General features: G+C 71.6%; 53 protein-coding genes and 3 tRNA genes (2 of these 56 running past the window's edge). 21 read left to right on the top strand and 35 right to left on the bottom strand.

The window, feature by feature from the left end; all coding sequences use genetic code 11:
- The 6 genes from PSEJ31_RS0106970 to PSEJ31_RS0106945 all read right to left on the bottom strand — a co-directional run.
- On the bottom strand, window positions 1-519 hold the 5' portion of the coding sequence (locus PSEJ31_RS0106970; protein WP_028915038.1) for a flagellar basal body rod protein FlgF. Its footprint begins 231 nt before the window's first position; only the first 519 of its 750 coding nucleotides appear in the window; its start codon is at window positions 517-519; its stop codon lies off the left edge, out of view.
- 111 nt (window positions 520-630) lie between these two features.
- The gene (flgE, locus tag PSEJ31_RS0106965) at window positions 631-1,851 is read right to left on the bottom strand and encodes a flagellar hook protein FlgE (RefSeq protein ID WP_028915037.1); all 1,221 of its coding nucleotides are present in this window, start codon (window positions 1,849-1,851) and stop codon (window positions 631-633) included.
- 32 nt (window positions 1,852-1,883) lie between these two features.
- The gene (locus PSEJ31_RS0106960; protein WP_028915036.1) at window positions 1,884-2,552 is read right to left on the bottom strand and encodes a flagellar hook capping FlgD N-terminal domain-containing protein; all 669 of its coding nucleotides are present in this window, start codon (window positions 2,550-2,552) and stop codon (window positions 1,884-1,886) included.
- Window positions 2,553-2,563: 11 nt separating this feature from the next.
- The gene (gene flgC / locus PSEJ31_RS0106955) at window positions 2,564-2,971 is read right to left on the bottom strand and encodes a flagellar basal body rod protein FlgC (protein WP_019398909.1); all 408 of its coding nucleotides are present in this window, start codon (window positions 2,969-2,971) and stop codon (window positions 2,564-2,566) included.
- 13 nt (window positions 2,972-2,984) lie between these two features.
- Complete coding sequence (flgB, locus tag PSEJ31_RS0106950; protein WP_028915035.1) at window positions 2,985-3,404, bottom strand: flagellar basal body rod protein FlgB; 420 nt, start codon at window positions 3,402-3,404, stop codon at window positions 2,985-2,987.
- A 101-nt stretch (window positions 3,405-3,505) separates the two neighbouring features.
- Window positions 3,506-4,453 (bottom strand): chemotaxis protein CheV, encoded by a 948-nt coding sequence (locus PSEJ31_RS0106945; protein WP_019398911.1) that lies wholly within the window; start codon window positions 4,451-4,453, stop codon window positions 3,506-3,508.
- A gap of 95 nt (window positions 4,454-4,548) precedes the next feature.
- Here PSEJ31_RS0106945 and flgA point away from each other — a divergent pair, with 95 nt between their 5' ends.
- From flgA to PSEJ31_RS0106925, 4 genes are all read left to right on the top strand, one after another.
- Window positions 4,549-5,193, top strand: coding sequence for a flagellar basal body P-ring formation chaperone FlgA (gene flgA / locus PSEJ31_RS0106940; protein WP_028915034.1), 645 nt, complete (start codon window positions 4,549-4,551; stop codon window positions 5,191-5,193).
- A gap of 89 nt (window positions 5,194-5,282) precedes the next feature.
- A complete protein-coding gene (flgM, locus tag PSEJ31_RS0106935) occupies window positions 5,283-5,588 on the top strand; it encodes a flagellar biosynthesis anti-sigma factor FlgM (protein WP_019398913.1) in 306 nt (101 codons plus the stop codon).
- A 5-nt stretch (window positions 5,589-5,593) separates the two neighbouring features.
- Complete coding sequence (locus PSEJ31_RS0106930) at window positions 5,594-5,938, top strand: flagella protein (RefSeq protein WP_028915033.1); 345 nt, start codon at window positions 5,594-5,596, stop codon at window positions 5,936-5,938.
- 84 nt (window positions 5,939-6,022) lie between these two features.
- On the top strand, window positions 6,023-7,210 hold the full coding sequence (locus PSEJ31_RS0106925) for an ATP-binding protein (RefSeq protein ID WP_019398915.1): 1,188 nt from the start codon (window positions 6,023-6,025) through the stop codon (window positions 7,208-7,210).
- A gap of 12 nt (window positions 7,211-7,222) precedes the next feature.
- Here the strand turns inward: PSEJ31_RS0106925 and PSEJ31_RS0106920 are convergent, their stop codons facing one another.
- Window positions 7,223-8,947, bottom strand: a complete 1,725-nt coding sequence (locus PSEJ31_RS0106920; RefSeq protein WP_051403681.1) for an EAL domain-containing protein — start codon at window positions 8,945-8,947, stop codon at window positions 7,223-7,225.
- A 6-nt stretch (window positions 8,948-8,953) separates the two neighbouring features.
- On the bottom strand, window positions 8,954-10,903 hold the full coding sequence (locus PSEJ31_RS0106915; RefSeq protein WP_164544195.1) for a PAS domain S-box protein: 1,950 nt from the start codon (window positions 10,901-10,903) through the stop codon (window positions 8,954-8,956).
- A gap of 215 nt (window positions 10,904-11,118) precedes the next feature.
- Here PSEJ31_RS0106915 and PSEJ31_RS0106910 point away from each other — a divergent pair, with 215 nt between their 5' ends.
- A complete protein-coding gene (locus PSEJ31_RS0106910) occupies window positions 11,119-13,893 on the top strand; it encodes a bifunctional diguanylate cyclase/phosphodiesterase (protein WP_028915030.1) in 2,775 nt (924 codons plus the stop codon).
- 521 nt (window positions 13,894-14,414) lie between these two features.
- Here the strand turns inward: PSEJ31_RS0106910 and PSEJ31_RS0106905 are convergent.
- From PSEJ31_RS0106905 to PSEJ31_RS0106880, 6 genes are all read right to left on the bottom strand, one after another.
- Window positions 14,415-14,597, bottom strand: a complete 183-nt coding sequence (locus PSEJ31_RS0106905) for a hypothetical protein (protein ID WP_028915029.1) — start codon at window positions 14,595-14,597, stop codon at window positions 14,415-14,417.
- Between the two features lie 59 nt (window positions 14,598-14,656).
- Window positions 14,657-15,850: a methyl-accepting chemotaxis protein gene (locus tag PSEJ31_RS0106900; protein ID WP_026010584.1), complete on the bottom strand. Its 1,194-nt coding sequence runs from the start codon at window positions 15,848-15,850 to the stop codon at window positions 14,657-14,659.
- Between the two features lie 87 nt (window positions 15,851-15,937).
- The gene (gene hflD / locus PSEJ31_RS0106895; protein ID WP_028915028.1) at window positions 15,938-16,549 is read right to left on the bottom strand and encodes a high frequency lysogenization protein HflD; all 612 of its coding nucleotides are present in this window, start codon (window positions 16,547-16,549) and stop codon (window positions 15,938-15,940) included.
- Window positions 16,550-16,559: 10 nt separating this feature from the next.
- Window positions 16,560-17,690, bottom strand: a complete 1,131-nt coding sequence (mnmA, locus tag PSEJ31_RS0106890) for a tRNA 2-thiouridine(34) synthase MnmA (RefSeq protein ID WP_028915027.1) — start codon at window positions 17,688-17,690, stop codon at window positions 16,560-16,562.
- Window positions 17,687-18,127 (bottom strand): NUDIX hydrolase, encoded by a 441-nt coding sequence (locus PSEJ31_RS0106885; RefSeq protein ID WP_019398923.1) that lies wholly within the window; start codon window positions 18,125-18,127, stop codon window positions 17,687-17,689. Before PSEJ31_RS0106885 ends, mnmA begins: the two co-directional genes overlap by 4 nt.
- Complete coding sequence (locus tag PSEJ31_RS0106880; RefSeq protein ID WP_019398924.1) at window positions 18,127-18,600, bottom strand: hypothetical protein; 474 nt, start codon at window positions 18,598-18,600, stop codon at window positions 18,127-18,129. Before PSEJ31_RS0106880 ends, PSEJ31_RS0106885 begins: the two co-directional genes overlap by 1 nt.
- 109 nt (window positions 18,601-18,709) lie before the next feature.
- On the opposite strand from PSEJ31_RS0106880, the gene clpS reads away from it, so the two are divergent.
- Both clpS and clpA read left to right on the top strand, forming a co-directional pair.
- Window positions 18,710-19,030 (top strand): ATP-dependent Clp protease adapter ClpS, encoded by a 321-nt coding sequence (clpS, locus tag PSEJ31_RS0106875; RefSeq protein ID WP_019398925.1) that lies wholly within the window; start codon window positions 18,710-18,712, stop codon window positions 19,028-19,030.
- Between the two features lie 117 nt (window positions 19,031-19,147).
- Window positions 19,148-21,430, top strand: a complete 2,283-nt coding sequence (clpA, locus tag PSEJ31_RS0106870) for an ATP-dependent Clp protease ATP-binding subunit ClpA (protein WP_028915026.1) — start codon at window positions 19,148-19,150, stop codon at window positions 21,428-21,430.
- 115 nt (window positions 21,431-21,545) lie between these two features.
- Here clpA and PSEJ31_RS15795 read toward each other — a convergent pair whose 3' ends face one another.
- The 5 genes from PSEJ31_RS15795 to trxB all read right to left on the bottom strand — a co-directional run bounded on the left by PSEJ31_RS15795 (window position 21,546) and on the right by trxB (window position 25,345).
- A complete protein-coding gene (locus PSEJ31_RS15795; RefSeq protein ID WP_051403679.1) occupies window positions 21,546-21,917 on the bottom strand; it encodes a hypothetical protein in 372 nt (123 codons plus the stop codon).
- A gap of 212 nt (window positions 21,918-22,129) precedes the next feature.
- The gene (gene infA / locus PSEJ31_RS0106860) at window positions 22,130-22,348 is read right to left on the bottom strand and encodes a translation initiation factor IF-1 (RefSeq protein WP_013535213.1); all 219 of its coding nucleotides are present in this window, start codon (window positions 22,346-22,348) and stop codon (window positions 22,130-22,132) included.
- A gap of 78 nt (window positions 22,349-22,426) precedes the next feature.
- The gene (aat, locus tag PSEJ31_RS0106855) at window positions 22,427-23,164 is read right to left on the bottom strand and encodes a leucyl/phenylalanyl-tRNA--protein transferase (RefSeq protein ID WP_147209089.1); all 738 of its coding nucleotides are present in this window, start codon (window positions 23,162-23,164) and stop codon (window positions 22,427-22,429) included.
- Window positions 23,165-23,166: 2 nt separating this feature from the next.
- Complete coding sequence (locus tag PSEJ31_RS0106850; RefSeq protein WP_028915024.1) at window positions 23,167-24,309, bottom strand: GNAT family N-acetyltransferase; 1,143 nt, start codon at window positions 24,307-24,309, stop codon at window positions 23,167-23,169.
- Window positions 24,310-24,391: 82 nt separating this feature from the next.
- A complete protein-coding gene (gene trxB / locus PSEJ31_RS0106845; RefSeq protein WP_019398930.1) occupies window positions 24,392-25,345 on the bottom strand; it encodes a thioredoxin-disulfide reductase in 954 nt (317 codons plus the stop codon).
- A 212-nt stretch (window positions 25,346-25,557) separates the two neighbouring features.
- Between trxB and PSEJ31_RS0106840 the strand changes: the two genes are divergently transcribed.
- From PSEJ31_RS0106840 to PSEJ31_RS0106825, 4 genes are all read left to right on the top strand, one after another.
- Window positions 25,558-27,906, top strand: a complete 2,349-nt coding sequence (locus PSEJ31_RS0106840; protein WP_026010587.1) for a DNA translocase FtsK — start codon at window positions 25,558-25,560, stop codon at window positions 27,904-27,906.
- Window positions 27,907-28,074: 168 nt separating this feature from the next.
- Window positions 28,075-28,704: an outer membrane lipoprotein chaperone LolA gene (gene lolA, locus PSEJ31_RS0106835; protein ID WP_019398932.1), complete on the top strand. Its 630-nt coding sequence runs from the start codon at window positions 28,075-28,077 to the stop codon at window positions 28,702-28,704.
- A 172-nt stretch (window positions 28,705-28,876) separates the two neighbouring features.
- Window positions 28,877-30,196, top strand: coding sequence for a replication-associated recombination protein A (locus PSEJ31_RS0106830; protein WP_232210996.1), 1,320 nt, complete (start codon window positions 28,877-28,879; stop codon window positions 30,194-30,196).
- Window positions 30,197-30,396: 200 nt separating this feature from the next.
- The gene (locus PSEJ31_RS0106825; RefSeq protein ID WP_028915022.1) at window positions 30,397-30,801 is read left to right on the top strand and encodes a DUF4124 domain-containing protein; all 405 of its coding nucleotides are present in this window, start codon (window positions 30,397-30,399) and stop codon (window positions 30,799-30,801) included.
- Between the two features lie 144 nt (window positions 30,802-30,945).
- Here the strand turns inward: PSEJ31_RS0106825 and PSEJ31_RS0106820 are convergent, their stop codons facing one another.
- Together PSEJ31_RS0106820 and PSEJ31_RS0106815 are read right to left on the bottom strand one after the other, a co-directional pair.
- Window positions 30,946-33,426: a glycoside hydrolase family 9 protein gene (locus PSEJ31_RS0106820; protein ID WP_028915021.1), complete on the bottom strand. Its 2,481-nt coding sequence runs from the start codon at window positions 33,424-33,426 to the stop codon at window positions 30,946-30,948.
- 1,034 nt (window positions 33,427-34,460) lie between these two features.
- Window positions 34,461-35,210: an SDR family oxidoreductase gene (locus tag PSEJ31_RS0106815; protein WP_028915020.1), complete on the bottom strand. Its 750-nt coding sequence runs from the start codon at window positions 35,208-35,210 to the stop codon at window positions 34,461-34,463.
- A 99-nt stretch (window positions 35,211-35,309) separates the two neighbouring features.
- Between PSEJ31_RS0106815 and PSEJ31_RS15790 the strand changes: the two genes are divergently transcribed.
- On the top strand, window positions 35,310-36,305 hold the full coding sequence (locus PSEJ31_RS15790; RefSeq protein WP_084220824.1) for an AraC family transcriptional regulator: 996 nt from the start codon (window positions 35,310-35,312) through the stop codon (window positions 36,303-36,305).
- Window positions 36,306-36,339: 34 nt separating this feature from the next.
- Here PSEJ31_RS15790 and PSEJ31_RS0106805 read toward each other — a convergent pair whose 3' ends face one another.
- The 8 genes from PSEJ31_RS0106805 to PSEJ31_RS0106770 form a co-directional block, all read right to left on the bottom strand.
- Window positions 36,340-36,966, bottom strand: a complete 627-nt coding sequence (locus tag PSEJ31_RS0106805; RefSeq protein ID WP_125077082.1) for a L,D-transpeptidase — start codon at window positions 36,964-36,966, stop codon at window positions 36,340-36,342.
- 155 nt (window positions 36,967-37,121) lie between these two features.
- Entirely contained in the window at window positions 37,122-37,391 is a 270-nt protein-coding gene (locus PSEJ31_RS0106800) for a membrane protein (RefSeq protein WP_019399767.1), read from the bottom strand.
- 344 nt (window positions 37,392-37,735) lie between these two features.
- Window positions 37,736-38,881 (bottom strand): hypothetical protein, encoded by a 1,146-nt coding sequence (locus tag PSEJ31_RS17225; protein ID WP_028915019.1) that lies wholly within the window; start codon window positions 38,879-38,881, stop codon window positions 37,736-37,738.
- A gap of 324 nt (window positions 38,882-39,205) precedes the next feature.
- Window positions 39,206-39,281: transfer RNA gene (locus PSEJ31_RS0106790), tRNA-Ala, on the bottom strand.
- A gap of 41 nt (window positions 39,282-39,322) precedes the next feature.
- Window positions 39,323-39,398 (bottom strand) — tRNA-Glu (locus tag PSEJ31_RS0106785).
- 32 nt (window positions 39,399-39,430) lie between these two features.
- Window positions 39,431-39,506 (bottom strand) — tRNA-Ala (locus tag PSEJ31_RS0106780).
- A gap of 21 nt (window positions 39,507-39,527) precedes the next feature.
- A complete protein-coding gene (locus PSEJ31_RS0106775) occupies window positions 39,528-40,310 on the bottom strand; it encodes a sulfurtransferase (RefSeq protein WP_028915018.1) in 783 nt (260 codons plus the stop codon).
- Window positions 40,311-40,344: 34 nt separating this feature from the next.
- A complete protein-coding gene (locus PSEJ31_RS0106770; RefSeq protein ID WP_019399764.1) occupies window positions 40,345-40,710 on the bottom strand; it encodes a DUF6164 family protein in 366 nt (121 codons plus the stop codon).
- Window positions 40,711-40,783: 73 nt separating this feature from the next.
- Between PSEJ31_RS0106770 and PSEJ31_RS0106765 the strand changes: the two genes are divergently transcribed.
- Together PSEJ31_RS0106765 and PSEJ31_RS0106760 are read left to right on the top strand one after the other, a co-directional pair.
- The gene (locus PSEJ31_RS0106765) at window positions 40,784-41,224 is read left to right on the top strand and encodes an FKBP-type peptidyl-prolyl cis-trans isomerase (protein ID WP_019399763.1); all 441 of its coding nucleotides are present in this window, start codon (window positions 40,784-40,786) and stop codon (window positions 41,222-41,224) included.
- Between the two features lie 3 nt (window positions 41,225-41,227).
- The gene (locus tag PSEJ31_RS0106760; protein ID WP_028915017.1) at window positions 41,228-42,478 is read left to right on the top strand and encodes a TIGR03862 family flavoprotein; all 1,251 of its coding nucleotides are present in this window, start codon (window positions 41,228-41,230) and stop codon (window positions 42,476-42,478) included.
- Between the two features lie 49 nt (window positions 42,479-42,527).
- Here the strand turns inward: PSEJ31_RS0106760 and PSEJ31_RS0106755 are convergent, their stop codons facing one another.
- Window positions 42,528-43,103, bottom strand: coding sequence for a 2'-5' RNA ligase family protein (locus PSEJ31_RS0106755; RefSeq protein ID WP_028915016.1), 576 nt, complete (start codon window positions 43,101-43,103; stop codon window positions 42,528-42,530).
- Window positions 43,104-43,112: 9 nt separating this feature from the next.
- Window positions 43,113-43,457, bottom strand: coding sequence for a RidA family protein (locus PSEJ31_RS0106750; RefSeq protein WP_019399760.1), 345 nt, complete (start codon window positions 43,455-43,457; stop codon window positions 43,113-43,115).
- Window positions 43,458-43,641: 184 nt separating this feature from the next.
- Between PSEJ31_RS0106750 and PSEJ31_RS0106745 the strand changes: the two genes are divergently transcribed.
- From PSEJ31_RS0106745 to PSEJ31_RS0106735, 3 genes are all read left to right on the top strand, one after another.
- A complete protein-coding gene (locus PSEJ31_RS0106745; protein WP_028915015.1) occupies window positions 43,642-44,790 on the top strand; it encodes a tetratricopeptide repeat protein in 1,149 nt (382 codons plus the stop codon).
- 9 nt (window positions 44,791-44,799) lie between these two features.
- Window positions 44,800-45,021 (top strand): RNA-binding S4 domain-containing protein, encoded by a 222-nt coding sequence (locus tag PSEJ31_RS0106740; RefSeq protein WP_028915014.1) that lies wholly within the window; start codon window positions 44,800-44,802, stop codon window positions 45,019-45,021.
- A 76-nt stretch (window positions 45,022-45,097) separates the two neighbouring features.
- Entirely contained in the window at window positions 45,098-45,703 is a 606-nt protein-coding gene (locus PSEJ31_RS0106735; protein WP_028915013.1) for a mechanosensitive ion channel family protein, read from the top strand.
- A 7-nt stretch (window positions 45,704-45,710) separates the two neighbouring features.
- Here PSEJ31_RS0106735 and PSEJ31_RS0106730 read toward each other — a convergent pair whose 3' ends face one another.
- From PSEJ31_RS0106730 to PSEJ31_RS0106715, 4 genes are all read right to left on the bottom strand, one after another.
- On the bottom strand, window positions 45,711-45,977 hold the full coding sequence (locus PSEJ31_RS0106730) for a DksA/TraR family C4-type zinc finger protein (RefSeq protein ID WP_019399756.1): 267 nt from the start codon (window positions 45,975-45,977) through the stop codon (window positions 45,711-45,713).
- A gap of 95 nt (window positions 45,978-46,072) precedes the next feature.
- Window positions 46,073-46,510, bottom strand: coding sequence for a Cu(I)-responsive transcriptional regulator (cueR, locus tag PSEJ31_RS0106725; RefSeq protein WP_028915012.1), 438 nt, complete (start codon window positions 46,508-46,510; stop codon window positions 46,073-46,075).
- Window positions 46,507-48,975: a heavy metal translocating P-type ATPase gene (locus PSEJ31_RS0106720; protein ID WP_026010751.1), complete on the bottom strand. Its 2,469-nt coding sequence runs from the start codon at window positions 48,973-48,975 to the stop codon at window positions 46,507-46,509. The genes cueR and PSEJ31_RS0106720 overlap by 4 nt, the downstream gene beginning before the upstream one ends.
- 140 nt (window positions 48,976-49,115) lie before the next feature.
- Window positions 49,116-50,153, bottom strand: coding sequence for an LD-carboxypeptidase (locus PSEJ31_RS0106715; RefSeq protein WP_026010750.1), 1,038 nt, complete (start codon window positions 50,151-50,153; stop codon window positions 49,116-49,118).
- Window positions 50,154-50,275: 122 nt separating this feature from the next.
- Between PSEJ31_RS0106715 and PSEJ31_RS0106710 the strand changes: the two genes are divergently transcribed.
- The 4 genes from PSEJ31_RS0106710 to PSEJ31_RS0106695 all read left to right on the top strand — a co-directional run.
- The gene (locus PSEJ31_RS0106710) at window positions 50,276-51,544 is read left to right on the top strand and encodes an efflux RND transporter periplasmic adaptor subunit (RefSeq protein WP_028915011.1); all 1,269 of its coding nucleotides are present in this window, start codon (window positions 50,276-50,278) and stop codon (window positions 51,542-51,544) included.
- A gap of 2 nt (window positions 51,545-51,546) precedes the next feature.
- Complete coding sequence (locus PSEJ31_RS0106705) at window positions 51,547-52,749, top strand: ABC transporter permease (protein ID WP_028915010.1); 1,203 nt, start codon at window positions 51,547-51,549, stop codon at window positions 52,747-52,749.
- Window positions 52,742-53,446 carry an ABC transporter ATP-binding protein gene (locus tag PSEJ31_RS0106700; protein WP_019397059.1) on the top strand — a complete coding sequence of 235 codons (705 nt, stop codon included), beginning with the start codon at window positions 52,742-52,744 and terminating at the stop codon, window positions 53,444-53,446. Before PSEJ31_RS0106705 ends, PSEJ31_RS0106700 begins: the two co-directional genes overlap by 8 nt.
- 172 nt (window positions 53,447-53,618) lie before the next feature.
- Window positions 53,619-54,693 carry the 5' portion of a PQQ-dependent sugar dehydrogenase gene (locus PSEJ31_RS0106695; protein WP_028915009.1) on the top strand. Its footprint extends 92 nt past the window's final position, so the window shows 1,075 of its 1,167 coding nt (coding positions 1-1,075); the start codon lies at window positions 53,619-53,621; its stop codon lies off the right edge, out of view.

The raw sequence follows: 54,693 nt of genomic DNA, 5'->3' as shown, positions 1-54,693 counted from the left end.
CAGCTGCTCCGGTCGCGCCTCGACCACCTTCAGACGCCCCAGCACCGCCATGGTGTCGGCGCCTTCGCCCAGCGGGATGATGGACACGGTGCCGTCCTGGCCGATCTCCAGCGCCTGGTGCGGGGGCAGGGCGATCGGGTTGCCGTCTTGGTCCAGCACCGGATGGCCGCCGGCGGTCACCAGCTGCCCGTTCGGGGTCAGCGACAGGTTGCCGGCGCGGGTGTAGGCCTCGCCGCCGCCCGGCGCCTGCACCGCCAGCCAGCGGTCGGCGTGCAGCGACACGTCCAGCGGATTGCCGGTGACGCGCTGCGCGCCGACGCTGGAATTGAACCCCTGGTCCACGTGCAGCGCCGCCACCCGCGACGGATACCCGGCGCCGCGCACCGGGAAGGCCTCGGTATTGGCCAGCACCGCCTTGAACCCGGCGGTATCGGCATTGGCCAGGTTGTGGCTGACCGTGCCCTGCGCCTGCAGCGAGGCGCGGGCGCCGGTCATCGCGATGTAGAGCGCTTTGTCCATGGGCGGGCCGTGATTCGTGATTCGTGATTGGAAAGAGCCGGCTGACCGGAATAGTGATGGTGGTTGGAGGAGCGCGTTGGCCTCCTCCAACCACCAATCACCAATCACGAATTACCGGATGTTGATGACCGTCTGGGTGGCCTGGTCCTGGGTCGAGATCATCTGCGCGTTGGCCTGGAAGTTGCGCTGCGCGGTGATCATGTTGACCAGCTGCTCGGTCAGGTCCACGGTCGAGGCCTCCAGCGCGCCGGACTGGATGCGGCCGAAGTCCGACGAATCCGGGGTGCCGCTGCGCGGCGTGCCCGAGGAGTAGGTCGCCGCCCACATGTTGTTGCCGACCGCCTGCAGGCCCTGCGGGTTGACGAAGTTGGTCAGCACGATCTGGCCCAGCGGCACGTCCTCGCCGTTGGAGTAGCGGGCATAGACCACGCCGTCCTCGGACACGTCGATCTCGGTCAGCTTGCCGGAGGCCACGCCGTCCTGGTTGACGCTGCGCAGGGCGAAGTTGCTGCCGTACTGGGTGCTCCCGCTGATGTCCAGGCTCAGCTCCAGGGTGCCGGCGCCGGTGCCCGGCGCGTAGGGATCCATGGCGACGCGGCCGTCGGCCGGGGACACCAGGGCGCCGTTGGAATCGAACTGCAGCGTGGTCGGCGCGCCGACCGGGTTGCCGTCGATGTAGTTGTAGACCTGCCACTCGTTCGGGTTGGCGGTCTTGACGAAGTACGAGGCCTGCACGTGCGGCACGCCCAGCGAGTCGTACACGGTGACGCCGCCGCTGCCGGCGTTGTAGCTGTTGGCATCGGACGGGTCGAACGGCTGCACGGTCGGCTCGGTGGCGGCGCCGGGCAGGGTGACCATCAGCTCGACGAGGCTGCTCTGGCGCGGCGGGCTGTCGGTGGTGGCCAGCTTCAGGTCGGTGGTGCGGCCGACGTCGAAGCCGCCGCTGGCGTTGGGCGCGTACACCTGCAGTCGCGCGCCGTCCGGGGTGATCACGTAGCCGCTGCTGTCGGGCTGGAAGTTGCCGGCGCGGGTGTAGAGGGTGTCGCCGTTCTTGACCACGGTGAAGAAGCCTTCGCCGTCGATGGCGAAGTCCAGGCTGCGGCCGGTCGGGTCGATGTTGCCCTGCGCGAACTGCTGGGCGATGTTGCTGACCTTCACGCCCGAACCGATCGCGTTCCGCGCCAGGCCGTAGCTGGTGGTGGAGAACAGGTCGGCGAACTCGGCACGCGAGGTCTTGAAGCCGACGGTGCTGGCGTTGGCGATGTTGTTCGAGGTGACGTTGAGGTCGGCGTTGGCCGCGTTGATGCCGGACAGCGAGGTGGTGAAGCTCATGGCGGACTCCTGCGGAATTCGGGTGGTGCGGCTCAGCTGATGCGGAGCACGTAGTCGAGCGGGACGGTGCCCAGGCCCGGGAGGTCGAGGAACAGGCCATCGCTGCCGGCGGTGACGCTGTCGACCTTGCCGCGGACGTAGGTGTCCAGCGCCTTGGTGCTGCCGTCGTTGGCGGTGTACTTGGCGGTGATCCCGTAGCTGCCGGCGGGCGCGCGCTCGCCGAGGTGGTTGGTGCCGTCCCAGGCGAAGGCAACCTCGCCGGCGCGGTTGGCCGGGACGCTGAACTCCTTGACCGTGCGCCCGGTGGCGTCGGTGACGGTGAACTGCACCGTGCCGGCGTCGGGCGCGGCGACCGCACCGCTGGCGCCGCCGGATTCGCCCAGCGCGACCTTCGCCGACGGCACCAGCACCTCGTGCCCGACCAGGGCGGCGCCGCGCAGCAGCTGGTCGCTGCTCAGCGCCGACGAGAACGCCTTGACCTGGGTATTGAGGGTCTCGATGCCCTGCACGGTGGAGAACTGCGCCAGCTGCCCCAGGAACTGGCTGTTCTCCATCGGGTTCAGCGGGTCCTGGTGCTTGAGCTGCTCGGTCATCAGGCGCAGGAAGTCGGCCTGGCCCAGCGAGTCGCTCTTGGCGCCGTTGCCGGTCGCGGCCGGGGCCAGCCCGAGGCTGGAATAGATGTCGCTGGCGATCGCGCTCATGCGGTATGTCCTCAGCGGCCCATGGTGAGGGTGGCGATGGCCAGCTCCTTGGCCGTGTTGATGACCTCCACGCCGGCCTGGTAGCTGCGCGAGGCGGAGATCAGGTTGACCATCTGCGCCACCGGGTCCACGTCCGGGGCGAACACGTAGCCGTCGGCGTCGGCCAGCGGGTGGCCGGGCTCGTAGCGGCGCACGGGCGGGGCCTCGCTCTGCGCGATCTCGCGCACGCGCACGCCGGTCAGGGCCGGGTCCGAACCGCTGGCCTGCGCCTGGAACACCGGCTCCAGCGGCTTGTAGACCGCCTCCGGCGAGCCGGCCACCGAGTCGGCATTGGCCAGGTTGGAGGCGATGGTGCTCAGCCGCACCGACTGCGCGTGCAGCCCGGAGCCGGCGACGTCGAAGATCGGGAGGTTGCTCATGCTCGGACTCCTGTTACTGGCCGGTGATCGCGGTGAGCAGGGTGCGCACCTTGCCCTCGACGAAGCTCAGCGAGGCGCGGTACTCCAGCGCGGCGCGGCCGTAGGCGGCGCGCTCCATGTCCGGGTCGACGGTGTTGCCGTCGAGGCTGGGCTGGGAGGCCTGGCGGGTGTACTGGAACGGGGCCGCGCCGGTGGCGATGGCGTCCTGGATGTGGCGTTCGTGGGTCGCCGCGGGCACGCCAGGCCCGCCGGCGGCGCGCCCTTCGCGGGCGCGGGTCGCGGCGTCCAGGGCGGCATTGAAGTCCAGGTCCTGGGCCTTGTAGCCGGGGGTGTCGGCATTGGCCAGGTTGCTGGCGATCAGCTTCATCCGCTGCTCGCGCAGGGGCAGGGCGTCGGCGTGGACACCCATATAGGAAGAGATCGGGTTGAACATGGCGACTCCATCGCGGAAGGTCGCCAGTGCTCAGGCAAGGCGCGTGCCAGAACGCGCCGGAAGTCCGTTGCCGGGGCCGCGCGGGCGCCGGCCGGAGGGGCTCAGGCCGTCTCGGCGGCGACCTGGCGCAGGCGCGTCAGCACGTGGTCGGCCAGCTCGTGGGGGCTGTACTTGGCGACGAAGGCATTGGCGCCCACGCGCTCGACCATGGCGTTGTTGAACACGCCCGACAGCGAGGTGTGCAGCAGCACGTACAGCCCCGCCAGGCCCGGGTTGCGCCGGATTTCCGTCGTCAGGGTGTAGCCGTCCATCGCCGGCATCTCGATGTCGGAGATGATCATCGCGTAGCGCTTGCACGGGTCCTCGCCGCTGGAGAGCACCTGCAGGAGGTGTTCCAGCGCCTGGCGGCCGTCGGACAGCAGGGTGACCCCGACCCCCAGCTGGTCCAGCACGCTGCGGATCTGCTGCCGCGCCACGCGCGAGTCGTCCACCACCAGCACCTGCATCGGCGGGGCGTCGGCGGGCAGGGCCATCTCCGGCTCCAGGGTGGCGTCCATCCGCGCCTGGGTGATGTCGGCCAGCACGCTCTCCACGTCCAGCACCTGGATCAGCTCGCCCTGGAAGCGCGTCACCGCGGTCAGGTAGGTGCTGTCGGCGCCCAGGTCCGGCGGCGGATGGATGTCCTCCACCGCGATGTTCACGATCCGCTCCACGTCGCTGACCAGGAAGCCCTGCACCGAGCGGTTGAACTCGGTGACCACCAGGTACTGGGTGCCCTCGTCGCCGGGCGCCAGCCGCTCCGGGTGGCCGATCGCCAGGCCCAGGTCCAGCACCGGCACCGAGCGGCCGCGCACGTCGGCCGCGCCGGCGAACTGCGGCGGCAGGCCCGGGAGCTGGAACAGCGGCGGCCGCCGCAGCACCTCCTGGACCTTGAACACGTTGACGCCAAAAAGCTGGCGCCCGCCCAGGCGGAACAGCAACAGCGCCAGGCGGTTGTGGCCGGCCAGCCGGGTACGCTGGTCGATGCGGTTGAGCAGGTTGTGGGTCATGCCCGCGGTATCGGCCGGGGGCGGCGACGCTTGAGCCGGGCGTCTGGCACGCCGCTTGCAAGAGCCGGGCAGATTCCCCGCGACCGAAGGCCTGCATGCTCCGCCCGCGTCGATTCCTCGCACTCCTGCTCGCCTGGCCGGTGGCCTGGGCGTCGGCCACCGCGTACCAGCCGGTGGACTCGATCCGCGAGGCCGCGCTCGCCGCGGTGGGCGGTGAGGGCGAGGCCAGCCTGGACCCGGCGCTGCGCATGCCCGCCTGCGCGGCGCCGCTGCAGGGCCGGCAGTCCACCGCGTCCACCGTGGAGGTGTCCTGCCCGGGTGGCTGGCGGCTTTACGTGCCGGTCCGCCAGCGCCGCAGCCAGCAGGTGGTGGTGCTGGCGCGCGGCGTGTCCGCCGGCGAGACCCTGGCCGCCGACGCCCTGTCCACCGCCCAGCGCGACGCCTCGCGCCTGGCCGGCACCCCGCTGTCGGACCCGGCCCAGGCCGTGGGCCAGGTGGCACGCCGCGCCATGGCCGCCGGCACCGTGCTGGGCGCCGGCGACCTGGCCGCGCCGCGGATCGTGCGCCGCGGCGACCAGGTCGCCCTGGTCTCGCGCCGCGGCGGGGTGGAGGTCCGGGTGGCCGGCCGCGCCCTCGGCGACGCCGCGGTGGACGAGCGGGTCAGCGTGGAAAACCTTTCTTCCCGGCGTATCCTGCAGGGGCGCGTGGTCCCCGGCGGGGATGTGCTGGTCACTCCCTGAACGCCGGCACGAAATCCGTGCTCCAGCTCTAAAGTTCCCGCCGACGCATGCCGATACCCAGCGCGTACCCCGCCCAAGGACTCATTCCCATGAGCCAGAAGATCGAAGGCAGCCTCCCGCCGCAGGCCGTGCGCAGCACGGTCCAGGTCGGCCGTACTGCCGCCGCCGGCGCCGACCGTTCGGAGCCGGTGGAAGCCACCCGCGCCGGCGACAGCCTGCGCCTGACCGGCGAAGCCGCCAGCCTGCAGGCCCTGCAGCGCGAGCTGGCCGTCGCCCCCGCGGTCGACGCCGCGCGCGTGGCCGAAGTGCGCCAGGCGCTGGAGTCCGGCAGCTACCGGATCGATCCGGCGAAGATCGCCGATCGCATGCTCGAGATGGACCGCCTGCTCGGCTGATCCCGATGACCGCCCCGGCCACCACCGACGCCGCCCTCGACCGCCTGGCCGCCGCGCTGGCCGACGAGCGCCGCGCGTTGCTGGACCACGACGTGGAGCTGCTGATGCGCTCCACCGCCGAGAAGCTGGCGGCCCTGCGCGAGCTGGAGGAAGCCTTGCCCCAGGGCCAGGCCGAGCGCCTGGCCGAGTTGGCCGAAGCCAACCGCCGCAACGGTGCGCTGCTGGCGCGCCGCCGGCGCGAGGTGAACTGGGCGCTGCGCCACCTGGGCCGCGCCGAGAGCGCCCCGGCCTACGACGCCCACGGCCAAGCCCAGCAGCTGCGCGCCAGCCGCGACCTCGCGGTCGCCTGACCCGGCGCGCTCCCCGCCGCTAGAATCCGGTGTTTCACCGGAGCCGCGCCGCGCGCCATGCCATATCGAAACCGCGAAGGCCTGATGCCTTCCCCCGCGATCCTCGACCGCCTGGGCGACAGCCTGCAGGAAGGCGTGCTGCTGTTCAGCGGATCCGGGACCCTGGCCTATGCCAATCCCGCCGCCTCGGCCCTGTGCCAGGACTGCCCGCCGGGCGGGACCGACGGCAGCCTGACCCTGGAGGCGCTGCTGCCGCGCGACGCGCTGCCGCAGGCGCGCGCGGAAGGGCGCTGGAGCGGGCACCTGTCCTTCGGCAAGGACTCGATCCTGCTGGTGCACGCGTATTACTGCCCGGACGAGGGCGGCTGGTACCTGGTGCTGCTGACCGACCTGCGCAAGGTGCAGGTGTACGAACAGGACCTGCTGCGCCGCCACGCCGAGTTGAACGTGCGCCTGACCGCGGCCCAGGCCAAGCTGCTGCAAGCCGAGAAGCTGGCCTCGATCGGCCAGCTGGCGGCCGGCGTCGCCCACGAGATCAACAACCCGATCGGCTACGTGCACTCCAACCTGGGCAGCCTGCAGGAATACCTGCACAGCCTGTTCGCGCTGATCGACGCCTACGAGCGCGCCCTGCGCTCGCCAGACCCGCGCGCGATGCTGGCCGAGATCGACCAGACCCGCTCGCGCCTGGACATCGACTTCATCGCCCGCGACCTGCCGCAGCTGATGACCGAGTCGCGCGAGGGGATCGAGCGGGTGACCCGGATCGTCAAGGACCTCAAGGACTTCTCGCGCTCCGAGCGCGACGAGTCGTGGAAGCTGGTGGACCTGCACGCCGGCCTGGAGTCCACCCTCAACATCATCTGGAACGAGCTCAAGTACCACGCCACCCTGGAGAAGGACTACGGCCAGCTGCCCCCGGTGGAGTGCCTGCCCTCGGAGCTCAACCAGGTGTTCATGAACATCCTGATCAACGCCGGCCAGGCCATCGGCGAGCGCGGCACCATCCGCATCTCCACCGGCCACGCCGGCGACGAGGCGTGGGTGGAGATCGCCGACAGCGGCCCGGGCATCCCGCCGGAGGTGATGCAGCGCATCTTCGACCCGTTCTTCACCACCAAGCCGGTGGGCAAGGGGACCGGGCTGGGCCTGTCGATCTCCTACGGCATCGTCGCCAAGCACCACGGCCGCATCGACGTGGACAGCCAGCCCGGGCAGGGTTCGAAGTTCCGGATCGTACTGCCGGTGCGGCAGCCGCGCGCGGCCGCCTGAGGCGGCAGCCGCTCAGGGGCCTTCCGGGCGCAGCGGCTGGCGCTCGGCGTGGGTCCGGAACGCCTGGCGGATGTGCTCGCGCAGCTCGTCGTCGTTCCAGGGCTTGGTCAGGAAGCGGTAGATCGCGCCGCGGTTGATCGCCTCGGTCACCGTGGCCAGGTCGGTGTAGCCGGACAGCACCATGCGCACCGTGTCCGGGTACAGGGTCTTCACCCGGCCCAGGAACTCGGTGCCGCTCATGTCGCTCATGCGCTGGTCCGAGAGGATCACCTGGACCTCGTTGGTGGCCAGCAGGTCGAACGCGTCGCGCACGTTGCCGGCGGCCAGGATGCGGTAGCCGTCGCGGCGGAACAGGCGCACCAGCGAGCGCAGCACGTTCTCCTCGTCGTCCACCAGCAGCAGGGTCTGGTCCTGCTTGGTCGAGGCGAACAGCTCCGGGCGCATGTAGCGCCGCCGCAGGACCATGCCCGCCGACTCGGCCGGCATCGGCTCGCCGAACAGGTAGCCCTGGAACAGGTCGCAGTCGCTGCGCCGCAGGTAGCCCAGCTGGGCCTCGCTCTCCACGCCGTTGGCGATCACCTTCATGTTGAGCTGGTGGCCCATGGCGATGATCGCGCGCACGATCGCCGTCTCGCGCTCGCCGGCCGGCGCGCTGCGGATGAAGCTGCGGTCGATCTTGAGCATGTCCACCGGGTAGCGGACCAGCGCGCTGAGGCTGGAGTCGCCGGTGCCGAAGCTGTCCAGGGCCAGGCGCACGCCCTCGCGGCGCAGCGCCGCCAGCCCGTCGTACACCGGCGCCACGCTGGCGGCCAGGGTGCTCTCGTTGATCTCGACCAGCAGGCTCTCGGCCGGCAGCCCGGCCTGGCGCAGCATCGCCAGTACCTCGTCGACGAAGGCTGGGCGCAGCAGCTGCAGGGTGGAGACGTTGACCGCCACGAACAGGTCGTCGAAGCCGGCGTCGCGCCAGGCGCGGGCCTGGTTGATGGCGTTGCGCAGCACCCAGTCGCCGATTTGCACGATCACGCCCAGGCGCTCGGCCACCGGCATGAAGCGCTCGGGCACCAGCAGGCCCAGGGTGGGGGACTGCCAGCGCAGCAGCGCCTCCATGCCGACCACGCGGCCGTCGCGGGCGCTGATCTCCGGCTGGAAGCGCAGGCGCAGTTCGCCGTTTGGCACCGCGTCGACGATCTGGCGCGCGATCAGGCTTTCGTTGTGCACCGTCTGCAGGCTGGCGCCGCCGTACATCTGGATGCGCTCGCCGACGTGGCTGGCCTGGCGCGCGGCGATCTCGGCCAGGTGCAGCAGGCCGTCGGCGTCGGTGGCGTGCTGCGGGCAGATCGCGACCCCGGCCTTGGTGCTCAGGAACAGGGTGTAGGGCAGCACGCTCAGCGGCGCCTCGGCCTCGACCAGCAGTTCCTCGGCCAGCTGCTCCGGCGCCGGCATCCCCGGCTGCAGCGGCACCACCGCCACGAACTCGTCGCTGCCGTGGTGCCAGACGTGGCCGCGGCCCTGCAGCAGGGCGTGCAGGCGCCGGCCCAGCTCGGCCAGCGCCTGGTCGCCCACCTCGAAGCTCATATTCTCGTTGACCGAGGCGAAGTGGTCGATGTCCAGGTGCAGGGCCATCAGCGGCGGGCCGCCGTTGCGCGCCTGCGCGACCAGTTCCTGCAGCACCGGGTGGCCGGCGCCCAGGCGGCCGGGCGCGGGAAGTTCGTGGATGGCGGGAGACGTAGGCAGCACGCGTCCTCAACCCCGCGCGGCGTAGGGCAGCAGCAGCTCGATGCGGGTGCCCGTGCCCGGCGCGCTGTGGATGCTCAGGCGCCCTCCCGCGCTCTGCGCGCGCTCGCGCATGATCACCAGGCCCAGGCCGCCTGCCTGGGCCTGGTCGAAGCCGCGGCCATCGTCGCGGATGTGCAGGCGCAAGGACTCCTCGTCGCCGGACAGGGCCAGGATGACGTGGCTGGCGCCGGCATGGCGCAGGATGTTGGTCAACCCTTCCTGGGCGATGCGGAAGCACGCCTGCTCGACCTCGCGCTCCGGGCGCCGCGGCAGCGGCGCCACGTCCAGCGCCAGCACCACCGGCTGGTTGCGGAACAGGCTGCCGGCGTGCCAGCGCAGCGCCGCTTCCAGGCCCAGCGCGTCCAGCTGCGGCGGGCGCAGCAGCATGGACAGGTTGCGCAGCTTGTCCAGGGTGGCGTCGGCGGTGGCGACCACCTCCTGCAGGTCCTCGCGCCGCCGCTCCGCGTCCTCCTCGGCCATGGCCGCGTGCACCGACAGCTTGATCGCGGTGATCGCCTGGCCGACGTCGTCGTGCAGCTCGCGCGAGATCGCGCGGCGCTCGTCCTCCTGGGCCGAGAACAGCCGCCCGGCCATCGCCTGCAGCTCGCGGTTGACCCCGGCCAGGGCGTCGCGCATGCGCTCCGGCTCGCTGAGGTCGCGCACCAGCAGCAGCTGGCAGTCCTGGCCGCCGTAACGGGCCGCGGCGCGCGACAGCGCCACCCGGAACGGCTCGCCGCCGTTGCGGCGCATGCGTGGCGAGGCCTCGGCCAGTTCGCCGCGCAGCCAGCCGCGCAGCGCCGGCAGGTCGGCCGGCTCGACCAGGCCCGCCAGCGGTTCGCCGATCAGCGCCTCCGGGGCGCGGCCGAACAGCCCGGCGCAGGCCGGGTTGGCGTAGAACACCCGCTCCTCGCGCAGGATCATCAGCCCGTCGGGCAGGATCCGGACCAGCTCGCGGAACTGCTGCTCGCGCTCGCCGAGCAGGCGCCGGGTCTGCTGCTCCTCGGTCACGTCCTGCACCGTGCCGCGCAGGATCGCGTGGCCCTGTTCCTCCAGGCGGCGGCCGCGCAGGTGCAGCAGGCGCTCCTGGCCGCCGGCACCGAGCACCGGCAGCAGCAGGTCCAGGTGGGGCAGGGCGCCGGAGGCCAGCTCCTCGAGCATGCGCTCCAGGCGCGCGTGGCTGGCCGCGTCGGCGCCGACCAGGACCTCGGTCAGCCGGCGGTCCGGTCCCGGCGGATGCGCGGTGAGCTGGCGCATGACCGGGCAGAAGCGGGTGGCGCCGGTGGCCAGGTCCAGCTCCCAGGAGCCCAGCCGCGCCAGCTGCTGCGCCTCCAGCAGCCGCAGCCGCGCCTGTTCCTCGGCGGTGCGGTCGAGCAGCACGACCAGCCACCGCGGCGCGCCGCCGGGCGAGGGCGGCAGGTCGGTGCTGCGCAGTTCCACGTGGCGGACGCGGCCGTCGCGCGCGGTGAAGCTGGCCAGCTTCACGTGCGGCTTGCCGGGATTCTGGCGCACCTCGGCCACCGCCGCGGCCAGCTCCTCGCGGTCGCGCCACAACCTGCCGACCGCCATGCCGCGCAGGTGCTCGCGCGGCCAGCCGAGGAAATCGGCGGCCGCCGGGTTGGCATCCACGATCTCCAGCGACTGCATGTCGCAGCTGAACATCGGGTTGGGGTTGGCCTCGAACATCTCGCGGTGGCGGTTTTCCGACGCGCGCGCGCGGTCGGCCGCGCGCAGCAGCCGGTGCAGCAGGCGATAGGTGAGGACGTACAGCAGCGCCGCGCTGATGCCAACGGTGATGGCGCCCTTCCACGACTGCAGCCGGGTGAGGGCCGCCGTGTCGGTGGCCAGCAGGGCGAGCGCGCGGTCGCTGAAGAGGATCCACAGGATCCCGAACAGCAGGTACAGCAACGGGATGCGCATCGCGAGCGCACGTGCGCGGACCTTGGCGTCCGCCACGTCCTCGGCTGGCCCGGGCACCCCGGACCGGTCGTGCTGTGCCATCGGCTTGCCCCGGAACGAGAGGCGCAAGCATACCAGCGCCGGCGCCCGTGCCGGGCTCAACTACGCCGCGCCGATGCCGTTAACGGCATGACCGCCCCGGGAGCCCCCCCGGGGGAGTTTGGAGAGAGCAGGGCGTGGATTCCGGCGCAATTGCCAGCCTGTTGCAACACCCGATCGAAAGTGCCCTGCTGGTGCTCGACGCCGAGGGCCGTCCGATCGCCGCCAACCCGGCGGCCCAGGCCATGGCCCTGCCCGATGCCGCGGCCCGCTATGCCCCGCTGCTGCAGGACCTGCGCGCCAGCCTGGCCGCCGGCGAGCGCCAGGCCGTGGCCTGCAGCCTGCCGGGCCCGGACCGGCGCCTGGACGGCTGGCTGCGCGCCGTGCGCGGCCCCGACGGCCAAGCCATCGCCTACACCCTGAGCATCCCCGACCCGGAAGGCGCCAGCCGCTGGCAGGTGGCGCTGGACAGCGCCGGCCACGGGCTGTGGGACTGGGACATCGGCGCCAACCGCATCTTCCGCTCCGAGACCTGGCGGGCCATGCTCGGCTTCACCGCCGAGGACGTGCTCGACAGCAGCCTGGAATCGGCGCTGGCGATGGTCCACCCGGAGGACGTGGAGCGCCTGCGCCAGACCCTGCGCGCGCACCTGGACGGCCGCACCGACGCCTACACCTGCGAACACCGCGTGCGCCACTGCAATGGCAGCTGGCGCTGGGTCCGCGACAGCGGCCGGGTGGTGGCCTGGAGCGCCGACGGCCGCCCGCTGCGGATGATCGGCACGCATACCGCGATCGACGAACAGAAGCAACTGGAGGAACGGCTGCGCGGGCAGCAGGCGCTGCTGGAGGAAATCCAGCGCCTGGCCGGGATCACCTCCTGGTCGTGGAGCCCGGCCACCGACAGCGGCTGGTGGCCGCGCGAGTTCTACCGCCTGCTGGGCCACCCGCCGCGCGACCGCGACAGCGCCCGCGCCTGGCTGCGGCGGATGCCGCGCGAGGCTTCGGCCGCGCTGCGGCGTGCCTGGCAGCGCATGCGCCGCGACGGCCAGCCGGTGCGCTTCGTGCTGGAGCTCACCGATGCCCAGGGCCAGCCGCTGCACCTGCAGGCCTGGGCGCGCCCGCAACTGGACGCGGCCGGGCACATCGAGCGCGTGCTGGGCCAGTTCCAGGACGTGACCGCGCAGCGCCACGCCGATGCGCTGCTGCGCTGGCGCACCGAGCTGCTGGACCGGGTTTCCGCGCTCGGCCACATCGGCGGCTGCGAGATCGAGTGCGCCACCCGCCGGGTGCAGTGGACCGACGAGTGCTACCGCATCCACGGCCTGCCACCGGGCCCGATCACCCTGGACGACGCCCTGGCCCTGTACACCCGCGACTCGCGCGACGCCTTCGAGGCGGCGCTGGCGCGGCTGGCCGGCGGCGGCCCGGCCGAACGCCTGGAACTGTGCTTCTACCGCCCCGGCGGCCAGCGCGTCTGGGTCGAGGTGACCCTGGAGCTGGACCGCCGCGAAGGCCTGTCGGAGCGCTTCGTCGCCCTGTTCCGCGACATCAGCCGCGAGCGCGAGACCAGCGAGCGGATCGAGCTGCTCTCGCACTACGACCTGCTTACCGGCCTGCCCAACCGTTTCCTGCTGCGGGTCCAGGCCGAGGAGGCGATCGAGGACGCGCTGGCCACCGGCGCGACCCCGCTGGCCCTGCTGCTGCTGGACCTGGACGGTTTCAAGAACATCAACGACACCTTCGGCTACGCCGCCGGCGACGCCATGCTCAAGGCGGTGGCCGGGCGCCTGCACGCGACGCTGTCGCAGCACGACCTGTTCGGCCGCCTCGGCGGCGACGAGTTCATGGTCATGCTGCGCGCCGATGCCGCCCGCGCCGAGGCCGTCGGCATGAAGCTGATCGCGGCGCTGTCCGAGCCGCTGCCGTTCGCCGGCGAACTGCTCAAGGCCGGCGCCAGCGTGGGCGTGGCGGTGCTCGGCGGCGACGGCAACGCCTTCGACGAGCTGCTGCGCGCCGCGCACGCGGCCCTGCGCGTGGCCCGCGAGCGCGGCCGCAACTCGCTGCAGATGCACGATGCCGAGATCCAGCGCCAGACCCGGCGCCGGCTGGAGATCGAGCACACCCTGCGCGGCGCGCTGGAGCGCGAGGAATTCTCGCTGGTCTACCAGCCGCAGATCAGCATCAACGACCGCCACGCGCCGGGCATCGAGGCGCTGGTGCGCTGGCACCGGCCGGGCGGCACCTGCCACCCGGGCGAGTTCATCCCGATCGCCGAGCAGTGCGGCGAGATCGTGCGCCTGGGCGAGTGGGTCATCGCCGAGGCCTGCCGCCAGGCCGTGGCCTGGCACGCGGCCGGCCTGGACTTCGGCCGCATCGCGGTCAACGTCTCCGGCGTGCAGCTGCGCGACCGCGGCTTCGCCGAACGCGTGGTGGCGCTGTGCCAGCGCTCCGGCTGGCCCCCGGCGCGGCTGGAGCTGGAGCTGACCGAGTCCGCCCTGATCCTGGACAGCGAGAGCCTGCGCCATTGCTTCAAGGTGTTCGAACGCCACGGCATCCAGCTGGCGGTGGACGACTTTGGCACCGGTTTCTCCAACCTGCACTACCTCAACCGCTTCCCCGTGCAGCGGCTGAAGATCGACCGCAGCTTCGTCAGCGGCATGCTGCACGACGCCAATGCCGGCGGCGTCACCCAGGCCATCATCCACCTCGGCCACGCGCTGGGCATGCGGGTGGTGGCCGAGGGCGTGGAATCCATGCAGGAGCAGGATCAGCTGCGGCAATGGGGTTGCGACGAGGTCCAGGGATACGTGCACACCCGGCCGCTGCCGCCGCGTGAACTGGCGCAGTGGCTGCGCCAGGCCAGCGAGGCCGGCGTGATCGAGTGGTCGCGGCCGGTGGCGCTCAAGTAGGGGCGCCGATCCGGATCCCGGCACCACGGACGCCGGCGCTTGCCGGCGTCGTGCTTTCCGCCGCCGCCAGCCCGTGCCTTCGTTGTCCCGGCACGGCTCCGCCATCGTGTGGTCCGGGCAAGGCCGCACCCGGGAACCCCGCAATGCGAAGTGGGCCCCAAGGCAGCCCGGCGGTGAGCCTGCAGCGCGTGGCGACGCGCCCCCCCCCCACCAGTGCGCGGGCACCGCAGCAGCGCGGCGCCTGCTGGAGCGCGGCGACGCCTGGGCTGCCACGGCCCCGCGCCATTATTGAAGTACGACGCACCGGTCCGCGACGCGTAGCGCGGACAAGGCCGCATCAGGGAATCGGGGCCAGTCGCGCGTGGCGGGTCGTCGATCCGGGAGCGCCAGGCATGTCCGGGCGCAGGCTGCGATCGTCCCGGGGCGTCGCCGCCGGTCGAGAACACGAGCCTTGGGGAACCTGGCCGTGCGGGCGGGAAGGGAAGCCGGTCGCGCGCCGCGACCGGGAACACGGGCCGGGATCAGGCCGCCGGGGAGGGTAGCCCGGGCACGCCCAGGTCCCAGTCCACGCAGGCCAGCAGCGGGTCGGTGGCCGCGGCAGGCGAACCGATCGCAGCGGCGAGGGCCAGTTCCTGCAGGGCCATGGCCTCCAGCCGGGCCATCAGCGCCGTGCTGCGTGCGGCCGCGTTTTCCGGGGCCTGCACGGCAGCAGGCCCCGGTGCGGAGCCGGGGCCTGCCGGGTTGGTGCGGGTGCCGGAGGGGCTCAGAACAGCTCCACCGTGCCGGCGCCCATGCTCTGCTGGGTAACCGGCTTGTGCGGCGGCTGCTCCCACTCGCCGCGCAGTTCGCGCAGGCGCTGGCCCAGCTTCTGCAGGGCGCGGATCAGCTCGACGTCGTCGCTGCCGTTGTTGCGCTGGAGCAGCTCCTGCAGGGCCATGGCCTCGCGGTTGATCGTGTCCAGGCGGTCCAGGTGGATGTGCGCGCCGCCCAGGGCCTGGGTGGCGATGTCCTCGAACTGCAGGGCGCGCACCGCCTCGGCCACCGAGCCGTCGATGGCGCGGCCGCAGTCGGAGATCTCGCGCATGCCCTCGCTCAGCGAGGCATTGATCGCGGCCACGTTCTGCAGCATCTGCGCGGCTTCGGCGCGGGCCTCGCGGGAGCGGTCCAGGTCGCGCGAGGCCATCTGGGTCACGGTCTCGCGCACCTTGGCGATGGCGTCCTTGGAACTGTGCGCCAGCTTGCGGATCTGCTCGTTGAAGGTGGTCGAGCGCTCGGACAGGTTGCGCACCTCGTCGGCGACCACCGCGAAGCCGCGGCCGGCCTCGCCGGCGCGGGCCGCCTCGATCGCCGCGTTCAGCGCCAGCAGGTTGGTCTGGTCGGCGATCGACTTGACGTCCTCCAGCAGGGCGAAGATGCCGTCCAGGTGCTGGGCCATCTGGTCGATGTGCTGCACCGTGGTCGTGCTCTGGCCGGCGACCTGCTCCAGCGCCTCCACCAGCTGCTCCATGCGCGAGCTGGCGTGCTGGGCGAAGCGGGCCACGTCGACCCCGCCGTTGCCGTCCTGGTCGGCGATCAGCCGGGCCATGGCCTGGCTCTGCTGGCGCGACTTGCGGTTCATCGCGTCGAAGCTGCCGCCGAGGCCGGCGACCGCCTGGCGGATCAGCTCGCGGGCGCGGTCGATCTCGCTGCGCGAGCCTTCGATCTCCTTGCCGACGAAGTTGCGCAGCTCACCCAGCAGCTGCTCCTGCTCGCGGATCACGCGCGCATGTTCCCGCGACGGTCCGGAAGAGGCGGAGCCACGCAGCAGCAGCCAGGCGGCGAAGCCGAACCAGGCGAGCGTCTGGGTGGTCAGGATCGCCCAGCGCACCGGAGCCGGCCAGTCGAAACCGATCGCGATGGGAGCCAGGAGGGTCAGCACCAGCGGTGCGGCCATGCGGAAGAGCAAACGGGAATCCATGGGTGATCTCTGCGGAACCTCGTTCGCAGTATCGGCCGTAGACCCCTTGCCTTTAGCCGCCGCGCCCCTGCCAGTGCGAACTGGTGCTCAGTTGCGATGCATGCGCACCGCTTCGGCCATGGCCTTGCGCGCGAACAGGAAGTGCCACTGGCTGCCGCCGAGCTGGCGCCACAGCCGCGCCGAGCGCACCGCCGCCAGCAGCAGGGCGCGGATCTCCGAGACCACGCCGGGCTGGCCGAGGTAGTGCGGGTTGCCCTGGACCATGATCCGCGGCCGCAGGTGGCTGATGGTGTCCGCGTACAGGGCGCCAAGCGCGGACAGGACCTCCGGGTGGGTGCTGCCCAGTTCCTCGGCGCGCGCGGCCAGGCCGGCGATGCCGTTGCCCACCGCCTGCATGGTCGCCGGCTCGCCGGAGAAGCGGCGCTCCAGCTGGACCGTGGCCAGGGCCAGGCGCGGCAGCAGCGGGTCGTCGGCGCGGCTGGCCAGGTAGGCGTCGAGCAGGCGCAGGCCCGGGGCCAGCGCCGGCACGCCGCCGTAGACGTCGGCGGCGGAAGGGGCGTCGATCCGGAACACGCTGTCCAGGACGGGCTGGGCGGCGCCGGTGTCGCTGTGGCCGGTCTCGGCGATGCGCCGCACCTGCTGCAGGGACTGGGCCAGGCCGGCCAGCGCCAGCACGCGATCGCTATGGGGATTTTCCATGGCCGGTATTCTAGCTGGCGACCACAGCCGCCCGCCCGGCATCGCCCGGCACCGGGGCATCGGTGGAAGCGATCACCGCGCCCCCCAGGCAGGCCGGGCCGTCGTACAGCACCAGCGACTGCCCCGGGGTCGCCGCCCGCTGCGGGCGGAGGAAACGCACCGACAGGCTGCCGTCGTCCAGCACCCGCACCCGGCACGGCTCTTCCTGCTGGCGGTAGCGGACCTGGGCGCTGCACTCGAACTCCGACGCCGGCGCCGCGCCCTCGATCCAGTGCATGGCCTCGGTGCGGATGGTGCTGGACATCAGCCAGGGGCTGTCGCGGTCCTGGTCCACGTACAGGATGTTGGCGGCCACGTCCTTGCCGACCACGTACCAGGGCGCGGCCGGGCGGCCGCGCACGCCACCGATGGCCAGGCCCTCGCGCTGGCCCAGGGTGAAGTAGAACACCCCCGGGTGGGTGCCGATCCGCACCCCCCGCGGGTCGCGGATCTCGCCCGGCTGCGCCGGCAGGTAGCGGCCGAGGAACTGGCGGAAGTCGCGCTCGCCGATGAAGCAGATGCCGGTGGAATCCTTCTTGGCGTGGGTCGGCAGCCCGGCCTCGCGTGCGATCGCGCGCACCTGCGCCTTGGGCAGGTGGCCGATCGGGAACAGGGTGGCCGCCAGCTGTTCCTGCCCCAGCTGGTGCAGGAAGTAGCTCTGGTCCTTGTCGCGGTCGGCGCCGCGCAGCAGCCGCCAGCGTCCGCCCTCGTGCACGACCTGGGCGTAGTGGCCGGTGGCGATGCGCTCGGCCCCCAGGTCGCGCGCCGCGTCGAGGAAGTGCTTGAACTTGACCTCGCGGTTGCACAGCACGTCCGGGTTGGGCGTGCGCCCGGCGGCGTACTCGGCCAGGAAGTGCTCGAACACCCCGGCCCAGTACTCCTTCGAGAAGTCGCGGAAATGGAACGGGATGCCGAGGCGGCCGCACACCGCCACCGCATCGCGGCGGTCCTCCTCGGCGCGGCACTCGCCGCTGCCGTCGTCGTCCCAGTTCTGCATGAACAGCCCGGCCAACGGCTCGCCGGCGCGGGCCAGCAGCAGCGCGGCCACCGAGGAATCGACGCCGCCGGACACGCCGACGACAGTGCGCGGCGGCGTGCTCACAGCTGCCGCACCAGGTCCAGTGGCTGGCGCCGCCCGGCCAGCCAGTCGGCAGCCACCTGCCAGACCAGCGGGCTGCGGTGGCGGGCGGATTCGGCCAGCAGTTCGTCCGGCGCCAGCCACACGGCGCGCTCGATGCCTTCATCGAGAGTCCGCTCCGGGTGGTGGAGCAGGGCGGTGCCGGCGAAGGCGAAGCGCAGGTAGTCGCTGCCGTCCGGGGCCTTCCACTGGTAGCAGCCGATGAAGGCGTCCAGGCGGATGTCCCAACCGGTTTCCTCCAGGGCCTCGCGCACGGCGGCCTCGGCCAGGCTCTCGCCCGGCTCCAGGTGCCCGGCCGGCTGGTTCAGCACCAGGCGGCCGTCGATCCGCTCCTCGACCAGCAGCAGCCGCCCTTCGCGGGCGACCACGCTGGCCACGGTGACGTGGGGATGCCAGGCCATCAGTAGTCGTCGCTCCCGTCGCCCAGTTCCAGCTCCATCAGGTCGGCGGCGGCCGCGGCGTAGGCGATGACGTCGTCCAGGGCCTGCGCGCCGGCGTCGGCCGGCAGCTGGATCACCAGTACCGCGTAGTCGCCCTGGCGCACCCAGCCACCGAGCTTCTGTCCGGCCGAGGCCTCCAGCAGGCGGTTGGCCACCGCCACCGGGAACGCGCCCGCGGCCGACCAGGCCGGCGACCACACCTCACGCACGCGGAGGCTGCCGAAGGTCTCCACCGGCGAACGCACGATGACCACCTGGGAGCGTTCGTCCTCCAGCCCGAGGACCAGGCGGAAGTCGCCGTCCTCGTCCACCTCGTAGGCGTGGCCGAGCTGGTCGAGCATGCGCGCGACCGCGCGGTCGGGGCCCGCGGCCGCGGCGGACAGGGGCAGGGCCAGCGCCAGCAGCGCGGCGGCTAGGCGGGGAAGGGCGCTCATGCGGGCATCCGGGGGGAAGGATCGGGGAATTGTCCGGCAGCCGCGGCGGCCGCGTCCATCCGCCGCGCCTTTGGGGTCGCGTGGCGCGCCGGAACGTATAATCCCGTACATGTCGAGCAACCCCCGCCACGATCACGAACACGGCACCCTGGTCGATACCGGCCGGCCTGAAGTCGCGCCGCCGCCGATGTACCAGGTGATCCTGCTGAACGACGACTACACCCCCATGGACTTCGTCGTGGCCGTGCTGCAGCAGTTCTTCGGCATGGACCTGGAGCGCGCCACCCAGGTGATGCTCCACGTCCACACCCGGGGACGTGGCGTCTGCGGTGTCTTCACGCGCGAAGTGGCCGAATCCAAGGTAGCCCAGGTCAACGAGTTCTCCCGCATGAACCAGCACCCGCTGTTGTGCACGATGGAGAAGGCCTGACCCGCGGGATGCCCCGCCCGGGCGCCGGCCTGCCGCCGGCTGAACACGGCGTTGCGCCGGCACGCTGGAATTGCCGGTGGCAGGCCGCATATTGTTGGCAAACCGCCGGAGCGAGCCATGTTCAGCAAAGACCTCGAACAGACCATCGGCCAGTGCTACAAGCGGGCGCGCGAAGCCCGTCATGAGTTCATGACGGTCGAGCACCTGCTGCTGGCCCTGCTCGACAACCCCTCGGCCCAGGCCGTGCTGCGGGCGTGCGGTGCCGACTTCGAACGCCTGCGGGTGGACCTGGAGCAGGCCATCGAGGCTTCCGTCTCCCGCCTGGCCGACGACGACGGCCGCGACACCCAGCCCACCCTGGGCTTCCAGCGCGTGCTGCAGCGGGCCGTCTACCACGTGCAGTCCTCGGGCAAGAAGGAGGTCACCGGCGCCAACGTGCTGGTGGCGATCTTCGGCGAGAAGGACTCGCACGCGGTCTACTTCCTCACCCAGCAGGACGTGACCCGGCTGGACGTGGTCAATTACCTGTCGCACGGCATCGCCAAGCTGGGCGACGAGCCCGAGCCGGGCGCCGCCTCCCCGGACGGGGAAGGGCGCGCCGAGGGCGGCGAGGGCGAGGGCAAGACCGACGTCCTCACCGAGTACGCCACCAACCTCAACGAGCAGGCCCGGGCCGGCAAGATCGACCCGCTGGTCGGCCGCGCCGACGAGATCGAGCGCACCATCCAGGTGCTGTGCCGCCGCCGCAAGAACAACCCGCTGTACGTGGGCGAGGCCGGCGTGGGCAAGACCGCCATCGCCGAGGGCCTGGCCAAGCGCATCGTCGACGGCGAGGTGCCGGAGGTGCTGGCCGACGCGGTGATCTACTCGCTGGACCTGGGCGCCCTGGTGGCCGGGACCAAGTACCGCGGCGACTTCGAGAAGCGCCTGAAGGGCGTGCTGGCCGCGGTCAAGAAGATCCCCGGCGCGATCCTGTTCATCGACGAGATCCACACCATCATCGGCGCCGGCTCCGCCTCCGGCGGCACCATGGATGCCTCGAACCTGATCAAGCCCGCGCTGGCCTCCGGCGAGCTGCGCTGCATCGGTTCGACCACCTTCCAGGAATACCGCGGCATCTTCGAGAAGGACCGGGCGCTGGCCCGCCGCTTCCAGAAGATCGACATCGTCGAGCCGACGGTGGGCGAGGCCTACGAGATCCTGCAGGGACTGAAGGCCAAGTACGAGGCCCACCACGGCGTGACCTACGCCGACGAGGCGATCCAGGCCGCGGTGGACCTGTCGGTCAAGCACATCGGCGACCGCCTGCTGCCGGACAAGGCCATCGACGTGATCGACGAGGCCGGCGCCCGCCAGCGCCTGCTGCCGGAAGGCGCGCGCAAGGAGCTGATCGACGTCGAGGAAATCGAGACCATCGTCGCCAAGATGGCGCGGATCCCGGCCAAGCAGGTCAGCGCCACCGACAAGGACGTGCTCCAGCACCTGGAGCGCAACCTGAAGATGGTGATCTTCGGCCAGGACCCGGCCATCGAGACCCTGGCCTCGGCGATCAAGCTGGCGCGCAGCGGCCTGGGCAACCCGGACAAGCCGATCGGCAACTTCCTGTTCGCCGGCCCCACCGGCGTGGGCAAGACCGAGGTGACCCGCCAGCTGGCCCTGCAGCTGGGCATCGAGCTGGTGCGCTTCGACATGTCCGAGTACATGGAGCCGCACTCGGTCTCGCGCCTGATCGGCGCGCCCCCGGGCTACGTAGGCTTCGACCAGGGCGGCCTGCTGACCGAGAAGATCGTCAAGACGCCGCACTGCGTACTGCTGCTGGACGAGGTGGAGAAGGCCCACCCGGACATCTTCAACATCCTGCTGCAGGTCATGGACCGCGGCGTGCTGACCGACACCAACGGGCGCGAGGCCAACTTCAAGAACGTGGTGATCGTGATGACCACCAACGCCGGCGCGGCCCAGGCCTCGCGGCGCTCGATCGGCTTCACCCGCCAGGACCACTCCACCGACGCGATGGAAGTGATCCGCCGCACCTTCAGCCCGGAGTTCCGCAACCGCCTGGACGCGGTGGTGCAGTTCCAGCCGCTGGCCTTCGAGCACATCCTGCGGGTGGTGGACAAGTTCCTGATCGAGCTGGAGATGCAGCTCAACGAGAAGCGGGTGGCCATGACCGCCTCGCCGAACGCGCGCGAGTGGCTGGCCCAGCACGGCTTCGACCCGCTGATGGGCGCCCGCCCGATGGCGCGCGTGATCCAGGACCGGATCAAGCGCCCGCTGGCCGACGAGCTGCTGTTCGGCAAGCTGGTCAACGGCGGCCGCGTCCACATCGACGTGGTCGACGGCGAGCTGGTGGTCGAGGCCCAGTCCGAACCGGAGAAGCTGCTGCCGGCGACGGTCTGAGCCGAGCCGGCTTACCCGGGCACGGCCGCCAGGCCGGCCATTCCGCGGCCCAGGGCGCGCGGGATGGCCGGCCTTGTCGCTTCCGGGTGCCGGCACGCGGCGGCGACCGGCCGGCTCACTCGCGGCTGTCCGCCACCTGCTCCAGCACAGGCTCGATACGCTGCACCCGCGCCACCTCGCAGGTACCGCGGTCGGTATGCAGGGCCGAACCGCGCTGGCACAGCAGGTGCTGCGCGCCGTTGCGTTCGATCAGGCCGACGCGCGCGGCGGGCAGGGCGGAACAGTCGCGCTGCAGGGTGACCTGGTACTGCGCCTGGCCGTCGCGCAGGAGGAACTGGCGGGCGTTGCCCTGGCGGGTGATCTGCTGGTCCTGGCCAAGGTGGACGCAGCCGGGCTGTTCGGCCGGGGCGCCGCTGCCAGCCTGCGCCAGGGGGGCGGCGCACAGGAGCACGAGCGGCAGGAGGACGGTACGGGCAAGGGGCTTCATGGCACTGCTCGGAAGACGGCCCGGATTGGACCGCATTCCACGCTAGTGCCGCGCCGCCGCCGCGGAATCTGCCTGAGGTGACACCGACCTCCGGCCACCCCTGGCGGCACGCCGCGCAATGCCTGGGCGCAACCGGCGCACGAAAAAAGGCGGCCTTGCGGCCGCCTTTGCCGTGAGCGGGGCCATGCGTGCCGCCAGGCACGCCGCGGGGCTCACTTCATGCGATAGGTGATGCGGCCCTTGGTCAGGTCGTAGGGCGTCATCTCGACCTTGACGCGGTCGCCGGTCAGGATGCGGATGTAGTTCTTGCGCATGCGACCGGAGATGTGGGCGATGATCTCGTGCCCATTCTCCAGGCGTACCCGGAAGGTGGTATTGGGCAGCGTCTCGATGACAGTGCCTTCGAACTCGATGGAATCGTCTTTCGACATGCGTTTCCGATTTGCGCGAGCAGGGCGTTAAAGGCGGCAATTTTACGCGGAAAGCCGTTGCGGCGCAAAACAGCCGGTTCAGCCAGCCAGCGCGGAGGCCGGCAGCAGGCCGAAGGCGGTGGTCCAGCTGCCGACCATGCCGGGCAGGGCGGTCAGCCGCGACAGCTCGGCCTGGAACCGCGGGCGCGGCCAGCGCTCGCCGCCCAGGGAGACCAGGTGCGGGTTCTCCACCTGTGCGTCCAGCAGCGGCCAGCCCCAGCCGCACAGGCGGTAGGCCAGGGCGGCCAGGGCCACCTTGGAGCCGCCGGAGCAGGCGCTGAACATGCTCTCACCGTAGAACATCCGCCCCACCGCCACCCCGTACAGGCCACCGACCAGGCGGCCACCGGCATCGACCACCTCGATCGAGTGCGCATGCCCCAGCCGGTGCAGGCGGGCGTAGGCGGCGCGCATCTCCGGCAGGATCCAGGTGCCGTCGTGGCCCCGGCGGGGGGTCTCGGCACAGGCCGCCAGCACCGCGTCGAACGCGGTGTCGGCCCGCACCTGCCAGGCGCTGTGGCGCAGCTGGCGGCGGAAGCGGGTGGACAGGCGTACCCCGTCGGTACGGAACACCATGCGCGGATCCGGGCTCCACCACAGGATCGGCTGCCCTTCCGAGTACCAGGGGAAGATGCCCTGGGCATAGGCCGCCAGCAGCCGTTCCGGCGAGAGGTCGCCACCGATGGCCAGCAGCCCGTCCGGCTCGCGCAGGGCCTGGTCCACCGGCGGGAATGGATCGTCCGGGCCGAGCAGGCGGGGGAAGCGCGCCATGGCCATGCTCAGCCGCCCTCCGCCGTGCGGAACGGCCCGTGCCTGCCCAGGCTGCGCGCATACCGCTCCACCGTCTGGCGCTCCTCGGCGCACCAGGTGGCCAGCGCCTCCCGGAACGCGGGATGGGCGATGTAGTGGCGGCTGTGCACGAACGCCGGCAGGAAGCCGCGCGCCAGCTTGTGCTCGCCCTGCGCGCCCGGCTCGAACCGGGCCAGGCCCTGCTCCAGGCAGTACTCGATGCCTTGGTAGTAGCAGGTCTCGAAGTGCAGGCCCGGCAGGCGCAGGTGGCTGCCCCAGTAGCGTCCGTAGAGGGTGTCGCCGCCGCGCAGGCAGAGCGCCCCGGCAACCGGCGATCCATCCAGATAGGCAAGAATTATCAGCATGTTGCGCGGCATTGTTCGCGCAACATGTCCGATGAAGTCCCGGGTCAGCGCGGGCGCGTTGCCGTATTCGGCGAAGGTCTGCAGGTAGAAGCCGTGGATGGCATCCAGTTCGTCGGGCCCGGCCTCGTCGCCATGCAGGCGCCGGAACGTGATCCCGGAGCTGGCTACCTTGCCACGCTCCTGGCGGATGTTCTTGCGGTGGCGATGGTCCATGTCCGCCAGGTAGTCGTCGAACCGGCGCCAGTGCCCCGGGTTGCGCCAGTGGTACTGGACGTCGGTGCGCTCCAGCCAGGCCGCATCGAAGGCCCCGGACTCGGCCGGCAGGTGGAAATTGACGTGGGCCGAGGACAGCCCTTCGTCCTCGACCAGCGCGCACATCGCCCGTACCAGGGCCCCGCGCACGGCCGGGTCGCGCGCCAGCAGGCGCGGCCCGGTGACCGGCGAGTAGGGCACGGCGCACAGCCACTTGGGGTAATAGTCCAGGCCGTGCCCGGCATAGGCGCGGGCCCAGGCATGGTCGAACACGAACTCGCCGTGCGAGTTGGTCTTCAGATAGCCGGGCGCGGCCGCCACCAGGGTATCGCCGTCCCACAGGGTGAGATGGCGCGGCGTCCAGCCCCATCCGGGGCGCAGGCAGCCGTGGCGTTCCAGGCCTTCGAGGAAGGCGTGGGCCACGAAGGGATTGCCGCCGTCGTGCAAGGCATCCCACTGCCTGGCCGGGACCCGGGCCAGGCCATCAAGCCAGCGCGTGCGCAGCCCGGCGCTCATGGACGCGCCATCCCGCGACCGCGGCGGCGCGCGCCGGCCAGGACGCCACCGGGATAGCAGCGTCCGGCCTTCATCGGTCGCCTCAGGCGCCCTTGTCCAGGAAGCGCTCGGCGTCCAGCGCGGCCATGCAGCCGAAGCCGGCCGAGGTGATCGCCTGGCGGTAGTGCTGGTCGGCCACGTCGCCGGCGGCAAACACGCCTTCCACCGAGGTGGCGGTGACGTTGCCGCCCAGGCCCGAGCGGATGGTGATGTAGCCGTTGTCCATGGCCAGCTGGCCTTCGAACAGGCCGGTGTTGGGCTGGTGGCCGATGGCCACGAAGAAGCCGTGGGCGGCGATCTGGCGGGTGCTGCCGTCCAGGGTGGACTTGACCCGCACGCCGGTCACGCCGGCGTCGTCGCCCAGCACCTCGTCCACCACGTGGTGCCAGACCGGCTCGATCTTGCCGGCCTCGACCTTGGCGAACAGCTTGTCCTGCATGATCTTTTCCGCGCGCAGGGTATCGCGGCGGTGGACCAGGTAGACCTTGCGGGCGATGTTGGACAGGTACAACGCCTCCTCGACCGCGGTGTTGCCGCCGCCGACCACGACCACGTCCTGGTCGCGGTAGAAGAAGCCGTCGCAGGTGGCGCAGGCGGACACGCCACGGCCCTTGTACTTCTCCTCGGAGGGGATGCCCAGGTACTTGGCGGTGGCGCCGGTGGCGATGATCAGGGCGTCGCAGGTGTAGGTGCCGCTGTCGCCGACCAGGGTGAACGGACGCCTGGACAGGTCGGCGGTGTGGATGTGGTCGAACACCACCTCGGTGTCGAAGCGCTCGGCATGCGCCTGCATCCGCGCCATCAGGTCCGGGCCCATCAGGCCGTGGGCGTCGCCGGGCCAGTTGTCGACCTCGGTGGTCGTCATCAGCTGCCCGCCCTGCTGCAGGCCGGTGATCACCACCGGCTTGAGGTTGGCGCGGGCGGCGTAGACGGCGGCGGTCCAGCCGGCCGGGCCGGAACCGAGGATGAGCAGGCGCGAGTGCTTGGGAGCGGTCATGTATAGTCGTTCGGGGAAAGAAGGGGACCCTTCGCAGGGCCGCGCATAGAGTGGCGGCCGGGCACATGCGAATCAAGGCGAACGGTTGCCGGGCTGCGGCCGGCGGCCGCTGGCGCGATGGCGTGCGATTTCCTGTGACTGGCCCGGCAGATTCGTTTAAGATCAATGCCTAACGCAGGATTCCTGCAGCCGGTTCAAGTTTGCGGAGCGACGTGGCCAAGGCATTGACGGAACGCAGCAAGTCCACCCGCGGCAAGTCGCGCGAAGCCGGCGTGGCCAGTCCCGCGCGGCAGCGCCTGTGGCGGGACCTGGCATTGATCGTGATCGCGCCGGCGCTGCTGTACCTGCTGGCCTGCCTGTTCACCTATTCGCCGACCGACCCGGGCTGGTCGCATAGCGGCAGCGTGGTCGCGCCGGTGCAGAACCTCGGCGGCCGCGCGGGCGCGTGGATCGCCGACGTGCTGCTGTTCCTGTTCGGCTATGCCGCGTTCCTGGTGCCGGTGGCGCTGGGCGCGGTGGCGTGGATCGCGTTGTTCGGCCTGGGCGAGGAGGACGAGCTGGGGCCGGCGCTGCGCCTGGTCGGCACCTTCGGTTTCCTGTTCGGCGCCACCGGCATGCTGCACGTGCGCCTGATCGGCGTGTACGCCCAGGACGTGGCGCGCGCCGGCGGCGTGATCGGCCAGGCCCTGGGCAAGACCCTGCAGGCCGGCTTCGGCCCGCTGGGCGCCAACCTGTTCCTGATCGTGCTGCTGCTGGTTTCGGTGACCCTGGCCACCGGTCTGTCGTGGTTCTGGGTGATGGAGAAGATCGGCGCCGGGGTGCTGGCGCTGCCGGAACTGTTGCGCCGCAAGACCCAGCAGGCCGAGGAGTGGAAGCGCACCCGCGAGCTGCGCGAGGAGCGCCAGGAGGTCCGCAAGAGCGAGGCCCAGCGCCAGGCGAAGCGCGAGCCGGTGCGGATCGAACCGCCGGCGCCGCCGGTGGTGGAGAAGAGCGAGCGCGCCAAGCGCGAGACCCAGATCCCGCTGTTCCAGGGCGCCGGCGGTACCCCGGACGGCCTGCCGCCGCTGTCGCTGCTGGACGATCCCAAGCCGCAGGCCAAGGGTTATTCCGAGGAGACCCTGGAGGTCCTGTCGCGGCAGATCGAGTTCAAGCTCAAGGACTTCCGCATCGACGTGCAGGTGGTCGGCGCCTATCCGGGCCCGGTGATCACCCGCTTCGAGCTGGAGCCGGCCCCGGGCGTGAAGGTCAGCCAGATCAGTTCGCTGGACAAGGACATCGCCCGCGGCCTGTCGGTGAAGTCGGTGCGCGTGGTCGACGTGATCCCGGGCAAGTCTGTGATCGGCCTGGAGATCCCCAACACCAGCCGGGAGATGATCTTCCTCTCCGAGCTGCTGCGCTCGAAGGAATACGACAAGTCGCCCAGCGTGCTGACCCTGGCCCTGGGCAAGGACATCGCCGGCCGTCCGACCGTGGCCGACCTGGCGCGCATGCCGCACCTGCTGGTGGCCGGCACCACCGGCTCGGGCAAGTCGGTGGCGGTCAACGCCATGGTGCTGAGCCTGCTGTACAAGGCCACGCCCAAGGAACTGCGGGTCCTGATGATCGACCCGAAGATGCTCGAGCTGAGCGTCTACCAGGACATTCCGCACCTGCTGGCGCCGGTGGTCACCGACATGAAGGAGGCCGCCAACGGCCTGCGCTGGTGCGTGGCGGAGATGGAGCGCCGCTACAAGCTGATGAGTGCGGTGGGCGTGCGCAACCTGGCCGGCTTCAACAAGAAGGTCAAGGACGCGATCGACGCCGGCCAGCCGCTGATGGACCCGCTGTTCAAGCCGAACCCGGAGCTGGGCGAGGCGCCGCGCCCGCTGGAGCCGCTGCCGTTCATCGTCATCTTCATCGACGAATTCGCCGACATGATGATGATCGTCGGCAAGAAGGTGGAGGAGCTGATCGCCCGCCTGGCGCAGAAGGCGCGTGCCGCCGGCATCCACCTGATCCTGGCCACCCAGCGCCCGTCGGTGGACGTGATCACCGGCCTGATCAAGGCCAACATCCCGACCCGCATCGCCTTCCAGGTCTCCAGCAAGATCGACTCGCGCACCATCCTCGACCAGTCCGGCGCCGAGACCCTGCTGGGCCACGGCGACATGCTCTACCTGCCGCCGGGCACGGGCATGCCCGAGCGCGTGCACGGCGCGTTCGTCAGCGACGACGAGGTGCACCGCGTGGTCGAGCACCTCAAGGCCAGCGGCAAGGCCGAGTACATCGACGGCGTGCTGGACGAGGTGCAGACCCTGGGCGACGGCGTGGTGATTGGCGCCACCGGCCTGCCGGAGAGCAGCGGCGGCGGCGGGGACGAATCCGACCCGCTGTACGACGAGGCCGTGCGCATCGTCACCGAGACCCGCCGCGCCTCGATTTCCGGCGTGCAGCGCCGGCTGAAGATCGGCTACAACCGCGCCGCGCGCCTGATCGAGGCGATGGAGGCCGCCGGCGTGGTCAGCGCGCCGGAACACAACGGCGACCGCAGCGTCCTGGCCCCGCCGCCGCCGCGCGATTGAGGCCGTCGGCCGCCGGTCCGATGCTTTCGGCCAGGCCGCCAGCCGCCCAGGGCCCGGGTACCGGACTGGCGCCGCCATCCAGGGGGCAGGCAATACTCCCGGCCTCGCCTCCTTGTTCAGCTTCGCGGCGTCACACTTCCGCCCACCCCGATACGAAACACTGCTGCCATGTCCAATCGCTTCCGCTTCGGTCTCGGACTCCTCGCCCTGGTCCTGGTTTCCGGCCCGGCCCTCGCCGGCGCCCGCGACGAGCTGGTGCGCTTCACCAGCGGCCTCAAGGGCCTGGAGGGGCGCTTCGAGCAGCAGGTGTTCGACGCCAACGGCCGCAGCAAGGAGCGCAGCAGCGGCATGGTCGCCGTGTCGGCGCCGCGCCTGTTCCGCTGGGAGTACCAGAAGCCGTTCGAGCAGCTGATCGTGGCCGACGGCCAGAAGGTCTGGATGTACGAGCCGGACCTGCAGCAGGCCACGGTCAAGCCGCAAGGCGAGGAAGAGCGCAACAGCCCGCTGGTGGCGCTGTTCGAACCGTCGCGGCTGGAACGCCAGTTCGACGTCAGCGAGGAAGCCGTGCCCAGCGAGGGCCTGGAATGGCTGACCCTGACTCCGAAGGTCGACACCGAGGCCAGCTTCCAGATGGCGCGCCTGGGCTTCGGCCCGCAGGGCCTGGCGCGCATGCAGGTGGTCGACCTGGTCGGGCAGAAGACCGAACTGCGCTTCAGCGGCTGGAAGCGCAACCCGTCCTTCGCTGCCGGCACCTTCAGGTTCACTCCGGCCAAGGGCGTGGACGTGGTCGGCCACTGAGCCAGCGGCCGGCGACCCAATCCGCCGGCCTTGCCAGGCTGCGTGGCCCCGGCATGGGGCCCCGGCGCTCTATCATGGGCGCATGAGCCGCACCCGTCGCACCGCCGCCGCCGAGCAGGACCTGCTGGCGCCCACACCGGAAACGCCCGCCGATCCCGCCCGCCAGGAGGCCATGCGCCCGCTGGCCGAGCGCATGCGGCCGCGCAGCCTGGACGAGATGGTCGGCCAGCGCCGGCTGCTCGCGCGCGGCTCGGCCCTGCGCCGCGCGGTGGAGGCGGGCAGGGTGCATTCGATGATCCTGTGGGGGCCGCCGGGCTGCGGCAAGACCACCCTGTCCCTGTTGCTGGCCCAGTATGCCGACGCCGAGTTCCGCGCCATCTCGGCGGTCCTGTCCGGCCTGCCCGAGGTGCGCCAGGTGCTGGCCGAGGCCGGCCAGCGCTTCGACGCCGGGCGCCGCACCGTGCTGTTCGTGGACGAGGTGCACCGCTTCAACAAGACCCAGCAGGACGCGTTCCTGCCGCACATCGAGCGCGGCAGCATCGTGTTCGTCGGCGCCACCACCGAGAATCCCTCGTTCGAGCTCAACTCCGCGCTGCTGTCGCGCTGCCGCGTGCACGTGATGGAGGCAGTCTCGGCCGAGGACATCGTCGCCGCGCTCAGGCGCGCACTGGAGGACGGCGAGCGCGGCCTCGGCGGCCAGGGGATCGAGGTGGAGGAGGGCGCCCTGCGCGAGATCGCCGCGGCCGCCGACGGCGACGTGCGCCGCGCCCTGACCCTGCTGGAGATCGCCGCCGAACTGGCCGCCGACGAGGGCGGGCGCATCACCGAATCGACCCTGCTGCAGGTGCTGGCCGACCGCACCCGCCGCTTCGACAAGGGCGGCGAGCAGTTCTACGACCAGATCTCGGCGCTGCACAAGTCGGTGCGCAGCTCCAATCCCGACGCGGCGGTGTACTGGCTGGCGCGTATGCTCGACGGCGGCTGCGATCCGGCGTACCTGGCCCGGCGCCTGACCCGCATGGCGGTGGAGGACATCGGCCTGGCCGATCCGCGCGCCCTGCAGATGGCCATCGATGCCTGGGACACCTTCGAACGCCTCGGCCGCCCGGAGGGCGACCTGGCCCTGGCCCAGGTCGCGATCTACCTGGCCAGCACCGCCAAGTCCAACGCGGCTTACGCCGCGTACAACGCCGCCAAGGCCGATGTCCACCAGTACGGCACGGCCGAGGTGCCCATGCACCTGCGCAACGCGCCGACGAAGCTGATGAAGCAGCTGGGCTACAACAAGGGCTACCAGTACGACCACGACGCCGAGGGCGGCGTTGCCCTCGACCAGACCGGCTTCCCGGACGTGATGGGCGAGCGCGTGTACTACCGCCCGGTGGAGCGCGGCCTGGAGATCAAGCTCAAGGAGAAGCTGGACCGCCTGCGCGAGGCGCGCGAGGAGGCGCGGCGGCGGCGCGGCAAGCCGGGAGCGGGGAAGGGCGGCTGAGCCCGCCGCGCCGCAGCCTGCCAGCCGGCTACCCTCTTCGCCCGCGGACATCCTCCCGTCGCAACCAGGGGACGAGCACGTCCGACCGGCAGAAGGGCGTTGCCCGCAGGTGGTGTCCGGCCGCGGCCTGGCGGGTGTATATCTTCGCCAGTCCGTGGCGGCCACCGGACCGGCCGCCGGACACCAGGGGAGGCAAGGGAATGCACAGGATCCTGATTACCGCCGCGCTGGCATGGCTGCCGGCCAGCGGCGCATCCGCCCAGCAGATCCATAAATGCGTGGCTGCCGACGGCAGCGTCAGCTACCAGTCCGCGCCATGCGGCGAGGGCCAGCAGCCGGCCCGCACCTGGGACCACGGCCAGTACGCGCCGCCTGCGCCCATGCAGTTGCCGGCGGCGCGCGACAGCCGCAGTGCGCGCGAAACCGGGCGGCGAGGCTACGCGACGGCTTCCCGGCGCATCGGCACATCCACCGCCGCGGACGACCGCTGCGAGGCCGCGCGCCGCCACCGCGATTCGGTGCTGCGGAACGAGCGCGTTGGCCAGCGTTCCATCGAGCTGCGCCGCCGGCTCGACCAGCTGGTGGCCGACGCCTGTGGGAAATAGCGGCAAGCCCCGGATTGCCTGCCCGGCCGGGCCAGGCAGGGCGCCCCTCCCGCCGCCCGGGGGAGGGAAGCAACATCGTGCCCGACGCGGACCGGGATGGCGCCACGCTGCCCCGCCGGCACTCCGTTCCGGACAGGCCCCGGCCTACTTCCCGGCCTGCTGGCGGCTGGCCGCCGCCAGCGCCAGGAACATGAAGTTCTCCGCGCCGCCACCGATCACGTATTCGCGCTGCTGCCAGAAGTACGGCCAGATCTTCAGCTCCGGCAGGTCGGGCCGGATCAGCGCGGTGCCGGAGATCACGCCGCCGGGGATGTAGCTCCAGTCGGCGCGGTTGGTGCCGTAGGCGACGGTGGCCGAGTTCGCGCCCACGCCCGAGGCGAAGGATTCGGTGACCTTGCCGGGGTGCACGCCCAGCACGAAGTTCAGCGCGTCCATCTGCAGGGCGTCGCTGGTGTGCTGCGGCCAGCCCTTGCGGAAGTAGTACTGGTCCACGCCAAAGCGCTGGATGTCCCAGCCGGCGCCCCAGATGTACGGGACGTAGGGGACGCGGTAGGGCGTCCTGGTCGCATCGTCCGCCAGCTTGGCCTGGTGCGCCGCGACCGCGGCGTCGACCTCGCGCAGGAAGTCGGCATCCCTGACCAGGGGCAGGGCGACCGCCAGCGAGGGGCCGGTCTTGTCGATCGCCTCCACGATCTGCGGCTTCAGCGCAACCAGCTTCTCCACGTAGGCCGGATCGCCGGTGCTTACCGCCAGCTCGGACAGCGCCGCCACCTTCGCACCGATGCTGGTCGCCCGGTCCAGCGCCCTGGCCGTGAGATCGATCGCCGCGTCCAGCGCTTCCTTGGCCATGGCCGGATTCGAGGGCTCCAGCACCCGCGCCGCCACCGCCAGGCCCGAGGCCGTCTCCAGCTCGCGGTTGGGGTTGTCCTCGGTGAACACCCAGCGGTCGTCCTGCAGCGAGGAGGTGGTCCCGGTGCGGGCACCGGCGGGCAGGGCAGGGTCGTAGGCGAGGTTGTCGGTCTGCGTGGTGACGTCGCCCAGCAGCACGTACTGCTCCAACGTGGGCTCGATCACGCCGCGGTAGGTACGGCCCAGGGCGCGGTAGCCGGCCAGCACGTTGAGCAGGCCGTGCTCGATCTGCTGGATGGCGTCGTTCACCCCGTCCGGGCGCAGCAGCCGGGTTTCCTTGCGCGCCTGGTCGATGGTGGTGGCGTCGTGGTCCAGGCCGAACTCCTCGACCATCTGCGCCAGCAGCTTGATCGTGCCCATCTGGCTTTCGATGCGCAGGTCGTAGTCGCCGGCGTCGTGCCAGCCACCCACCGCCATGCCGGGAATGCGGTCACCGGGCTTGAAGCGGGTGAGGGTGTCCGGGCGCTGTTCGTAGCCGTCGAAGTGCACGCCGGGGCTTGCCATGCGCGCATCGTCCATGTGGTCCAGGCCGTGCCAGGTGCGGTAGTTCTCCGTGACCCGCATGTGGCACATCTGCGCCGGCAGGAAGTACTCCAGCGTCGGCTGCCAGACGCCGCGGTCGAACACATCATCGTCGATGCGGAAGACGTGGGTGGACTTGCCGCGGTAGGACAGCTGGTAGCTGCCGGGCTCGCGGACCTCGCTCAGGTCGGCGGTCAGGTAGTGGTAGCGCAGGAACTTGCCCCAGGGCCTGGGCGTGTAGCGCGCCACTTCCCGCGGACCATCCTCGCCGATCCGGTACAGCACCAGCGGGTCGGCCTTGCGGTCGCGCGGATCCTGCTCGATGACCACGGTCTTGGCCTGGTGCGGGCGGTAGCCGACCTGCGAGACCTGCACCACCGGCTCGTAGCGCCACTGCGGGTCGACGTTGGGCGTCACCACCCAGGTCAACGCGTCGCGGGTGTTCCCCGGGCGGGTCACCTCGCGCACGATGTACCAGCCGTTGTTCATGTTGCCGCGGCCGTCGATCAGGTCCAGGCGGCCGCTGCGGCTCTCGATCTTCAGCCGCTGCAGCGGGTTTTCCGGCGCCACCACCAGGGTGCGGCCGCTGGCCAGCGGCGCGGTGATCGTATGTCCCTCGACCACCGCCACCGGCCCGTTGGCCTGGCGCGGGAAGGTGCCGGACTTGCCGTCCATCAGGAACGACTTGCCGAACAGGTCGCCCGGGAACAGTTCGAAGTTGAACCCGACCTTGCCTTCCCATTCGGCCGGCAGCGGCTGGTCCAGGTGCACCGAGACCTGGAACGAATGCCCGTCCAGCGGCGTCACCGCCACCTTGTAGCTGAAGTGCAGGTCGGGATACTCGATCGGGTTGAAGCCCTTGCGGTCCTTGCCCGGGTCCGGATAGCGCAGGGTCTGGACCAGGCTGCCGGTAGCCGGATCGAAGCTGGCCTTGCCGTCGCCGGCCGGGACCGGCGACCACTGGCCGGGCGAAGGCTCCAGGCGCAGGTCGCCATTGGCAGCAACGCGCTCGCCATGCTGGATCACGGTCACGCCGGTCTGGTGCCCATCCGGGTAGATGTCGGCAAACACGGTGACGTTGAGCCCAGGCGCCTCGAAGTAGCCTTGCTCGTTGAGCTTGAGGCTGGAAGCCGCCTCGGCCTGGAACGCGAGCACGACCGCGACGGCCAGCCCGAACCTGCGCTTGTGGTGCATGGAGTCTCCCCGGAATGCGATGAGGACCGGCCGGACCGGCAACCGGGGCAGAAGGTAGCGATAACGGGCAGGAAGGGCTCGCTGCAGTGTGTCATGCGGCGCCTCGCCTTAGAACATAATGTGCATTATGCGAAATCAAGGAAGGATCTTCGCGGGGCTGTCGTCCGGCTGCTGGCGGCGCCCTTCCTTGGTTTTCCGCTGCTGCGGCCCGCCGCCAGGCACCGCCGCCATCGCTGCCAAGGCGGCCTATCTTCCCGGAACCGTCAGCAGTAAGCCCCGGCGCGGCCATCACCAACAAACCATCTGGATATGAACCAAGCTGCAGGCTGGCCGACGCGTCCAGCCGCAACCGGCGCCTGGTTGGATCCGTGCCTCGTTGGATCCATTGGATCCATGCCGCCGCCGGGCCACCCTTGGTTCTGCGCGCCACGCCAACGCAACCGTACCTGCCAGGCTGGACCCACTTTGGCCTTCGCTGATCCCCGAGGTGCGCGCCTGCCTCGCCGGACGTCCACGATGGAGGCGCCCCAGACGCTGATCACAGTCATGCGTCACGCGGTCGAACGCAGCCTGGTCAGGATCGACCGGCGTGGCGGCGGTCCTTGGGTGTGGACATGGCGTCGGCTCCCTGGTGTGGAGACCCCTGTGACATTGGGTCCTCGGCATGCCACCCATCCGGAGCAAGCAACCTCAGCGCATATTGCTGCCGTCCCCGCACTATATGACTAGAACTACATCCAATGTCGGCGAATGCGCAGGACCGTCGGGAAGCAGTCGCGCGTCAGCGCACCAGGGTTATGAAGAGTTTAGTGGTTTATAGCGAATCCGCTATAAATCGATGCCGCCGCAGCGCCAGCCCCCCGGATCGCCGCCTTCCGCGCTTCAATCACGTGCCCTGGTGCACGCCATCGCGCACGTCCGTCCTCCGCGGAAGATGAGGGCGAAGACCGGCTCCAGGCCGCCTGACGCTCCATCGCATTTCCGGCAGGACTGGCGAGCGGGCGCCGGCCTGCCATCCGCTCATCCCGGCGCCCTCAGCCCGCCTCCCTCGCCCACTCCTCCGCATCCGCGCCGGCCGGGATGTACAGCGGCGCGGCAGGATCGTTGGTCGCGCGCCAGACCGCCTGCGCCACGTCCGTGGACCGGGTACCGGGTCCGACCGAGTCGGCCATGCGCGCGATGGTGTCCTGCATGAAGCGGCCATACACCGCATCGTCGATCCCGCGCAGGCCGCGGCGGGCGGACTCGCGGAAGCGGGTATCGCCGGAAGAGCCCGGCAGCACCAGGTGCGCGCGCAGGCCGAACTGCGCGATCTCGGCGGCGAGCGATTCGGTGATCGCGTTCACCGCGGCCTTGGAGGCGCGATACGCGCCAATCAGCGGCAGCGGCCTGTAGGTCGCGCTCGAGGTCACGTTGACGATGACCCCGGATCCGCGCGCGCGCATCTGCGGCAGTACCGCCTGGGCCATCGCGATCGTGCCGAAGGTGTTGGTCTCGAACAGGCGGCGCACCGTTTCCATGTCCATCAGCTCGAACGGTGCGGGCGCGCCGAAGCCGGCGTTGTTGACGAGTACGTCGACCTCCCCTGCCCCGGCGACGGCAGCCCGGACGCTTTCCGGATCGGTGACATCCAGCGGCAGCACGAGCAGGTTGGCCGATGCCGGCAGCAGGTCGTCGCGCGGGGTGCGCATGGTGGCGACGACGCGCCAGTCCCGCGCCAGGAAATGGCGCGCGGTTTCCAGTCCAAAGCCGGAGGAACAGCCGGTGATCAGCACGGTCTTCATTCGGTGGTCTCGCGTGTGGTGGGCGAGCCACCACGGTATGCGCCCTGCCCCGTACTGCCTACAATCGGAAGTCCATACTTCGTTTGCAGGAGTCCGGCCATGGTCGATCCACTGGCGGAAGTGGTCCTGCTGCTCAAGCCCGCCGCGCGCTTCTCCAAGCAGGTGGTCGGCGCCGGCCCGTGGCGGGTCAGCCGCTCGGATGCCGGCGAGCCGTTCTACTGCGCGGTGATCGAGGGCGGTTGCCGGCTGGCGCTGGAGGGACGAGACACGGTCGTCCTGCAAGCCGGGGATTTCGTCCTGGTCCCCGCCGCCTACGGGGTCACCATGTCCAGCCTGCACGAAGTGGATCCTGCCACCCACTCCGTCCCTGTGCTGCTGGCCGAAGGCTCCTACAGGATCGGCGCGCCGCGCGGTCCCACCGACCTGCGCATCCTGGCCGGCCACTGCAGCTTCGATTCGCCCGATGCGGCGCTGCTGGTGCCGCTGATGCCGCAGCTCATCCATGTCCGCGGCGAGCCCCGGCTGGCGACGCTGGTGCACATGCTCGGCGAGGAATCACGCGAGGATCGGCCGGCACGCGAAGTGGTGCTGGCGCGCCTGCTGGAGGTGCTGTTCATCGAAGCCCTGCGCTGTACCACCGGATCGGGAGCCGCGCGCGGACTGGTCCAGGCCCTGTCCGATGCACGCCTGGCCGCGGCGATCCGCGCGATGCACGCGTGCCCTTCGAGGAACTGGACCGTGAACGAGCTGGCAAAGGAAGCCGCCCTGTCCCGCTCGGCCTTCTTCGACCGGTTCAACCGGGTGATGGGCATGCCGCCAATGGAGTACCTGCTGGCCTGGCGCATGGCCCTGGCGAGGGACCTGCTCGCGAACGGTGGTATCGGCATCGCCGACGTCGCCGAGCGCGTCGGCTACAGCTCGGCCAGCACCTTCAGCGTCGCGTTTGCACGCCATGTCGGTTGTCCGCCGGCGCGGTACGCACGCGGCGCGGCGCGCCCCGACACGCGGCGGCGGGACGAATCATCACCCGACCCCTTCGACGCAAAGCGTGCGGCAATGGCCGTTACCACGGCCGCAGGCGCGCCGCCTGGATGACCGGCGGGGCGGACGCGGGCGCTGCCGCGCCCGGTTACTCGCTGCGCTGCGCGGTATCGCGGCCTTGCGCGAATTCCGGGAAGACCTCCGCCAGCGGCTTGGTCTCCGGCAGGATGTAGAACACGCCACCGCGCGCGAAGACCGGCTCGATCACCTGCCCGTAGAACTCCGGCGCGACGTTGATGCAGCCGTGGGTGATGCGGTTGTCGTCCGGCTGCGGCGAGGCGAGGCGCTCGGCACGCTTCTCGGAACGGACGCCGGTAGCCGTCGGATGGATCGAGACGCCGGAGTCGTAATCCACCCAAAGCACGCGCCCGGCATCGAGCGAAGGGCCGAAGCCGCCCACGAAGCGGCCGGCCGGCGTGGTGCGGTCCTTGCCCGGGATCTCGCGCAAGGCCAGGCCGGCGATGCCGGGGGCGATGTGGTCGCCGACGGCCGAGCCGAACAGCGCAGGCGCCGCGCCGCGCAGCCGGCCATCGCCGCCAAACACCAGGATCTGGGCCGCGGCCTTGTCCATGATCGCGAACGGATAGCCTTCGCTGTCGCGGGTGGCGACCACCCAACCGGCCAGTTCGATCACCGTGTCCGCCACTTCCTGGCCCTGCGGAAGCAGGTCGACGGCGGCGGCCGGCGGCGCGGCGGCCTCCTCGGCGACGGCCATGGCCGGGTTCACGAGTGCCAGCGCCAACGCGAGACAGCTGGCACGGATCGCAGGATGCATGCGGCTGATGGGACTACTCCTCTGGAACCGGGCGAAGAACGGCCCGGTGCCAGCAAGGCCACCGGGCCGGGGTTTGGAACTGTCGCCGACCCCGATCAGCCGCGGGGCTGGCGGCGCGGGGCGGCCTCGAGCTGCTGCACGCGGCTTTCGATCTGGTCCAGGCGCCGGTTGGCCTGCTGCGCGGACTGGTTGGCGGACTCGGCGCTCTGGGCCGCGTTCTGCACCCGGCTGTCGAGCTGGTCAAGGCGCGAATTGATCGTGGCGAATTCCTTGTCGTAGGTGGCGCAACCAGCAAGACCCGCGGCGACAACCACCGCCACGCCGAGCGCACGCACCATCGCCACGTTGTTCTTGATCAGGGACATTCCAATCCTCCTTCGTCAGGGGCTTCGGAATATAGCCGGCTTTGCGTCAAAGCCATGCGGCGACTTCAGCGCCAGTTCGGTTACGTGCACGGTTCGTGAAAAAGTTCGTGCTACGCATCGCAGTGCGCGCTTCCAGGCGCATTGCAGGAGGAATGTCCGCCTGTTCGTGATGCATCGCAACACTCCGCCGCCCCTGCGCTGCACTTTGCGCCTGGCCGGACGCCTGCAGCCTGGCACTGCTGCAGGCAGCGCCCACGAGCGCCGCGGCGCTCATGGGCAGGCATTGCACTACGATCGGCTCGACGCCTTCACGCGCGCGGGGGCGTACGCGTCGCGCGACCGGATCATCCTGCCCCACCACCCGTGCAAGACCGTGCCTGGAGATGCTGATGAGACTGCCGATGCTCGCGATCCTGGCCGGGCTTGCGGCAAGCCCCGCGTCGGCCGGCGACGTGCCCGCGAGCGACAGCCATGGCATTGCCACCGCGGTGATGCAAGCCGATGCCCGCGCCCTGGCCGTGGTCGGCAAGTCGGACACCGCGGCCCGCCATGCAGGACGCGCCGGTTACTACCGCACTCTGGGCGACCTGGCGCAGTCGACCCGTTGGGCACGCGCGTGCATCGCCAACCCGCAGGTCGTGGCCGAGCCCGGACAGCAACTGATGTACCTCTGCCGCAGCCTGTTGGCCGGCAACCTGCTGCTGGCTGGCGACATCGGTGGCTGGGCCGTGGAGATGGAACAGGTGCGCGTGCTCTACCGCGAACACGTCGCCCCTTCGCTGCGCCCCGGCGGGGAACTGGCCGCGGTGGCCCGGCCGCGCTTCGAGGCCTTCACCGGATGGCCGCGCCAATGGACCCTGCACGCGACGGCCGCGCCGGGCACGCGCGTGCCCGTGGCCGATGGCCCCGGCGTTCCCGTGGTGCGCTGCAGGATCCGCGGCGGCCGCGACGGCAAGGCGCGCGACGTCGAGGTGGACTTCATCATCGATACCGGCGCCCCCCATTCCCACGTCAGTCGCCGCGCAGCGCAGGCGATGGGACTGGAGGTGCGGGACGGCTTCGGCGTCGATGCCAGCGATCCGGCGCGGTGGGCGGAGATCGGACTGGCCACGCCGGTAGACCTGGAGCTTGGGGGAATCCGCTTCGGCGACGTCGCCTTCAGCGTGCCCGACGCGATGGAGCCGGCCCTCATCGGCCTGGACCTGCTCGCCCGCCTCGGCCCGCTCAGGCTGGGCGCGGACGAACTGGAAGTCCTGGCGGAACTTCCGCCAGGCTGCGACGCGCAACTGGCGGCCACCTCGTTGCCGTGGGGCGGCCAGTACGCACTGCGCCTCCCGATGCAGATCGGCCGGCGCAAGGAGCTGGTCTTGCTGGACACCGGCAACGACGCTTCGCTGGAGATGGCCGGCACGGACCTGTCCGCGTTCCCGCAGGCAGCCCTGGTCGAGCGCAGCCGGCTGACGATCCACGGCCTGCAGCGCGTGCGCCATGCCGAGGCCAGCGCACCAGTCAGTTTCAACGGGCACGCGGCCGAACTCCCGATCCGGGTCACTGACCAGCCGGCCCGGGTCTTCCCGGTCTCGTGGACGGCGGGCTACGGACTGCGCACGCGCTACGACTTCCACGTGGACGTGGCCACCGCGCACGGCTGCCTGCTGCCGCGCGCCGCCCGGCAGGAGCAGCCACCATCCGCGGCTCGCGGCCCTCGCCAGGCGCGCAGAACGCGAGCGAAAAGCCAAGCGCACGCCACCCGCGAAGCAGGTGCGTCGGATGCAGGATTACCGGGAATCCGGCGTGCGGCGGCGCCGGGAAGTTGGTGGAGCCAGCCGGGATCGAACCGGCGACCTCTTGCATGCCATGCAAGCGCTCTCCCAGCTGAGCTATGGCCCCACGAGCATCGGCCTCCAGGCCTTTGCGTACCGCTGGAAATGTGGCGTCCCCACGGGGATTCGAACCCCGGTCGCTACCGTGAAAGGGTAGTGTCCTAGGCCTCTAGACGATGGGGACGTATCGTCGCTTCGCCCAACCGGGGTTGGATTTGGTGGAGCCAGCCGGGATCGAACCGGCGACCTCTTGCATGCCATGCAAGCGCTCTCCCAGCTGAGCTATGGCCCCACGAAGCTGAGGGCGCGAATCTTAGCTAGTCCCCGTAACTTGCGCAAGCATTTCTTCACCGGAAGTTTCATCGACCAGCGGACGCAGCTCCGGATCCAGCGCCACGCGCCCGTCGAACACGAAGCAGCGGCCCTCGTAGCCGAGGCCGCCGACCTGTTCGAACCAGCCCAGGATCCCGCCTTCCAGCTGCAGCACGTTGTCCATGCCATCCTGGCGCATCCACAGCGCGGCCTTCTCGCAGCGGATGCCGCCGGTGCAGAAACTGACCACGGTGGCGCCGGCCAGGGACTCGCGGTGCGGTTCCAGCGCCGCCGGCAGGTCGGTGAACTTGGTGATCGGGAGGGTCAGCGCGCCCTGGAAGGTGCCGTAGGCCACTTCCTGCGCATTGCGGGTATCGAGCATCACCACCGGCCGCCCCTGGTCGTCGCGCCCGCCCCGGGCCAGCCAGCGCGCCACCGTGGCCGGCTCCACCGCCGGGGCGCGCGCGCCCTGGGCCAGTGGCGTGGCCTGCGGACGGCGGAAGCTGATGATTTCCGGCTTCACCTTCACCTTGAGCCGGGCGAACGGCACCGCGGCGCTGCGGCTGTAGCGCGGCCTCAACGCGGCCAGGCGCGGGTCGCCGCGCAGCCAGTCGACGAACCCGCGCAGGACCGCTTCCGGACCGGCCAGGAACAGGTTGATGCCTTCACCGGCGACCAGGATGGTGCCCTTGAGGTCGTCGGCAGCGGCGCGCTCGCGCAGGCGCGCGGCCAGCGCGTGCGGATCGTCGATGTGGACGAAGAGATAGGCGGCAAGATTGAGCATGGCGCCATTGTAAGGCGCCGCCCCTGCCCGCCCTTCAGCGCAACAGCCACCAGGGCAGGGCCAGGGTCAGCGCCAGCACCGCCAGGATCGCCGCCAGCCGCGGCAGCACGAACCCCGGCCGCTCGCGCAGCAGCTGCAGGAAGGATTCGCCCTCGCCACGACGTTCGCGCTCCTGCGCCTCGGCGCGCAGGCGCACGCGCCGTTGTTCCTGGTATTCGTCCAGCAGCGCACGTGCGCGCGGGTAGTCGGCCGCGTCGCGCAGCCACAGCCCGGGCGCCGAAAAACCCAGCAGCCCGGCTCCGGTCTCGTACCACTGGAAGCCGTGCTGCTCGAGCAGGGCCCGCACGTCGGCGGCTTCGTCGTCGGGAACGTTGCGCAGGGAAAACAGCAGCTTGGCCATGCGCGCATGATACGCGGCATCGCCGCGGCGGCCGCGGCGGTTTACCCTTGCGTCCCCCAACGGACCTGCCGCCATGCGCCGCTTCCTGCTCCGCTCCACCCTGCTCTGCTCCGTCCTGCTGGCCGCATGCAGCGAACCCGGTCCGCCGCCCGGCGGCTCGGTGGCCGAGCTGCAGCGCATCGACGAGGTGGTCGGCAAGGGCGCGGTCGCCAGCGCCGGCGACAAGGTCACCGTGCACTACACCGGCTGGCTGTACGACGAGCGCGTGCCGGAACGGCGCAGCCGCAAGTTCGACAGCTCGCTGGACCGCGGCGAGCCGTTCACCTTCGTCCTCGGCGCCGGCCAGGTGATCCGTGGCTGGGACGAAGGCGTGGCCGGCATGCGCGCCGGCGGCCGCCGCACCTTGTTCATCCCGGCGGAGATGGCCTACGGCCGCCGCGGCGCCGGACGGGTGATTCCGCCCAATGCCTCGCTGGTGTTCGAGGTCGAACTGCTGGACGTGGGCAGCCGCTGATCCATGCCTGCCAGCACCGTCACCCTGCCCGGCCTGGCCATCGTCGGCGGCGGCCCCGCCGGCCTGATGGCCGCCGAGGTCGCCCGCGCCGCGGGCGTGGAAGTGGACCTGTACGAGGCCAAGGGCTCGGTCGGGCGCAAGTTCCTGATTGCCGGCAAGGGCGGGCTCAACCTCACCCATGCCGAACCCATGCCCGGGTTCGCGGCGCGCTACGGCGTGCGCGAGGCCGAGGTCGCGTCCTGGCTGGCCGGCTTCGGGCCGCAGGAGCTGCGCCAGTGGGCGCGCGGCCTGGGCGTGGAAACGTATGTCGGCAGCTCCGACCGGGTGTTCCCGCTGGACCGCAAGGCCGCGCCACTGCTGCGCGGCTGGGTGCGGCGACTGAAGGAACAGGGCGTGCGCTTCCACGTCCTGCACCGCTGGGAAGGCTGGGACGAAGATGGCGCCCTGCGCTTCCGCAACGGGGACGGCGACCTGCGCGTGCGCGCGCCGGCCACGGTGCTGGCGCTGGGCGGCGGCAGCTGGCCGCAGCTGGGCTCCGACGGCGCCTGGGTCGAGGCCGTGCGTGCGGCCGGGATCGAGGTCGCGCCGCTGGTGCCGTCCAACTGCGGCTTCGACGTGGGCTGGAGCGCGCACTTCGCCGAGCGCCATGCCGGCGCCCCGCTCAAGCCGGTGGTCGCGCACTGGCAGGACGCGGACGGCACGCCGCACTCGCTGCAGGGCGAATGCGTGGCCACCGCCACCGGCATCGAAGGCTCCCTGGTGTATGCGCTGTCGGTGCCGCTGCGCGAGGCCATCGCCCGCGACGGCCAGGCCGTGCTGCAGCTGGACCTGGTGCCGGGGCGCGAGCTGCTGCGCCTGCGCGCCGAACTGGCGAAACCGCGCAAGGGCCGCAGCCTCAGCGAGCACCTGCGCCGCCAGGCCGGCGTGTCCGGGGTCAAGGCCGCGCTGCTGCGCGAGGTGCTGGATGCGCAGGCGCTGGCCGACATGGATCGGGTCGCCGCCGCACTCAAGCGCCTGCCGCTGGTGCTGAAGCGTGCCCGGCCGCTGGCCGAGGCGATCAGCAGTGGCGGCGGCGTGCGCCTGGAGGCGCTGGACGCGGACCTGATGGCCAGCGCCCGCCCCGGCGTGTTCTGCGCCGGGGAAATGCTGGACTGGGAAGCGCCGACCGGCGGCTACCTGCTGACCGCCTGTTTCGCCAGCGGCCTGCGCGCCGGTCGCGCGGCCGCACGCTGGGTACAGGCACGCAACCGCTGACCTCGCCGCGGGGGCGCGGCGCAGTCCATCGCGCTCGCGCCCGATCAGTTCACTCCGCCGCCAACGGCCAGCGTTGCAGCACCTCGTAGCGGACCCCGCCACTGCCGTGCACGCTCTGCAGCAGGGCGAACCCGTCCACGCGCCAGTCCACCGGCGCTACCGGCTGCACCGGGAAGCGCACGCTGGCGCGCCGGCGCACGGTCACATGCGGGGCGAACGCCGGGCCGGCCGGGAGCCGGATCCGGCGCCCGGCCAGGGCCGTGGCCAGCGCCTGGTGCAGCCGCTCCAGCGCCGGTGGCGGCGCCGATGGCCGCAGTACCCAGATCGCCTCGCCGCGGCCGAAGCACTCGGCCTGGTCCAGGCGCAGCACGAATCCCGCCTGGCGCACCTGCGCCGCCGCGGCGCGGGCGTCGTCCGCCAGCGCCTGCGGCAGCTGCGACCACTCGCCCAGCCAGTGCAGGGTCAGGTGGAGGCGTTCGTCGGGCACGCCGGCGCCGCGCTGCGGCGGCTGCCCGGCTTCCAGCGCCTGCCGCGCGGCGCGGATCGCGGCCGCTGCGGCCGCCCCCGGCAGCAGGGCGAAGAACAGGCTGTGGCGTGCGTCCGCGGCGGCGAACAGGTCGCCCATCACCTGCGCTCAGACTGCGGCGGTGACCACGATCTCGACCTTCCAGGCCGGATCGGCCAGGCGCGCCTGCACCGTGGCGCGCGCCGGAGTGTGGCCCTGCGGGACCCACTCGTCCCAGGCCTGGTTCATGCCGGCGAAATCGCCGATGTCGGCCAGGAAGATCTCCGCGCGCAGGATCTTCGTCTTGTCGGTCCCGGCCTGGGCCAGCAGCGCGTCGATCGCCTGCAACACCTGGCGGGTCTGGCCGGTGATGTCCTGGCTGGTGTCCTCCGGCACCTGCCCGGCCAGGTAGGCCACGCCGTTGTGGACGGTCATCTCGGACATGCGCGGGCCGACGTCGAAACGCTGGATCATGGGAGTTCCCTGCTTGCGGAGGAGGCCGCGGCGCGGCCGGGCGGCGCAGCATACAACGCCACCGCAGCGACGACAGTGGCCCGGGGGTTCCCCGGGAACTGCCTGGCACCATCACCGGCACCGGCCCACCCGCCTTCCCGGATCCGGGCGTACACTCGGCGCAGCATGGACCGGGAGGTGGGTCATGTACGCACTGGCGCTGGCAGCGGCCCTGGCCGCATCCCCGGCGGCCGAACCGCCGGCCGAACCGGTTGCGGCCCTGCCGCCGCCGCCCACCCTGCCCACGGTCCAGGCCGTGCAGCACATCCCGGGCATCGACGAGGTACTCGAGATCCCGCCCGACTTGCGGGCGATGCTGCAGGAACGGGTGATCGCCCGCGGTGGCAGCCGCGAGGACCGGATCGAACGCCTGGCGGCGATGGTGCTGGAAGTCGGCGGCCTGGCGCTGGAGTACGACAACGACCGCACCCGCACCGTGGCCGAGACCTGGCGCGACCGCCGCGCCAACTGCCTGTCCTTCACCCTGGTGTTCGTCGCCCTGGCGCGCGCGGCCGGGCTGGAAGCCCGTGTCCAGGAAGTCGGCGAGGTGCTGGCCTGGTACCGCGACGCCGGTGTGATCTACGGCGCCAGCCACGTCAACGCCGGCGTCCGCGCCGGCCTGCGCCGGTACACGCTGGACGTGGAGCGCAACATCCTGGCCATGCGCGACCGCCCGCGCGCCATCGACGACATCCGCGCCCTGGCCCACTTCCGCAACAACCGCGGCGCCGAGCTGATGGCCGCCGGCGACCTGGAAGGCGCGCGCGCGCAGCTGGAGGCGGCGCTGGAGGCCGATCCGGAGTTCGTGCCGGCCCTGAACAACCTGGGCGTGCTGGAGCAACGCGCCGGCAACCTGGACGCCTCCGCCGCGGCCCTGCGCGCGGCCTGGCGGCTGCAGCCGGCGCACACCGCCACCCTGTCCAACCTGGTGAACCTGTACCAGCGCAGCGGCCAGGCGGAGCTGGCAGCCGATTTCGTCGCCCGGCTGGAGCAGGTGCGGCGCAGCGATCCGTTCGCCCAGTTCGTGCTCGCCCTCGGCTGCGAGGAAGCCGGCAACTACGCCTGCGCCGTCACCCACTACCGCAACGCCATCCGCCTGCATGGCGGGCAGCACGCGTTCCACTTCGGCCTGGCGCGCGCCTACTTCCTGTCCGGCCACCCGGACCTGGCCCGGCGCGAGATGGCGCGCGCGGCCAAGCTGGGCGACACCGACCGGGTGCGCGCCATGTACCGGCGCAAGCTGGAACACCTGGAGCACTGGCCCGGGAACGGCCACGCCCTGCATGCGCGCTAGACTTGCGCGATGGAAACCATCGATTTCGAACTGCAGGGCGAACACGTCGAACTGAACCAGCTGCTCAAGCTGGTGGGCCTTTGCGACAGCGGCGGCGCCGGCAAGGCGCTGGTGGCCAGCGGCGTGGTCCAGGTCGACGGCGCCGTGGAGCTGCGCAAGACCTGCAAGATCCGCGCGGGCCAGACCGTGGCCGCGCCCGGCGTGCTGGTGCGGGTGCAGGCGCCGGCATGAGCCCGGTCCGCGCCGCCCCGCGCTCTCCTAGAATGGTGGGCGAAGCGGCCGGCGCGGCCGCATGCAAGCGACGCGGATGAAGCAATACCTGCCCGCCTGGAGCCAGGGCTGGCTGGGCACGATCGTGCCGATCGCCCAGGCCCTGCTGATCGTCGCGGCCGCCTGGCTGCTGCAGCAGCTGGTGCGCCGGCTCGTGCGCCGGCTGATGGACCGCCGCGGCCTGCCGCCGGAGATGGGCATGGCCCTGCACCGGGTCTCGGCCGGCCTGATCGGATTCGGCGCGCTGCTGCTGGTGCTGGAGCGGCTGGGCGTGTCCGGCACGGTGCTGTGGACCGCCTTCACCAGCTTCGCCGCGGTGGGCGCGGTGGCGTTCTTCGCCGCCTGGAGCGTGCTGTCCAACATCTTCTGCACGGTGCTGATCTTCACCACCCGCCCGTTCCGCCTGTACGACTACATCGAGGTGGTGGAGAACGGCGAGAAACCCGGCCTCAAGGGCCGCGTGGTCGACGTCAACCTGATCTACACCACCCTGCAGGAAGTGGCGCGCGATCCCGACCACGCCGGCAGCAGCCTGCAGGTGCCCAACAGCATGTTCTTCCAGCGCGTGGTGCGGCGTTGGCGCGGCAGCGAGGTACCGGCCGCGTGGCTGGCGCCGCCGACGGTCGAAGGCGGCTCGAAGTAGCCCGCGCTCAGCGCAGCTGGCTGTCCTTGCTGCCGCGGCGGTTGTAGCCGGCGAAGCCGGTTTCTTCCCCGTCCTGCGCGGCCTGGCAGGTCACGCACAGGCGCACGCCGGGTACCGCGCGGCGGCGCGCCTCGGGGATCGGCGCATCGCATTCCTCGCAGCGTTCCAGGCTGGGCCCCTTGGGCAGGCGCGCGCGGGCGCGCTCGATCCCGTCCTTGACGGTCGCATCGATCTGATCGTTGACGGCGTTGTCGCCGGCCCATCCGGTCGCCATGGGAACCTCCTGCTCGCGGTACGCATACAGGGTGCCCGCGGGGACGTGAATCCCCGGCAAGTGCCAGGGCCGCCCCGGCGGAAAGGGCGGGCTTCTCAGTCGCGCCCCCCACCCTCGAGGTCGTCGAGGATCGGGCACTCCGGCCGGTCGTCGCCATGGCAGCGGCTGGCCAGTTCTTCCAGGGTGCGCTGCATGGCCTGCATCCGGGCGATGCGCTCGCCCAGCTCGGCGGCGTGCTGCAGCGCCAGCTGCCTGACATCGGCACTGGCGCGCGAGCGGTCCGACCACAGCGCCAGCAGCACCTGGACCTGCTTCATGCCGAAGCCCAGCGAACGCGCCCGGTTGATGAAACGCAGGCGGTGCACGTCGGCCTCGCCATACAGCCGGTAGCCGGCGGCGGTGCGCGGCGGCGGCGGGACCAGGCCGATGTCCTCGTAGTGGCGGATCATCTTGGCCGACACGCCCGAACGCGCCGCCGCCTGGCCGATGGAGTACAGGCCCTCGTCCGCCCGCCGCCCGGCCGCGTGCTTCATGGCGCCTGCCCCGCATCGGCCGCCGGACGCCAGCGCCGCAGCAGCAGGGTGTTGGCGACCACGCTCACCGAGGAGAACGCCATCGCCGCGCCGGCCAGTGCCGGGCTCAGCAGGCCCGCCGCGGCCAGCGGGATGCCGATGACGTTATAGGCGAAGGCCCAGAACAGGTTCTGGTGGATCTTGCCGGTGGTGCGCCGGGACACCTCGATGGCATCGGCCACCAGCCGCGGTTCCGGGCGCATCAGGGTGACCGCCGCCGCATGCATGGCCACGTCGGTGCCCGAGCCCATGGCGATGCCCACGTCCGCCGCGGCCAGCGCCGGCGCGTCGTTGATGCCGTCGCCGACCATTGCCACCACGCCGCCGGACTTCAGCGCCTGGATGGCCGCGACCTTCTGCTCCGGGCGCACCTCGGCCTGGACTTCGTCGATGCCCAGCGCCTGCGCCACCGCGCCAGCGGCGCCGCGGTTGTCGCCGGACAGCATCACCGTGCGCACGCCCATCGCGCGCAGGCTGTCGATCGCCGCGCGCGCGCCGGGGCGCGGTTCGTCGCGGAATGCCAGCAGGCCACGCAGCCGTGGCTGGCCGCCCTCCTCCACCGCCAGCCAGGACAGGGTGTGGCCGCTGGCTTCCAGGTCCTGCGCCCGCGGCAGCAGCGGCTCCACGGCCACGCCGGCTTCCTGCATCAACGCCCGGTTGCCGATCCAGGCCAGGCGCCCATCGACCTTGCCCCGCACCCCGCGGCCCGGCAGCGCCTGCAGTTCGCTGGCCGGCACCGACTGCCCGCCCTCGCGCAGCACCGCCAGCGCGAGCGGATGCGCGCTGTGCTGCTGCAGCGCCGTGGCCAGGGCCAGCAGCGCCTGGCGGTCGCCATCGACCGCCACCGCTTCCAGCAGGCGCGGCTCGCCCACGGTAAGCGTGCCGGTCTTGTCGAAGGCCACCACCTTGATCGAGCGCGCCAGTTCCAGCGCATGCGCGTCCTTGACCAGGATGCCGGCGCGCGCGGCCACGCCGGTGCCGGCCATGATCGCCGTCGGCGTGGCCAGGCCCAGGGCGCAGGGACAGGCGATCACCAGCACCGCCACCGCGTTGAGGATGGCGCGGTCCCAGTCGCCGCTGGCCATGCCCCAGCCCAGCAGGGTCAGCAACGCCAGCCCCAGGATCACCGGCACGAACACCGCGGCGACCCGGTCCACCGTGCGCTGGATCGGCGCCTTCACCGCCTGCGCGTCCTCGACCAGGCGCACGATCCGCGCCAGCGCCGTCTCCGCGCCCACCGCCGCGGTGCGCACCACGACCACGCCCTCGGCGTTCACCGCGCCGGCCGTGACCCGGTCGCCCACGTCCTTGGCCACCGGCACCGATTCGCCCGTGACCAGCGACTCGTCTGCGTGGCTGCGCCCTTCCTCGACGATGCCGTCCACCGGGAAGCGCTCGCCGGGACGCACCACCACCAGGTCGCCCACCGCCACCTGTTCCACCGGCACTTCCGATTCCCCTTGCGCGGTACGCAGGCGCGCCGTGGCCGGCCGCAGTGCCTGCAGGGCACGGATCGCCTCGGTGGCCTGGCGCTTGGCGCGCCCTTCCAGGAACTTGCCCAGCAGGACCAGGGTGGTGATCGCGGCCGAAGCCTCGAAGTACAGCGGCGCATGCGTGCCCTCGCGCAGCAGGTGGAACAGGCTCAGGCCATAGGCGGTACTCGTGCCCAGCGCCACCAGCAGGTCCATGTTGCCGGTGCCGGCGCGCAGCGCGCCCCAGCCGGCGCGGTAGAACCGCGCGCCCAGCCAGAACTGCAGCGGCGTGGCCAGCAGCAGCTGGATCCAGCCCGGCAGCATCCAGTGCTTGCCGAAGGGCATGCCGGCCATCGGCAGGACCAGGGGCGCGGCCAGCACGATGGCAATGGCCAGGTGGCGGGCCTCGGACGACAGTCGCGGCTTGGCCACCGGGGTGGCCCGCGCTTCCTGCGTCGCGGCCTCGCCTTGGCCATCGGAAGATCCGGGGGCAGGCGCCTCCGGCCTGGCGATGCGGTAGCCGGCCTTGCGCACGGCCTCGGCCAGCAGCGCCGGATCAGCGGGTCCGGCGGTACGCACCCGCGCCCGCTCGGTGGCCAGGTTGACCGAGGCCTCGACCACGCCCGGCACCGCGGCCAGGGCGCGCTCGACCCGGCCGACGCAGGAGGCGCAGTGCATGCCCTCGATCGCCAGTTCGGCCTCGCCTGCGGGCACGCGGTAGCCCGCCTTTTCCACCGCGGCGACCAGTTCGGCCGCCGGCGGCAGCGCCGCGCCGCGGACCTCGGCGGTAGCGCTGACCAGGTTGACGCTGGCCGATTCCACGCCCGGCAGCGCCGCCAGGGCGCGCTCGACGCGCCCGGCACAGGACGCACAACTCATTCCTTCCACCGGCAGGCGCAGGGCGGCGGGAGCTGCGCCGGCGGCGGGGATTACAACGATGTTCGGGGTATCCATGGCGACCATGGTGAACCTTCCCATCATGGGAAGGTCAAGTTCGGGATTCGGGATTCGGGATTCGGGCCGTGACCTTGCCTCACCGCCACGCCCGGTTCCCGCTCCCACGAATCACCAATCCCGAATCACCAATCACCAATCTACGAGAACACTGGCTCCAGCAGCCGGAAGGTGCCGGCGTCGGCGTCCATTTCGACCTGGCCGCCGACCGGCACGATGAACTGCTCGCGCAGGTGGCCGATCTGCGCGCCGCGGTAGGCGGGGATGCCCAGCGGGAGGACATGGTCGTCGAGGATCTGTTCCAGGGTCAGCGAACCGTAGCCGGCGCCGGGCTCGCAGTCCGTGCACTGGCCGAAGATGAAGCCCGCGATGCGGTCCAGCACCCCGGCCAGCTTGAGCGTGGTCAGCATCCGGTCCACCCGGTACGGCGCCTCCTCCACGTCCTCCAGGAACAGGATCGCCCCGTCGAACGCCGGCAGGTACGGCGAACCGGCCAGGCCCACCAGCACCGACAGGTTGCCGCCGAGCAGGCGGCCGCGGGCGCGGCCGCCGCGGATGGTCATGGTGCGGTTGCGGCGCGGGACCAGTTCGTCCGCGTCGTCGTCCGGCGGGTTGCGGTACTCCAGCAGTTCTCGTTCGAAGAACACCCGGCGGAACTGGTCGACCACGAAGCGGTTCCAGCTGCCGGCGCCAATCGGGCCGTGGAAGGTCACCAGCCCGGTCCGCGCCTGGATCGCGCAGTGCAGCGCGGTGATGTCCGAATAGCCCAGCAGCACCTTGGGATTGCGCCGGATCAGCGCGTAGTCCAGCAGCGGCAGCAGCCGCGCCGCGCCGGCCCCGCCGCGCACGCATACCAGCGCCCGCACCTTTGGGTCGGCGAACATGCGGTTGATGTCGCCGGCGCGGTCGGCGTCGCTGCCGGCCAGGTGGCCGCGGCGGTTGCCGTAGTGCTCGCCGGCGCGCACCTCGAAGCCCAGCGCTTGCATCGCCTCGGCCGCCAGCTGCAGCTTGAGCCTGTCGTCGGTGGCCGAGGACGGGCTGACCAGGCCCACGGTGTCGCCGGGCCGCAGCGCCGGCGGCAACAGCCGCGCCGCGGCCGCGGCCCGCGCCCGCCCGGGGCCGGCCAGCGCCAGCAGGGAGGCGGCCATCGCGCCGCCGAGGAACTGCCTTCTGTGCATGGGTTGCCTCCCGTCGCCAGTGGCGAGCCTAGCAATCGCGCGCCCGCCGCAGCCAGCCGCCGTCGTTGTCGCGCTCACGCGTTGCGGGCGAAGATTGGCGACCTTTCGTGCCAGGTATGTCCATGCCCCACCCTTCCACGCGGCACCGCTGGATGGTCGCGACCGCACTCGTGCTCCTGCTGGTGCTGCTTTCGTGGGCGGTGATGCGCTGGCGCGGCCCGGCACTGCCCGGCTACGAGGTGGCCGCCGGTCCACTGGTGCAGAACGTGGTGGCAACCGGGCGGGTGGCGGCGCTGTCGCGGGTCCAGGTGGGTGCGGAAATCTCGGGCCTGGTGCTGGAACGGCGGGTGATGGAAGGCGACCGCGTGGCCCCGGGCGACGTGCTGGTGGTGCTGCGCGCGACCGACCTCGAAGCGCGCCGCGACGAGGCCCGCGCTGCCCTGGAAACCCTGCGCCGAACCGACCGCGCCGACGCCCAGGCGCGCTACCGCCAGGCCCAGGCCGACCTGGCCCAGGCCGAGCGCGAAGCCACGCGCCGGCGCGAGCTGGGCGAGCGCCAGCTGGTCTCGCGCGAAAGCGTGGAACAGGCCGCGCAGGCGCTGGTCGCCGCCCGCGCCGCGGCCGAGCAGGCGCGCGTGGCCGCCGCGGCGGTGGCCAGCGGCGGCGCCCTGGAAACCCAGGCGCTCGAACGCCTGCGCGCGGCCGAGGCCGACCTGGAGCGCGCGGTGATCCGCGCCACCGTGGCCGGCACGGTGCTGGCCCGCCAGGTCGAGCCCGGCGACACCGTCACCCCGGGCCAGGTGCTGCTGGAGATCGCGGCCGATGCGCCCGGCGAGATCCTGCTGCCGCTGGACGAGAAGAACCTGGCCCTGCTCGAGACCGGCCAGCCTGCGACCTGCGTGGCCGACGCCTTCCCCGGCCGCCCGTTCGCCGCCACCGTGTACCACATCGCCCCCGGCATCGACCCGGCGCGCGGCACCGTGGACGTGCGCCTGCGCATCGATCCGGCCGCCGACTTCGTGCGCCAGGACATGACCGTCACCGCGACCATCCTCACCGGCCGCCGCGACAACGCCCTGGCCGTGCCCAACGACGCCCTGCTCGGCAACGAGCCAGGCGCCAGCCGCGCCGAGGTGCTGCGCGTGCGCGGCGGCCGCGTGCAGCGCGTGCCGGTGGCGCTCGGCCTGCGCGGCCTTGCAATGACCGAGATCGTCGAAGGCCTGGCCGCCGGCGACAGGGTGCTGGCCGCCGGCGCGCTGGATCCGGCGGAACTCCCGCGCGACGGTGCGCGCGTGCGCCTGCGCGCGCAACCCCTGCCCGCCCCGCAGCCGGCCGCCACGGAGGGCGAGGACCGCGCCCTGCCCGCCGCCGTGCAGGGTGGCGCCGGCTGAGCATGTGGATCGAGGCCACCATCGCCATGCGCTTCCTGCGCCAGGGACGCGCGCAGTCGCTGCTGATCCTGTGCGGGATCGCGGTGGGCGTGGCGGTGATCGTGTTCGTCACCGCGCTGATCTCCGGGCTGCAGCAGAACCTCATCGAACGCACCCTGGGCACCCAGGCGCACGTGCGGGTGGAAGCGCCGCGCGAGGTCAACCTGCTGGCGCCGGCGCAGCCGGGAACGCTGCAACTGGTGCTGGAGGACCCGCGCCCGCAGGCGCTGCGTCCGATCGACAACTGGCTGCAGGTGCGCGACGTGATCGGGCGCCTGCCGGGCGTCACCGCGGTCTCGCCGGTGGTCTCGGGCCCGGCGTTCGGCCGCCGCGGCGATGCCACCGAATCGGTGGCCCTGGTCGGGATCGACCTGGCGCGCTACCTGCGGGTGATCCCGCTGCACGAGAACATGGTCGAGGGCAGGCTGGACGTCGGCTCCGGCAACGGCGTGGTCGGCCGCAAGCTGGCCGAGGACCTGGGCTTGCGCACCGGCGGCAAGCTGCGCCTGGACGCCGGCAACGGCCGCGAGGCGGTGATCAACGTGGCCGGCATCTTCGAGCTGGGCGTGCGCGAGCTGGACGCACGCTACGTCTACCTGGACCTCAAGCAGGCGCAGTCGCTGCTGGCCCTGCCTGGCGGCGCCACCGTGATCGACGTGACCGTGGAGGACGTGTTCGCCGCCGACCGCATGGCCGCGCGCATCAACGGCCTGACCGGGCTGAAGGCCGAGAGCTGGATGCAGACCAATGCCCAGCTGATGAACGCGCTGGCCTCGCAGAGCATGTCCACGCGCATGATCAGCTTCTTCGTCGCCATCTCGGTGGCGCTGGGCATCGCCAGCGTGCTGGCGGTGAGCGTGGCCCAGCGCACCCGCGAGATTGGCATCCTGCGCGCCATGGGCACCCGCCGGCGGCAGATGCTGCAGGTGTTCCTGGTCCAGGGCGCGGTGCTGGGCCTGGCCGGCTCGGCGATCGGCGCGCTGGCCGGCTGGGGCCTGGCGGCCGCGTTCAATACGTTCGGGCCGAAGCTGTTCACCATCGACCTGCCGCCGATCCTGGTGCCGGCGGCAATGGCACTGGCCACCCTGGCCGGCACCGGCGCGGCGCTGGTGCCAGCCTGGCGCGCCTCGCGCCTGGACCCGGTGGAGGCGATCCGCCATGCCTGAGCCGCGCGAGGTCCTGCGCCTGGAAGGGCTGCGCAAGTCCTACAACATCGGCAAGCCGAACGAGGTCGAGGTGCTGCACGGCATCGACCTGCGCCTGGACAGCGCCGACTTTGCCGCCCTGGTCGGCCCGTCCGGCTCGGGCAAGAGCACCCTGCTCAACCTGCTTGGCCTGCTCGACTCGCCCACCGCCGGCGAGCTGTACCTGGGCGGGCAGCCGACGCGGGAGATGGACGACGAGGCGCGCACCGCATTGCGCGGCCGCCACATCGGCTTCGTCTTCCAGTTCCACCACCTGATCGGCGCGTTCACCGCGCTGGAGAACGTGCTCATGCCATGGATGGTGGCCAACGGCAAGCCGACACCGGAGATCGTGGACATCGCCCGCGGCCTGCTGGCCGACGTCGGCCTGGAGAAGTTCGCCGACCGCCGCCCGGACCAGCTCTCTGGCGGCCAGCAGCAGCGCGTGGCGATCGCCCGCGCCCTGGTCACCCGCCCTTCGCTGCTGCTGGCCGACGAGCCCACCGGCAACCTGGACACCAGGACCGCCGCCGACGTGTTCGCCCTGCTGCGCCGCTTCAACGAGCAGTCCGGTTGCGCGGTGCTGGTGGTGACCCACGACCCGCGCCTGGCCGGGACCTGCGACCGCACCATCTCCCTGGTCGACGGCGCCATCGTCTCCGACAAACGCCACGGCTGAGCGCCACGTCCCTGGAGCCCCCAACCCTTCGCGGGAGGGGTTGGCGAGAGGGCGGGCAGTTCCGCGCAACGGTGGCCTGGGGGCGAATGCGGCTGCGAGGGCGCTGGCGTTGACACTCGCCCAAGGTTGCGCCGGCTACGGTGGCCGCCACTTCCGCATGCAAGGAGACGCCATGAAATCGACCCGGATCCCGCTCGCCCTGGCCGCGACCCTGGGGCTGCTGGCCAGCGCTCCCGTTGCCCTGGTCGCACCGGCGCAGGCCGCGCCGCAGGCCCGGGTGGCGCTGGCCAACGCACCGTTCGCGGTCGCCGAAGTGCAGCGCTTCGACTCGCCCTGGGCCATGACCTTCCTGCCTGACGGCCGCCTGCTGGTGACCGAGATGGCGGGCAACCTGCGCCTGTTCGATCCGGCCAGCGGCAAGCTGGGCACGGTCGCCGGCGTACCGAAGGTGGCGCATGGCGGCCAGGGCGGACTTGCCGACGTGGTCCTGCATCCGGGCTTTGCCGGGAACCAGCTGGTCTACATCAGCTACAGCGAGGCCGGCGAAGGCGGCACCGCAGGCGCGGCCGTGGCCCGGGCGAGGCTGGTGCTGGACCAGGACGGCGGCGGCAGGCTCGACGGGCTGCAGGTGATCTGGCGCCAGCAACCGAAGGTCAGCGGCCAGGGCCACTTCGGCCAGCGCATCGCCTTCGGCAGCGACGGCAAGCTGTGGATCAGCTCCAGCGAGCGGCAGAAGTTCGATCCGGCCCAGGACATGAAGACCAACCTGGGCAAGATGATCCGGCTCGACGACGACGGCAGCGTGCCGGCCGACAACCCGTTCGTGGACCAGGGCGGCGTGGCCGCGCAGGTGTGGTCGCTGGGCCACCGCAACATCCTCGGCGTGGCCTTCGACGGCGAGGGCCGGCTGTGGGCGCACGAGATGGGCCCCAAGGGCGGCGACGAGCTCAACCTGATCGAGCGCGGCGACAACTACGGATATCCCGTCGTCTCCAACGGCGACCACTACGATGGCAAGCCCATCCCCGACCACGACACCCGGCCGGAATTCCACGCCCCGGCGGTGAGCTGGAACCCGGTGATCTCGCCGGCCGGCTTCGTGATCTACAGCGGCGACCGCTATCCGGGCTGGAAGGGCTCGGGCCTGATCGGCGGCCTGTCGTCGAAGTCGCTGGTGCGGATCGCATTTGACGGCACCGACGCCCGCGAGGCCGAACGCTACGACATGGGCCGCCGCATCCGCGAAG

It is taken from the genome of Pseudoxanthomonas sp. J31, from assembly GCF_000510725.1.
In the GTDB taxonomy this organism is placed as follows: Bacteria; Pseudomonadota; Gammaproteobacteria; order Xanthomonadales; family Xanthomonadaceae; genus Pseudoxanthomonas.
This window is presented reverse-complemented; position numbering and strand designations above follow the sequence as displayed.

Coding starts and splice junctions, on each gene's coding strand:
- flgE (WP_028915037.1), bottom strand. CDS start 1,851: ATGAGCTTCACCACCTCGCTGTCCGGCATCAACGCGGCCAACGCCGAC.
- PSEJ31_RS0106960 (WP_028915036.1), bottom strand. CDS start 2,552: ATGAGCGCGATCGCCAGCGACATCTATTCCAGCCTCGGGCTGGCCCCG.
- flgC (WP_019398909.1), bottom strand. CDS start 2,971: ATGAGCAACCTCCCGATCTTCGACGTCGCCGGCTCCGGGCTGCACGCG.
- flgB (WP_028915035.1), bottom strand. CDS start 3,404: ATGTTCAACCCGATCTCTTCCTATATGGGTGTCCACGCCGACGCCCTG.
- PSEJ31_RS0106945 (WP_019398911.1), bottom strand. CDS start 4,453: ATGACCCACAACCTGCTCAACCGCATCGACCAGCGTACCCGGCTGGCC.
- flgA (WP_028915034.1), top strand. CDS start 4,549: ATGCTCCGCCCGCGTCGATTCCTCGCACTCCTGCTCGCCTGGCCGGTG.
- flgM (WP_019398913.1), top strand. CDS start 5,283: ATGAGCCAGAAGATCGAAGGCAGCCTCCCGCCGCAGGCCGTGCGCAGC.
- PSEJ31_RS0106930 (WP_028915033.1), top strand. CDS start 5,594: ATGACCGCCCCGGCCACCACCGACGCCGCCCTCGACCGCCTGGCCGCC.
- PSEJ31_RS0106925 (WP_019398915.1), top strand. CDS start 6,023: ATGCCTTCCCCCGCGATCCTCGACCGCCTGGGCGACAGCCTGCAGGAA.
- PSEJ31_RS0106915 (WP_164544195.1), bottom strand. CDS start 10,903: ATGCGCATCCCGTTGCTGTACCTGCTGTTCGGGATCCTGTGGATCCTC.
- PSEJ31_RS0106900 (WP_026010584.1), bottom strand. CDS start 15,850: ATGGATTCCCGTTTGCTCTTCCGCATGGCCGCACCGCTGGTGCTGACC.
- hflD (WP_028915028.1), bottom strand. CDS start 16,549: ATGGAAAATCCCCATAGCGATCGCGTGCTGGCGCTGGCCGGCCTGGCC.
- PSEJ31_RS0106885 (WP_019398923.1), bottom strand. CDS start 18,127: ATGGCCTGGCATCCCCACGTCACCGTGGCCAGCGTGGTCGCCCGCGAA.
- PSEJ31_RS0106880 (WP_019398924.1), bottom strand. CDS start 18,600: ATGAGCGCCCTTCCCCGCCTAGCCGCCGCGCTGCTGGCGCTGGCCCTG.
- clpS (WP_019398925.1), top strand. CDS start 18,710: ATGTCGAGCAACCCCCGCCACGATCACGAACACGGCACCCTGGTCGAT.
- clpA (WP_028915026.1), top strand. CDS start 19,148: ATGTTCAGCAAAGACCTCGAACAGACCATCGGCCAGTGCTACAAGCGG.
- PSEJ31_RS15795 (WP_051403679.1), bottom strand. CDS start 21,917: ATGAAGCCCCTTGCCCGTACCGTCCTCCTGCCGCTCGTGCTCCTGTGC.
- infA (WP_013535213.1), bottom strand. CDS start 22,348: ATGTCGAAAGACGATTCCATCGAGTTCGAAGGCACTGTCATCGAGACG.
- aat (WP_147209089.1), bottom strand. CDS start 23,164: ATGGCCATGGCGCGCTTCCCCCGCCTGCTCGGCCCGGACGATCCATTC.
- PSEJ31_RS0106850 (WP_028915024.1), bottom strand. CDS start 24,309: ATGAGCGCCGGGCTGCGCACGCGCTGGCTTGATGGCCTGGCCCGGGTC.
- trxB (WP_019398930.1), bottom strand. CDS start 25,345: ATGACCGCTCCCAAGCACTCGCGCCTGCTCATCCTCGGTTCCGGCCCG.
- lolA (WP_019398932.1), top strand. CDS start 28,075: ATGTCCAATCGCTTCCGCTTCGGTCTCGGACTCCTCGCCCTGGTCCTG.
- PSEJ31_RS0106830 (WP_232210996.1), top strand. CDS start 28,877: ATGCGCCCGCTGGCCGAGCGCATGCGGCCGCGCAGCCTGGACGAGATG.
- PSEJ31_RS0106825 (WP_028915022.1), top strand. CDS start 30,397: ATGCACAGGATCCTGATTACCGCCGCGCTGGCATGGCTGCCGGCCAGC.
- PSEJ31_RS0106820 (WP_028915021.1), bottom strand. CDS start 33,426: ATGCACCACAAGCGCAGGTTCGGGCTGGCCGTCGCGGTCGTGCTCGCG.
- PSEJ31_RS0106815 (WP_028915020.1), bottom strand. CDS start 35,210: ATGAAGACCGTGCTGATCACCGGCTGTTCCTCCGGCTTTGGACTGGAA.
- PSEJ31_RS15790 (WP_084220824.1), top strand. CDS start 35,310: ATGGTCGATCCACTGGCGGAAGTGGTCCTGCTGCTCAAGCCCGCCGCG.
- PSEJ31_RS0106805 (WP_125077082.1), bottom strand. CDS start 36,966: ATGGCCGTCGCCGAGGAGGCCGCCGCGCCGCCGGCCGCCGCCGTCGAC.
- PSEJ31_RS0106800 (WP_019399767.1), bottom strand. CDS start 37,391: ATGTCCCTGATCAAGAACAACGTGGCGATGGTGCGTGCGCTCGGCGTG.
- PSEJ31_RS17225 (WP_028915019.1), bottom strand. CDS start 38,881: ATGGCGCACGCGCTGCAGGCCGTGGATCGTCAGCCGGCTGCGCTCGAC.
- PSEJ31_RS0106775 (WP_028915018.1), bottom strand. CDS start 40,310: ATGCTCAATCTTGCCGCCTATCTCTTCGTCCACATCGACGATCCGCAC.
- PSEJ31_RS0106770 (WP_019399764.1), bottom strand. CDS start 40,710: ATGGCCAAGCTGCTGTTTTCCCTGCGCAACGTTCCCGACGACGAAGCC.
- PSEJ31_RS0106765 (WP_019399763.1), top strand. CDS start 40,784: ATGCGCCGCTTCCTGCTCCGCTCCACCCTGCTCTGCTCCGTCCTGCTG.
- PSEJ31_RS0106760 (WP_028915017.1), top strand. CDS start 41,228: ATGCCTGCCAGCACCGTCACCCTGCCCGGCCTGGCCATCGTCGGCGGC.
- PSEJ31_RS0106755 (WP_028915016.1), bottom strand. CDS start 43,103: ATGGGCGACCTGTTCGCCGCCGCGGACGCACGCCACAGCCTGTTCTTC.
- PSEJ31_RS0106750 (WP_019399760.1), bottom strand. CDS start 43,457: ATGATCCAGCGTTTCGACGTCGGCCCGCGCATGTCCGAGATGACCGTC.
- PSEJ31_RS0106745 (WP_028915015.1), top strand. CDS start 43,642: ATGTACGCACTGGCGCTGGCAGCGGCCCTGGCCGCATCCCCGGCGGCC.
- PSEJ31_RS0106740 (WP_028915014.1), top strand. CDS start 44,800: ATGGAAACCATCGATTTCGAACTGCAGGGCGAACACGTCGAACTGAAC.
- PSEJ31_RS0106735 (WP_028915013.1), top strand. CDS start 45,098: ATGAAGCAATACCTGCCCGCCTGGAGCCAGGGCTGGCTGGGCACGATC.
- PSEJ31_RS0106730 (WP_019399756.1), bottom strand. CDS start 45,977: ATGGCGACCGGATGGGCCGGCGACAACGCCGTCAACGATCAGATCGAT.
- cueR (WP_028915012.1), bottom strand. CDS start 46,510: ATGAAGCACGCGGCCGGGCGGCGGGCGGACGAGGGCCTGTACTCCATC.
- PSEJ31_RS0106720 (WP_026010751.1), bottom strand. CDS start 48,975: ATGGATACCCCGAACATCGTTGTAATCCCCGCCGCCGGCGCAGCTCCC.
- PSEJ31_RS0106715 (WP_026010750.1), bottom strand. CDS start 50,153: ATGCACAGAAGGCAGTTCCTCGGCGGCGCGATGGCCGCCTCCCTGCTG.
- PSEJ31_RS0106710 (WP_028915011.1), top strand. CDS start 50,276: ATGCCCCACCCTTCCACGCGGCACCGCTGGATGGTCGCGACCGCACTC.
- PSEJ31_RS0106705 (WP_028915010.1), top strand. CDS start 51,547: ATGTGGATCGAGGCCACCATCGCCATGCGCTTCCTGCGCCAGGGACGC.
- PSEJ31_RS0106700 (WP_019397059.1), top strand. CDS start 52,742: ATGCCTGAGCCGCGCGAGGTCCTGCGCCTGGAAGGGCTGCGCAAGTCC.